Genomic DNA, 57,671 nt, shown 5'->3' with positions numbered 1-57,671 from the left:
GGCATCATGGCACGTATTGTGGAAGCGCTGACGGAGCAAGGGATACCCATCTTGCAATCAGCGGATTCCAACACGACAATTTGGGTGCTGGTCAGTGAAAAGTACATGGCCGGTGCACTGCAAGCGCTGCACACTAAATTTTCTTTACATGAATAGCAATCTTAAGTAGCCTTATAATTATGCAATTCGAAACACGAAACCAGATTACGAAGTCAAGCTTTGCGAAGCAAGGCAAACGAGTTCTGATGTTTTGCTTCGCAGACCTTTTTTTTCATATAAGAACGTATAAGTTTCACTTTATACTTAGCTTATATTTCATCGGCATGAAACGTGCTTATCCGTCGTAGCGAAGGAGACAGCCGATTCACCTTGGGAGGAATCATACATGGATTTCGGAAGAATAATTACTGCAATGGTTACCCCGTTCCATGCGGACGGATCGATTGACTGGGAAACAACAGGACGGTTAATGGACTACTTGATCGAAGATCAGCAGAGCGATAGCATCGTGGTTTCCGGGACAACCGGGGAATCCCCGACGCTTACCGATGATGAGAAGATCGCATTGTTTACTTTTGCTGTAGAGCACGCTCGCGGACGCTGCAAAATTATTGCAGGCTCCGGAAGCAATGAAACGGCTCATTCCATCCACTTGACTCAAGTGGCAGAGAAATGCGGAGTGGATGGGGCATTATTGGTTGTGCCTTATTACAACAAGCCGACGCAAGAAGGGATTTTCCAGCACTTCAAAGTTATCGCTGAAGGCACTAAACTGCCAATTATGGTCTATAACGTTCCTGGACGTACGATTGTCAGCATGTCTGCCGAGACTACGCTTCGTCTTGCTCAAATTCCGAATATCGTGGCGACTAAAGAATGTGCTTCCCTTGATCAAGTGACCTTGATCGCTTCGCAAGCACCTGCAGATTTCCGCGTTTACAGCGGAGATGACAGCAGTGCACTGCCTGCGGTTGCTGTAGGAGCACATGGTATTGTCAGTGTGGCCAGCCATATTATCGGCAAGCAGATTCGTGAAATCATCGAGTCTTATTTGAAGGGCGATGTTGCACAAGCTTACAAGGTGCATGCTGCTTCGCTGCCTATCTTCAGAGGGCTGTTTGATCTTCCGAACCCTGTGCTCGTGAAAGCGGCACTGAACCTGAAAGGTCTGCCTGTAGGCGGCGTTCGTTTGCCTCTGGTTGATGCGAACGAGTCAGAGCTGGCTGCGCTTCGCAGCATTTTGAACTAACACGTTATTCACTGCTCGTGGTCCTTATTTCCGCAGTCGCCACAAACCGGTGCGCTTGCATCGGTTTTTTGTTTGTACATAGAGAAGGTCATTCTTGACTGGACATTTTCTCCTTTACTTGTTTTTCGTATTTTCAATCATGTATAATGAATGCAAGTGACGGTGTGCGGCAAAATATTGAAAATGTGTAACGCCTAGGGTGGCGTTGAACAGCACTAGTTATTACTTGTATGAAGCAGCGTTCCTGCGGGAGGAACGTCCAGCCATACAATTTGGACAACTATTATATAAGTTCGATCAGATTAGCTTCGGTTTCTGTCGTTACGGCGGAGATGAGGTCTGGTTTGTTTCGTAAAACTATTAGGAGGTACGGATACACTTGTCTAAGAAAAACATCCAGGATAAGCTGCTTATTTTCGCACTTGGCGGCGTCGGTGAAATCGGGAAGAACATGTATGTCATTCAATATGGAAATGATATCGTAGTCGTAGATGCAGGTCTTAAATTCCCGGAAGAAGATATGCTCGGAATTGATATTGTCATCCCAGACATTACGTATTTAACGGAGAATCGCGATAAAGTAAGAGGGATTCTGATTACGCATGGTCATGAGGATCACATTGGCGGCTTGCCATATGTATTGAAACACTTGAATGTGCCGATTTACGGTACGAAATTAACACTTGGCTTGATCGAGGGCAAATTGAAGGAAGCGGGCTTGCTTGGCGAGACGAAACGCATCCTGATCAATGCGGATTCCGAAGTGCAATTGGGATCCATGAAAGCGTCCTTCTTCAGAACAAACCACAGTATTCCGGATTCCGTAGGCGTATGCTTAGATACTCCGGAAGGTACAGTCGTGCATACAGGCGACTTTAAGTTCGACCATACACCGGTAAACAATCAATACGCAGACTTGCAGCGTATGGCGGGAATCGGAGCGCGCGGCGTTCTGGCCTTGCTGTCGGATAGCACGAATGCCGAGCGTGCAGGCTTTACTCCTTCGGAGAGCATGATCGGTGTTGAGCTTGAAGATATTTTCCGTAAAGCTACGCAACGTGTCGTCGTTGCAACTTTTGCATCCAACGTTCACCGTATTCAACAAGTCGTGAATGCAGCAATCGCAACAAAACGCAAAATAGCCGTTGTTGGCCGCAGCATGGTCAACGTCGTGTCGGTCGCATCCGAACTGGGTTATTTGAACATTCCGGAAGGCACGATTATCGAGCCTGAAGAAATCAACAAAATGGCCGCTGACCGCGTTGCAGTCCTTTCGACAGGAAGCCAAGGCGAGCCGATGTCCGCTCTTACGCGCATGGCGCGTTCGACACATCGTAAGGTTGATATTATGCCTGGCGATACGGTTATTATTGCAGCAACTCCAATTCCGGGTAACGAGCGTTATGTTGGCCGTACGGTAGACGAGCTGTTCCGTCTCGGAGCTAATGTTATTTACGGACCGGGTTCTGTTTCCGGCGTTCACGTTTCCGGTCACGGCAGCCAAGAAGAATTGAAGCTGATGCTTAACCTCATCAGACCGAAATATTTCATTCCGATCCACGGTGAATACCGTATGCTTCGCCAGCACGCCTTGCTGGGTGAATCCGTAGGGATCGAGCGCGAGAATATCTTCGTAATCGACAATGGGGATACAGTTGAATTCACAGGCGGCGTTGCTCGTAAAGGCAGCAAAGTACCTGCAGGTAACGTCCTGATTGACGGACTTGGCGTAGGCGATGTAGGTAATATCGTACTTCGCGACCGTAAGCTTCTGTCCCAAGACGGCATTCTCGTAGTCGTAGTAACGCTAAGCAAGCAAGATGGTGCGATTTTGTCCGGTCCGGATATCATCTCCCGCGGTTTTGTTTACGTTCGCGAGTCCGAAGGTCTGCTTGAAGAAGCTAACCGTATCGTAACTTCAACGTTGCATAAGCTGATGAACGATAAAGTCAATGAGTGGGCATCGCTCAAAACGAATGTGAAAGATGCACTCGGACGTTTCTTGTATGAGCAAACGCGCCGTCGCCCAATGATTTTGCCAATCATCATGGAAGTATAGAATTGTCCCACCTATAGGTAACGGTCTCCGAAGAGCGTCATGCTCAATCTCGGAGGCCGTTTCTTTTTGCCGGGAATTGTATAATTCTACAGGCAGATTCCATACTATGCAGAGCCGACCATAGGCAGTTTAGGTGGAATGTTGAGGAGGACAAGGCATATGTTTGAGGATCAACTAGTTTTTAAATCGGAGCAACCGGAGCCGCCGCCGGCACCTGACCGTAAACCGAGCACAAATCCGATCGTGGAAACGATTCAGCAGTTGGGTCAAACGACGACGCCGCAAGCGGAGTCCAATATATTTTGCATGACGATTATCGGGCAGGTGGAGGGACATCTCGTATTGCCTCCGCAAAACAAGACAACGAAGTACGAGCACTTGATCCCTCAGCTAGTCGCCGCAGAGCAAAATGCTAAGATCGAAGGCATTATGATTGTGCTGAACACGGTCGGCGGGGATGTGGAGGCAGGGTTAGCTATTGCCGAAATGATTTCTTCGCTAACCAAGCCAACGGTAACTTTGGTACTCGGCGGCGGTCATTCGATCGGAGTGCCGATAGCGGTAGCCGGCAACAAATCGTTTATCGCGGAATCAGCGACGATGACCATACATCCGATTCGATTAAACGGACTCGTTATTGGGGTACCGCAAACCTTCGAATATTTGGACAAAATGCAAGAACGGGTCGTACGGTTCGTTACTTCCCATTCCAATATATCCGAAGCGAAATTCAAAGAATTGATGTTTAAAACAGGTGAGCTTACACGAGATATTGGGACGACCGTTATCGGTCCGGATGCGGTGAAGCATGGGTTGATCGATGCCGTAGGCGGCATTGGACAGGCGCTGCGTGATTTGAATTTACTGATTGATCAGCGTAAGCAAGCAACCGCTGCCGGGGCAGGAGGGTTAACGCAATGACGATCTATTCAACAATGCCGCTGGAGCTTGTTTATGACGGAATCAACCATCAGCCGGGGCCGTATGTGTCCATAAAGATCGGGGATGTACAGCTGCAAATCGAATCGGTTACGCCGGGCGTCGGACGTATCGTACGTTTGCTTGACGGTCCGTTAGATGCGTATTTGCGTCCGGAGCTTTACCCGGGAACGTTGATCGCTTTCGGGCATCCATCCTCGTAGAAAGCCCGCCCTTACTGGATAATAGTAGCACAACCTATGGTCTCCTATGGTATAATGGCTACCAGAGGTGACCATTTTGGCGAAGAAAAAGAAGAAGAGAAAGAGCTCAATTGGGACGAGCCTTAAATATGAAGTATATGGCATTTTACTCATAACCGTATCCGTAATAGCGTTGTCGGGTGAAGCAACGGTTGGCCGTTCCTTGTCCAAACTATTTGGTTTAATGCTGGGTAAGTTTTATTTTGTCCTTCCGCTAGTCGGCATCTATGTCGGTCTGATTGTCATGATGAAACGCGCCTGGCCAACAGGCTGGTCCACACGTAAGACGGGCTTCCTACTCGCCGTACTTGCATGCACCTTATGGAGCTCGGTAGCCGTAATGGATCTGAAAACAGAACCAACGGGCGGACTGACAGCTTCTTACATACTTTCTCAACTGGGAAGCGATATTCGCGGGACATTAATGACCTCAGCTCAGCAGGCTCAGGTGGATCGTGTCGTTCCTACCGTCAGCGGCGGTTATGCGGGAGCCATACAATATACGCTGCTCTATTGGCTGTTCGGTTATTTTGGCGCTAAGTTCATTATGATCGTTATGTTCGCGATCGCCATTATGCTCATGACCGGTAAATCCTATGTGGATTTACTGCGGGCTGGCCGTATAAGAGGCGGTCGGTTCTGGTCGCTGCTACGGATGAAGTTGTTCACGAAGAGACAATCGTTGGCATCGGCAGGTGCGAAAGCAGGGCCGGCTAAAGGCAATGTCGTGACCTTGGATGACCTGGATGACGATGATGACGAGAATTATGCACCCGTGCATAACCCGCGTGCGAAGAAGAGCAGATTTCCTATTTTCTCTTGGTTTAACGAAGTACCGAAGACTAATGAGGAAGCTCATGATTCCGAGTGGCAGATGGATGATGGACATAAGACGACGGATGCCAAAGGTCAAGCGGGACGGATGCCTTGGCAAGACAATGAGGATGAAGACGAGCTTGGCTGGCAGGCGAATGTGCTGGAGCAGATCGAAGAACGAACGGCGAAACCGAAACAAGAGCCGATTCCGGCTTGGGAGCTTCCTTACGATGATGAGAAGGATAACGCGGATGTGCTCACTGATTTCCGCCCGATTGATAATCCGGCTGAAGTACAGGAGGATGAAGCGGAGGCCGATGAGTTTGAGGAAGAGCTGCTGGTCGCAGCCATCCCGACAAGTCCTGCCATTATGCCGGATGATCCGGATTCGCCGGAAGGCACGCTCAGTGTCGTCAAGCGGCCAATGGAGAAACCCTATGTGCTGCCATCGATGGCACTCCTGCAGAAGCCGAGCGGACTTGGCAAGACCGGGGAAACAGCCGACTCCTTGGAGTCCAGACGCAAACTGGAAGCGACGCTTGAGAGCTTTGGCGTAAGAGCCAAGGTGCTTGATGTTGTTCGAGGTCCTGCCGTAACCCGGTATGAAGTACAGCCTGCCACAGGCGTTAAGGTTAGCCGTATTGTCGGTCTGACCGATGATATCGCGCTTGCGCTTGCAGCCAAAGATATTCGGATGGAAGCTCCGATCCCGGGTAAATCGGCGATCGGGATCGAGGTGCCGAACACAGAAGTGTCGGTTGTAACGATGCGCGAAGTTATGGAGACACCTTCGTTCTTAAATGCGAGCTCGAAGATGTCGATTGCTTTCGGTCGAGATATTTCCGGGCAGCCGATCGTTGGGAATCTGGCGAAGATGCCGCACTTGCTTGTAGCGGGTGCTACGGGCTCCGGTAAATCCGTCTGTATTAACGGGATTATTACAAGCATTCTGTATAAAGCGCGACCGGATGAAGTGAAGCTGCTTATGATCGATCCGAAGATGGTCGAGCTCAATATGTACAATGGGATTCCTCATTTGCTTGCACCGGTTGTTACCGATGCAAGACGTGCATCGTTAGCACTGAAGAAGATTGTTGTCGAAATGGAGAAACGCTATGAGATGTTCTCCAAGTCAGGCACGCGTAATATTGAAGGTTACAATACGCTCATGGCGGATAATCCGGCAGCGGTACTTCCTTATATCGTTGTTATCGTGGATGAGCTTGCAGATTTGATGATGGTTGCCGCTAACGATGTCGAGGATGCGATTTGTCGTCTGGCCCAGATGGCGCGCGCTTCGGGAATCCACCTTATCATTGCCACGCAGCGTCCGTCCGTTGACGTTATTACAGGTGTTATTAAGGCGAATATTCCTTCTCGAATTGCTTTCGGCGTTTCTTCGCAGGTCGACTCGCGTACCATTCTGGATATGGTAGGCGCGGAGAAATTACTCGGTCGGGGCGATATGCTATTCCTGCCTGTCGGCATGTCGAAGCCGATTCGGGTGCAAGGCGCATTCCTCTCCGACCATGAGGTCGAAGCTGTTGTTGCTTATGCTCGCGGTCAAGGCGAAGCCGAGTATAAAGAAGATTTGGTACCGGAGATTGATGATACCGTATCCGAGAATGAAGAGATACTGGACGAGCTTTATGATCAAGCTGTCCGTATCGTGCTGGAAGCGAAGCAGGCGTCGGTGTCCTTGCTTCAAAGACGGATGCGTATTGGCTACACACGTGCCGCAAGACTGATTGATCAGATGGAAGCGCGCAGCATCGTAGGACCTTACGAAGGCAGCAAACCACGTGAAGTGCTGCTCACGATGGATCAATATGAAGCAGGAAAGATTAGCTCTTAAGGCAAATTCATGCATAATCGTATCCTTGATTTCTCATACTAGGAATATGCTTCGCTTGCTTTGCGAATCCATTTGCAAGAGAAAGGCAGATTCTAAAGATGAGAAATCGTTTAATTACGGTGACCATCGTCATCGTCCTTCTGTTGTTCGGCGCCTTCACATTGAAGCATGCCTCGTTCGGTAAAACTACCGAAACGTTCAGCAGCGCTACACTCAAAGTCGGGTCTTCAGGAAAAGACGTCACAGAGCTGCAAGGCCGGTTGAAAGCACTTGGCTACTTCGACGGCAAAGTTGACGGAGTTTTCGGGGCCAACACGAAAAAAGCAGTCACATGGTTTCAATGGAAGTTCGGCCTCAAATCCGATGGGGTTGTCGGGGCGAAAACCAAATTGAAGCTGTGGGAAGCTACGAAGAATTGGAAACCGACCGCAGCAGATACGAACAGCGGCGGCGGCAGCGGCAGTGGATCGAGCGGTAATAACAACACATCGGGATCGGATGTAAACAAGTCCAATAACCTTGGCTTGTCTGCGAATGATCTCAAGCTGATGGCAAATGCAGTGTACGGTGAATCTCGCGGAGAGCCCTTTATCGGGCAGGTAGCAGTGGCAGCTGTTATATTGAATCGGGTGAAGTCGCCGAGCTTCCCCAATACGGTATCCGGTGTTATATTTCAGCCGGGTGCTTTCACCGCAGTGGCTGACGGACAAATTTGGCTGACACCCAATGAGAACGCGAAAAAAGCGGTACAGGATGCGATTAACGGCTTGGATCCTACCGGCGGATGTCTCTATTACTTTAATCCGGTGACTGCGACATCCAAATGGATATGGACGCGTCCGCAAGTGAAAACGATCGGAAAACATATTTTCTGCATGTAGTAATTTGAGGAGCAGCCTGCTGATCGACGCGGGTTGCTTCTTCCATTTCCGATCGGGTAGAATGGAATAGATCCTAGGAAATTGGAATAGATTGACTTTATAAACTTGAGCGGAAGGGGGTCGTGTTGCGTGAGCAACTCTCCATTTCAACGAGGACAGCTGAATCGAATTCGATTGCATGTTCTGCCCACACAGCGCTTCAAAACATTTTCCATTTCCTTGTACTGCGGTCTCCCATTGACGGAAGAGACCGTTACTCCCGTAGCGTTAATTCCATTTGTGCTGCGCCGGGGAACGGCTTCAACACCGGAGACGATTGAGTTCCGCGAACGTCTGGATGACTTGTATGGTGCAGGCTTCGGCTTTGACGTGTACAAACGAGGAGACGCACAAATCGTCCAGTTTAGAATGGACGTCATCAACGATCGGTTCGTTTCGTCCGAGCAACCGCTGCTTGGCGAATCTTTGAAACTGTTAGGCGAGGTACTAACCGAGCCGACATTAGAGAACGGGCATCTTCGCGCCAAATACGTAGAGGCTGAGAAAGAAACGCTGCGTAAGCGACTTGAGGCGATCATTAACGATAAAATTCGTTATGCAGCGGAGCGTTGCTTAGAGGTCATGTGCGAGGATGAGCCTTACAGGCTTCATCCGCTCGGCAAACTCGAAGACATAGCGAGTCTGACACCGGAGTCCGTAACGGCAGCTTATCGAAACTGGCTGTCCCATGCAGCCTTTGATTTGTATGTCGTCGGTGACACTTCGCTGGAAGAAGTGAAAGCGCTCGTAGCGGAGGCGTTCCATCATAATGAGGGAGCACCTGCCGATTATACACTGCCGGAGATTCGCAAGCCGATCAGTCAGGTTCAGACGGTTGTCGAACGAATGGACGTGAATCAAGGCAAGCTGAACCTCGGCCTCCGGATTAATACGGCTTATGGCGACGATGATTACCCGGCAGCACTGCTGTATAACGGTATTCTTGGCGGTTACCCGCATTCCAAGCTATTCCTGAACGTACGGGAGAAAGCCAGCTTGGCTTATTATGCTTCCTCGCGTTTAGACGGGCACAAAGGCATTTGCACCATTCAATCCGGTATTGAAATCGCCAATTACGACAAAGCAACTACGATCATTAAAGAACAGCTGGAGAGCATGCGAAGCGGCAGCTACAGTGACCTGGAGATGAATCAGACGAAAGCGATGATCGCCAATCATCTGCGGGAGCTGCAAGATTCCGCGAATGAAATGATCGGCTTTGATTTCAATGCGATTCTATCTAAGCGCGAGCGTTCAGCCGCGCAGCTGTTGGAGCAGGTTCAGGCCGTTACTGCCGAGCAAATCGCCGCCATCGCACACAAAACCGAGCTGGATACGATCTATTTCCTGCGCGACAGGAAGGAGGGCTAAGCCTATGGAAACGTTAGCTTACCCAGGCGTTCAAGAAACGCTGTACCGTGAAATTTTACCGAATGGGCTGGAAGTAGTAGTGCTGCCCAAAGAAGGATTCAGCAAAACCTACGCGACATTCTCCACCCGTTACGGATCGATTGATAATCGGTTTGCCGTAGGAGATCAAACACCGATTTCAGTGCCGGACGGCATCGCTCATTTCTTGGAGCATAAGATGTTTGAAGAGCCGACGGGAGATATTTTCGCTACATTTGCATCCCAAGGCGCATCGGCAAACGCGTATACCAGCTTCGATCGCACGGTTTACCTTTTCTCGGCGACGGAGCAAATCGAAGCGAATCTCGAAACTTTAATCGACTTTGTGCAAAATCCTTACTTCACCGACGAGAACGTCGAGAAGGAGAAAGGAATCATCGAGCAGGAAATCAATATGTATCGCGATAATGCGGACTGGCGTGTTTATTTTGGGCTGATCGATGCGCTGTATCACAACCACCCGATACATATCGACATTGCCGGTACGGTCGATTCTATCCGTCAGATTACCAAAGAAACGCTGTACAGCTGCTATGAAACCTTCTACCACCCGTCCAACATGTTCTTGTTTGTTGTAGGCGGCGTCCAAGCAGAGGCGGTTATGAAGCTGGTTCGCGAGAATCAGGCCCGAAAGACCTTTGAGCCGCAAGGCCCAATCTCGAGATTTTTCGATCCGGAGCCGGAAACGGTGAAGATCCCGCGCAAAACAGCAGCGTTGCCTGTTTCCATGCCGAAATGCATGATTGGCTTTAAAGAAAATCGCGGCGCTTTGAATCCGGAAGAGCTTCTTCGCACGGAGCTTGCAACTAAATTGATGCTTGATGCGTTGTTAGGTTCGAGTGCACCTATTTATCATGCTTTGTACGATGATAATCTCATCTCGGATTCCTTCGGGCATGAGTTCAACAGCAGCGAGGATTATGCTTTCTCTGTTGTAGGTGGCGAAACCCGCGATCCGGATGAACTCATTCGCCGGCTTCGCGCTGCTATCGATGAAGCCCAAACAACGGGCCTTAACGAGGAAACATTCGAGCGGACCAAACGCAAAAAAATCGGCGGTTATCTTCGTATGCTTAACTCCCCTGAAGCAATCGCCGGTGAATTCACACGCTATCGATTCCGTGGTGCAGATTTGTTTAAGATGCTGCCCGTCTATGAAAGCATTACGCTCGAAGAAGCAAATGAGCGACTGCGTAATCATTTTGACTGGAATCGAATGGCCGTATCCATCGTAGCAAAAGAAGCCAATTGAAAACATTAAAGGAAATGACGGTGCTCGTGACCGGGGGAAGCCGTGGGATCGGAGCGGCCATTGCGCGCCGCTTCGCCGCGGAGAACATGAACGTCGTCATTCATTATAATCAAGCTCATGAAGCCGCCAACGAGACGGCTCGCACATGCATGCGGCTGGGGGCAGCCAATGTGCTGACCGTTACTGCGGACATTCGCTCTAAGGAACAGCTGATTCGCATGCGCGAGAAGCTGGAGTCGCGCGGCATGATGCCGGATATCGTCGTAAACAATGCCGGCATTGCGCATTACAGCATGCTGGAAGATGTTTCGGAAGAAGCCTGGGACGAAGTCATGAATGTGAATTTAAAGGGTATGTTTCTCTGTACGCAGCTCTTTATGCCCGCGATGATTTCCCAGCGCTTCGGCCGCATTATTAATGTCTCGTCCATTTGGGGGATGTCAGGCGCCTCCTGCGAGGTGCTGTATTCAACCAGTAAAGGCGGCATGAATGCCTTCACCAAAGCATTAGCCAAAGAACTGGCGCCGTCAGGAGTTACCGTGAATGCGGTAGCGCCCGGTGCCGTCGATACCGTAATGCTGGACAACCTTAATGCAGAAGAAAAATCGGCCTTGGAATCCGAAATTCCCGTTGGACGTTTTGCTCAGCCTGAGGAGATTGCTTCGCTTGTTTATTTCTTGGCGCTGCCGGAATCCGCGTACATTACAGGCCAAATCATTAGTCCAAACGGCGGATGGCTGACTTGATGGGCAAATCCGAATAAGATCGACCCTTTGCGTGTACAATACGGTTGTTGCCGTATAACGGCTAACATGCGAAGGAGGAACAGAAACAATGTCAACTGTCCTTTCTAATTTCGAAACATGGAAGCATTTCTTGCACGATCGCGTGGATCAGGCCAAAGGAATGGGATTGAATGAAGACACCATCGCAAATCTTGCCTATGAGATCGGCTCCTTCCTTGGAGAAAAGGTCGATCCCAAAAATGAGCAGGAACGCGCAATTAAGGAACTTTGGGATGTCGGCGACGAGCAGGAACGAAAAACGATTGCTGGCCTAATGGTCAAGCTTGTACAAAGTTCGTAAACCTTCCACGAGAAAAGCCTCCCGAAACGGAGGCTTTTCTGTAATGTTTGCCGGAGGTTGCAGGATATTGACGAATATTGTAGAATAATCTTTTATCACACATGAATTATTATCTTATTACTACCTATTCCTCCACAAACACGAGGTGTCATAATGGAATTCAAACAATGGTACATGGAATACAGAATACATAAGAACCGTCCCGGCTTGCTCGGGGATATCGCTTCCTTGCTGGGTATGCTTGAAGTTAACATTCTTACGATTAATGGTGTAGAGAACCGCACCCGCGGTATGCTTCTGCAAACGAATGACGATGAGAAGATTGAAATTCTCGGACGTATGCTTCAGAAGGTCGATAACATTACAGTGCTTAAGCTGCGTGAACCAAAGCTCGTAGATATTTTGGCTGTTCGTCATGGCCGCTATATTGAACGAGATTCCGACGATCGCAAAACGTTCCGTTTCACGCGGGACGAGCTTGGTATGCTGGTTGATTTCCTTGGAGAAGTGTTTAAACGAGAAGGTAACCAGTTAATCGGACTGCGCGGCATGCCGCGCGTCGGTAAGACGGAATCTATCATCGCAGGCAGCGTTTGCTCCAATAAGCGCTGGACCTTCGTTTCTTCCACGCTGCTCAGACAAACGGTGCGCAGCCAGCTGTCGGAAGAAGAAATGACTCCGAATAACATTTTTATTATTGACGGGATTGTCAGCACAATTCGTTCGAATGAGAAGCACCATGCGCTCTTGCAAGAAATAATGGCAATGCCATCAACGAAAGTAATCGAGCATCCGGATATTTTCGTGAAGGAATCGGCGTATGAATATAGTGATTTTGATTATATTATCGAATTGCGCAATACACCCGACGAGGAAATTTCTTACGAATCGTTTACGATGGGCTTTAACGATTTTTGATGAAATGAGGAGGTGTGGTCATGTCGGATTTGGGTGCCTTGCTTCAGAAGGCAAGGGAACAGCGTAGGCTGTCCCTGGATGACATCCAGGAATTGACGAAAATTCGCAAACGCTATCTTGAAGCGATAGAGGAAGGCAATTATAGCGTGCTTCCCGGTTCATTCTATGTGCGTGCGTTTGTAAAGAACTATGCAGAAGCAGTGGGGCTTGATGCTGATGAAGTTCTTCGTTTGTACAATAAGGAAATCCCTTCGAACGTTCCGGAGCAAGTGGTGGAGCCGATCCAACGACCACGCCGCTCGCAAACGCAATCCAATGATCGATGGGGCAAATGGGGTTTTCGTACGCTGATGTGGTCGTTTCTGCTCCTCATTATCGTGCTGGTTTATATTTATGCAATTAAGCAGCCAAGCAAAGATAATGTGGATTCCGCAGATCAAACGAAGATGACGGATCAGACGAAAGCGCCGGAGAACAATCCTGACAAGGCTACGGTCAAAAATGGTGATAATGCTTCCACGAACGAATCTACCGGCGGCAAAGATGAAGTCCCGGTTACACCGCCTCCAACAGAGGAGCCGGTGGAGGAACCTGTTGTGCCAGCTACAACGCTGACGCTTGACCGTTCTTCCGGTTCGACGGATTATTACAAGGTTGCACCTGCGGGCGCGCACAAAATCGTGTTTAATGCGACTGGCCGTGCTTGGGTCGGGGTCAAAGAGAAGAACAAGAACGGGAAATATATTTTGCAGCATCAATTCAATAAATCCGGCGAAACCATTGAGCTTGATATCAACGGTCCCGCTTATATCAATGTCGGACGCGCGGATTTGGTTGAAGTGACTCTCGACGGCGTTGCGATGGAAGATGGAAATGCAGCAAATCCACATCGCATGCAGTTGGATATGGTTGAAGATGATGCAGCAGATGCAGCTAATAAGACGACTGAGTAACGCGCAGAGGCATTCATCCTGGGAATAGCCGGGAGGAATGCCTTTTCTTGCGCAGCAAGATGCGTTATAATACTTGACAATGAAAAAGCAAAGGAGCTGCACTGGAAGATGGCTGAGAATTCATTTGATATCGTATCGAAGGTCGATATGCAAGAGCTGAACAATGCAATTACACAAGCGGAGCGGGAGATTGAAACCCGTTTCGATTTCAAGAACAGCAAGAGCAGCATTGCGCTCGAGAAAGAAGATATCGTCGTTGTATCGGATGACGAGTATAAATTGAAGAGCGTCGTCGATATTTTGCAATCCAAAATGATCAAACGCGGCGTTCCCATCAAGAACATGGAATTCGGTAAACTGGAGCCGGCTTCGGCGGGTACGGTTAGACAGAAGATTAAGCTGAAGCAAGGCATCGAGCAGGATATTTCAAAAAAAATTAATATTCTGATTCGGGATTCCAAGCTGAAAGTGAAAAGCCAAATTCAAGGGGATTCCATTCGCGTAACGGGCAAGAGCCTTGATGATTTGCAAGCGGTCATGGCGATGCTGCGCGGCGCGGATCTTCAAATCGAACTGCAATTTACGAACTATCGTTAAGGGAATTAGGTACATAAGAAGAGTCCCGGTCCGCGGGCAAAGTCGCGGTGGCTGGGACTTTTTCGTATTTTGACACTGAATATGCCTTGTATTATACTTGTTAGGATAGCTTTACGGAGGGGTTTGGGGGATACAAAATGACAGAACGAGTGAAAGTCGTAACATTGGGCTGCGAGAAGAATTTGGTCGATTCGGAGATTATGTCCGGTCTAATCGATCAACGCGGCTACCAATTGGTGGATCAAGCAGATGATGCCACCGTTATTATCGTGAACACATGCGGATTTATTGATGCGGCTAAGGAAGAGTCCGTCAATACAATTCTGGACATGGCCGAATTCAAGCAAACGGGCCGTCTTAAGGCGCTTATCGTTTCCGGTTGTTTGACACAGCGTTATAAGAAGCAGTTGATGGAAGAAATGCCGGAGATCGACGGTATTGTCGGTACGGGTGATTTCCATCAGATTACGGATATTGTCGAAGAAGCGCTTCGCGGTAAACGTCCGGTTAAAGTGGGAAATCCGGTCTTTGACTACGATCAGAAGCTGCCGCGTCTGGTGACAACGCCGCGCTACACGGCTTATGTGAAAATCGCCGAAGGCTGCGACAACGCTTGTACATTCTGTTCAATTCCGATCATGCGCGGTAAGTTCCGCAGCCGCTCGATGGAGTCCATCGTGGCTGAAGTGGAGATGCTGGCTAAGCAAGGCGTCAAGGAAGTCAGCTTAATTGCACAGGATTCCACGAATTACGGTACGGATCTGTACGATAAGTTTATGCTTCCGGAGCTGCTGAATCGCGTAAGCGAAGTGGACGGCATTGCATGGGTGCGTCTGCATTATGCATACCCGGGCTTCTTCACGGACGAGCTGATCGAAACCATCGCTGCAAATCCGAAAGTATGCAACTATATTGATATGCCGCTCCAGCATAGCGAGGATTCCATTCTGAAGAGAATGCGCCGCCCTGGACGCCAAACGGATACGCGCGCTTTAGTGCAGCGGATTCGTGCCCGCATTCCGGATGTAGCGCTTCGGACTTCCATCATTGTTGGGTTCCCGGGCGAAACTAACGAGGATTTCGAAAGACTATGCGATTTCGTACGCGAGATGAAATTTGATCGTTTAGGTGTGTTCACGTACTCTGCGGAAGAGGATACACCGGCGGTTCGTTTGCCGGATGCGGTTCCTGACGATGTGAAAGAGTGGCGCTCCAATACACTTATGGAAATTCAGCGCGAAGTATCCAAAGAGCTCAGCGGCAAACATGTCGGCAAAGAGATCGACGTGCTGGTAGAACGCTATGACGGCCGCAGTGATGTATACGTTGGCCGCTCGGAATACGATGCACCTGAGATTGACGGTGAAGTGTTTATCTCGAAATGTAAGGCCGCAATCGGCGAAATTCAAAGGGTGCGTATTACGCACGCTTATGAGTTTGATATGTCCGGGGAGGGGCTCGCGTGAATTTAGCCAACCGCATTACGCTTGTCCGCATCTTTTTGGTGCCTATAATTATGGTGCTGCTGCTGATCAATGTTGATCTCAAGCCGCTCACCTATGATGATTTTTCCATTACTTGGAATCAAATTTTGGCCGCGCTGGTCTTTATCGTTGCAGCGAGCACAGATGGACTTGACGGCTATATTGCACGCAAGAACAAAATCGTCACTAATTTGGGCAAGCTGTTGGATCCGCTGGCAGACAAGCTGTTAGTTGCGGCGGTGCTTATTTCGCTTGTCGAAATGGCTAAGCTTGATGCTTGGATCGCGATCGTCATCATTAGTCGTGAGTTTGCAGTCACCGGCCTTCGCCAGATTGCACTGCTTGAAGGCTCTGTTCTGGCTGCCAGCACGTGGGGCAAATGGAAGACAGCCATTCAAATTACGATGATTATCGCGTTATTGCTTAACAATTTCCCGTTTGCGTTTCTGGATTTTCCATTCGACTTGATTTCTAGTTATGCAGCGGCACTCATCACGGTTTACTCCGGCATCGATTATTTTGTCAAAAATAAAAATCTCATTCCGGTAGCTTAAACCGGCTTCAAACATGCAGCATCACTCCTTCCGTTCGTCAGGAAGGGGTGATGCTTTGCTTTTCCTTAACCGTTTCTAATCCACCTTATACATAGATTGGAGCTGTTGTCATGCGCGCTGAAATTATTGCCGTAGGTACGGAATTGCTGCTGGGTCAGACTGTGAATACGAATGCTACTTATTTGTCTCAAGGGCTTGCGGAGCTGGGGGTCGATGTTTATTTTCAGACCGTCGTCGGTGATAATGCGGGACGGATTCGACTGGCGATCGAGCTTGCGCGCACAAGGGCCGATCTCATTCTCTTTACCGGCGGACTTGGGCCAACGATGGATGATCTGACTAAGGATGCGCTGGCGGACTATTTAAACCGTTCGATAGAAATCCATCAGCCGTCCATGGACAAAATAGAGGCTTTGTTCAGCTCGCGCGGCATTCATATGGTGGAGAGCAACCGCCGCCAGGCGCATCTGATTGAAGGCAGCGATCCACTGATGAATGATGCAGGCTTAGCCGTAGGCAATGCACTCACGGTGGACGGCACGAGCTATGTGCTGCTCCCGGGGCCGCCGCGCGAAATGAAACCGATGTTCGACGGGCCGGCTAAAGCGTGGATTAGATCTGTCATGGGCGAGGAACGCAAGCTTTTCTCGCGATTGCTCATGTTTGCCGGAATCGGTGAATCAAGCTTGGAGCAGGCCATTATTGATTTAATTGAGGGTCAATCCGATCCGTCGATTGCTCCATATGCCAAAGAAGGCGAAGTTGCTATTCGAATTTCGACGAAAGCATTGAACGAGCAGGAAGCCGAAACGCGCCTCAAAACGGCGGAGGATCAAATTCTTGCACGCGTTGGCACGCATCTGTACGCTCGTGAGGACATTCCGCTCGAGGAAGCTGTCATTAGGCAGCTGCGGGCTACCGGACGCTCGCTAGCCAGCGCAGAGAGTCTTACAGGCGGTTTGTTCGCGCAGCTCGTGACGCAGGTACCGGGAAGCAGCGGCGAGTTTGTCGGCGGCGTCGTGACGTACACCAATTTAATGAAACATAAATTGCTGAGCATCCCGATGTCCCAGCTCGAGGGGACCGATGCACCCGGCGCAATCAGCGAATCGACTGCGGCGCTCATGGCGGAGCGGGTGCGTGAGCTCGCAGGCAGCGATTTCGGCGTCTCGTTGACCGGCGTAGCCGGACCTGCCGAGTCCGAAGGGAAACCGGTCGGACTTGTGTTTTTCGGTCTTTCCGAGCGCGGGAAGCCGACGCAGGTGTTCACGGCGCATCTTAGCGGCAGCAGAGGCATTATTCGACTGCGTGCGGCGAAGTCGCTTCTGTATCGGCTGTGGCAGGCGCTCTAAACTAGAATAAAATGTTAAATTCAGCTTGTCAGACGATGGATTTTCGACTATAATCGACATTAGTTAGCGGAAGAACCGTGGCGAAGATTACTTTGCTGCGGTTCTTTTTTTGTTTCTCCATTTGGCCAAATGAGAAATAAGAATATATGTTCGCAAAAACTCTTGTCAAAGCGAACAAAACAAGTTATCATGAAAGTATAAATCATAAGGGATGTGGATTCGTTGGCAGATCGTAAAGCCGCATTAGAAATGGCATTGCGTCAAATAGAGAAGCAATTTGGTAAAGGCTCCATCATGAAGCTCGGTGAATCGACACATATGCAAGTTGAAACGGTATCCAGCGGTGCGCTTGCACTAGATATTGCACTTGGAATTGGCGGCTTCCCGCGCGGCCGGATTATTGAAGTATACGGACCGGAATCTTCCGGTAAAACAACAGTTGCGCTTCATGCGATCGCGGAAGTACAACGTGCAGGCGGACAAGCTGCATTTATCGATGCGGAGCATGCTCTTGATCCTTCGTATGCAAGCAAGCTTGGCGTTAACATTGATGAATTGCTTCTGTCCCAGCCGGATACGGGTGAACAAGGTCTAGAGATCGCGGAAGCGCTTGTTCGCAGCGGCGCGGTAGACATCGTCGTAGTTGACTCCGTTGCGGCACTCGTTCCGAAAGCGGAAATCGAAGGCGACATGGGAGATTCCCACGTTGGTTTGCAAGCGCGTTTGATGTCGCAAGCACTTCGTAAGCTTTCCGGTGCCATTAGCAAGTCGAAGACCATCACGATCTTTATTAACCAGCTTCGTGAGAAGGTCGGCGTTATGTTCGGTAACCCTGAGACAACGCCGGGCGGCCGCGCGCTGAAGTTCTACTCCACAATCCGTCTTGATGTTCGTCGTATCGAGTCCATAAAGCAAGGGAATGACGTTGTCGGTAACCGGACACGTATTAAGGTTGTTAAGAACAAAGTAGCTCCTCCTTTCAAACAAGCCGAAGTCGACATTATGTATGGCGAAGGCATCTCTAAAGAGGGGAGCATCGTGGATATCGGCGTCGAGCAGGATATCGTTCAGAAGAGCGGTGCTTGGTTCTCATATAACGGCGAGCGTCTTGGACAAGGCCGTGAGAATGCGAAGCAGTTCCTTAAAGATCATAAAGACATTGCGGCTGTGATCGAGAAGCAAATTCGTGACGCCAGCAACATGGCTGCAGCAGCTGCAGGCGCAGCGGCCTTCAGCGAGGACGAAGAGGACGAGGACGAATTGGATTTGGATTTGGAATAAACCGATTGAGATCGGTTACCCGGAGAAGCACCTGTACAGGTGCTTCTCTATTTATTAAGTAAGTGGTTCCACGTAGGGGAGGGACAGAGGTGCTAGTAATTACCGGCGTTGAACAGGACCGGAAGTCCAAGCAGCGCTACCATTTATTTGTCAATGATTCGCAAGAACCGTACACCAGCGTACATGAAGACCTACTCATTAAGTTTCGTCTGCTGAAGGGCAGAGAAATTCATGCGGATGAGCTGAAACAGATTGTTGAAGAGGACACCAAGCACAGGGCATACATTCTTTCTCTATCCTATTTAGGAGCAAGACAGCGGACAGAGAAGGAGATTTTGCGTTATTTGGCACGAAAGGAAATCGATCCCGAATCCGCGGAGAAAGCGATTGAGCGTCTGACGCAGGAAGGATTGGTAAACGATAAACAATATGCCAGCATGTATGCTTCCGAACGAATGCGGACGCAGATGAAGGGGCGCCGCTTATTGCAGCAGGAGCTTGTGCAGCGTGGAATCTCCAGAGATATGGCCAAGCAAGCCTCTCAGAAGCTGAATGAGCAATCGGAGACGGATATCGCCATTCGGGCCGCTCATAAGAAATGGCCTTATATTAAAGGGGAACCTCGCGAGAGAAAACAGAAATTAGCCGTGTTTCTACTTCGCCGCGGGTTTCCGATGAACGCGGTAAGAGAAGCGGTAAAGGCTGCCGTTCTTGGAATGGAAGATGATGAGGATGGGCATATGCTTGACAATTGATTTTCACAAAAGATAAAATAAGTTTGTATTCTTTATTCTAGAATCGATTTTCCTTCCAAAAATTGATTCGAAACGATTATTTTCGTCAAATTTAGTTATGTATGATCGGGTTAAAAACCGGCTAGAAAACCAAATAATGTCCCAAGCGTTTGCTTAGGTGAGCAACGAGGAGGTGAGAAAGATGCCAGCAGTGGTATGGATCCTGATCATTCTCGTTGTTGGTGCAATTTTCTTTGGTGTCGGTTATTTTATTCGCAAATCGATCGCCGAGGCCAAAATTTCAAGCGCCGAGCAGGCCGCTAGTCAAATTGTTGACAATGCGAAGAAAGAAGCCGAAGCGCAGAAGAAAGAAACGGTTCTCGAAGCGAAAGATGAAGTCCACAAGCTCCGTACCGAGGCTGAGAGAGATATTCGCGAACGTCGCAACGAGGTACAGCGTCTTGAAAGACGACTGATTCAGAAAGAAGAGTCGTTGGATAAAAAAATAGAAGCGCTGGAACGCAAAGAAGAACAAGTTGCCAACAAAGAGAAGCGGATCGAGGAAACACAGGAACAAATCGATACCCTTTACAAACAGCAGCTTCAAGAGCTTGAGCGGATTTCGAACTTAACAATGGAAGATGCGAAACAAATCATCTTGAACAACGTTGAGCAGGAAGTTCGTCATGAAACTGCACAAATGATTAAAGAAATCGAGCAGCAAGCGAAGGAAGAAGCAGATAAGAAAGCACGTGATATTATCTCGCTTGCCATTCAGCGCTGTGCAGCGGATCATGTGGCTGAAACTACGGTTTCCGTAGTTGCATTGCCAAATGAAGAAATGAAAGGCCGCATTATCGGACGTGAAGGCCGCAACATTCGCGCACTGGAAACGTTGACCGGTATCGATCTCATAATCGACGATACACCGGAAGCGGTCATCTTGTCTGGTTTCGATCCAATTCGTCGTGAGATTGCTCGTACATCACTCGAGAAGCTTGTAGCTGATGGTCGTATCCATCCTGCACGTATCGAGGAAATGGTAGAGAAGTCGCGCAAAGAAGTGGATGAACGTATCCGTGAATACGGAGAGCAGGCGACTTATGAAGTTGGCGTGCATGGCTTACATCCGGATCTCATTAAGATTTTAGGTCGACTCAAATATCGTACAAGCTATGGTCAAAACGTGCTCAAGCACTCCATGGAAGTTGCTTATTTGACTGGCTTAATGGCTGCAGAGCTGGGTGAAGACTTGACGCTAGCAAGACGTGCCGGATTGCTGCATGATATCGGCAAAGCGCTCGATCATGAAGTGGAAGGCTCACATGTCGAGATCGGCGTAGAGCTGGCGAAGAAATACAAAGAGCATCCTGTTGTCATCAACAGTATCGCGTCCCACCACGGCGATTGCGAAGCAACATCGGTTATCGCAATGCTCGTAGGCGCGGCAGATGCCTTGTCGGCAGCAAGACCTGGTGCACGCAGAGAAACTCTTGAGACGTACATCAAACGGCTGGAGAAGCTGGAAGGCATCTCGGAATCGTTCGACGGAGTTGAGAAATCTTACGCGATTCAAGCAGGCCGCGAGGTTCGCGTTATGGTTCAACCTGACAAAATCGACGATACGGAAGCATTCCGCCTAGCTCGCGATATTACGAAGAAAATCGAGAGTGAGCTCGATTATCCGGGGCATATTAAAGTAACGGTCATTCGTGAGACACGTGCTGTTGAATATGCGAAATAAGTAAATAGCAAGGTACCTAGAAAAGTGGCTGCTTGCAGCCACTTTTCTGGTCTTCACTAGAGAGGTTTTGGTGTCATGAACGTATTGTTTATTGGGGATATCGTCGGAAATGTGGGTCGTAACGCGGTTAAGAAGGTGCTGCCGGCACTGAAATCCAAATACAACCCGCACATTATTATTGCCAATGGCGAGAATGCGGCAGCAGGCAGAGGCATTACAGCAACGATTGTGAAAGAGCTGCTTGAAGCCGGTGTTCACGGCATTACGATGGGCAATCATACTTGGGATAACAAAGATATTTTCGAATGGATCGATGATCAGCCTCGCATGGTTCGTCCAGCCAACTTCGTGGAAGAGGCGCCCGGTCAAGGAGCAACGGTCATCAAGGCGAACGGCAAAGAACTGGCGATCATTAATCTGCAGGGAAGAACCTTCTTGCCGCCGATCGATTGCCCATTCCGCAAAGCGGATGAGCTGATCGAAGAGATGCAGCAGCAGACCAAAAACATCTTAGTCGATTTTCACGCGGAAGCGACTTCAGAGAAGATCGCGATGGGCTGGCACTTGGACGGCCGCGCATCCATCGTCGTTGGCACACATACCCATGTGCAGACGAATGATGATCGCATTCTCCCTGGAGGCACAGCCTATTTGACGGATGTAGGCATGGTTGGGCCCAGAGACGGCGTGCTGGGTATGGAACGGCATGCCGTGCTGCATAAGTTCTTGACGCAGCTGCCGACACGGTTTGTTGTGGATGAGGGAGATTGGCATCTCCATGCCATCGCGGTTGAGATTGATGAAGCAACCGGAGCTGCAACGAAAATACAGAAAATCCGATTAACCGAAACAGATTGGCTGCTCATGTAGCAGACAATCTGTTTTTTTTTATTTATTGTTCTATGAAAATTCTCATAATTCAGAATATATTGCAAAGTGAAAGCAGGAATTATTTCACCTCTCTCGAATATCTATCTAAATAGCAGTATTCATCCATCATTCCCGAGGAGGTTCTATCCATGGATGTCTTAAAAGTTTCAGCAAAGTCCAATCCAAATTCTGTTGCAGGAGCGCTGGCCGGCGTATTACGCGAACGCGGCGCAGCTGAATTACAAGCAATCGGGGCTGGTGCGTTGAATCAAGCGGTAAAGGCGGTGGCAATTGCAAGAGGATTTGTAGCGCCGAGCGGAGTAGATCTCATTTGCATCCCAGCATTCACAGACATCGTTATAGACGGCGAGGATCGTACAGCGATAAAACTAATCGTTGAGCCGAGATAGAATACGCCCACATAATTCCATCTGAACTCTTCGACCTGTTTACGCTGTAGGCAGGTTTTTTTGCGTGAAAAATAGGTGATACGGGAGGGTATGTCCATGCCGATAATAAGAAGTGTGGATTTTCATTGTGATGTGCTGTGGAAGCTCCTCGAAGATCAATCCTTATCGTTCGAGCAGGATTCCGCGAATAAGCTCGATGTCACATTGCCTCGCCTTAAACAGGCGGGCTCTCTTCTTCAGACCTTTGCCATTTATGTTCCCGAACGGATGGAGAAATCGATGACTCCAATTCTACATAGTATTGATTTGTTTCATCGTAAAGTGCTGTCTGCTCCTGAAATGACCTTCGTACGGACCTCAGCAGATGCTGCCGCGCTCATGAACAACAGCAATTCAATAGGAGCGATGTTATCGCTCGAAGGCGCAGACGGTCTGCACGGTGATCTGGCGATGCTGCGCATCCTCTACGAGCTCGGGGTGAGAGCTTTGGGGTTAACATGGAACTATGCGAACTGGGGCGCTGACGGGGCCATGGAGCCGCGTGGGGGCGGTCTGACAAAAAAAGGCCGAGCCCTAGTAAAAGAATGTGATAGATTGGGTATACTGATGGATGTGTCTCATTTGAGTGACAACGCATTTTGGGAAATGATTAAGGTCTCGACAAAGCCACTGATCGCATCACATTCAAATTGTCGGAGTCTGTGTGCGCATCCCCGCAATCTTGCGGACGATCAGCTTAAAACGCTCATTGAACGAGAAGGTATGATTGGGATTACTTTCGTGCCGCAATTTGTTGCGACTCATCATGCCGCGGCAATTGCTGACGTGCTGCGTCACATAGAGCGAATCTGCGAGCTTGGCGGAGAAGAGCAGCTCATGTTCGGATCGGATTTCGACGGGATTGAGTCACACGTACAAGAGTTGGCGCATCCCGGAGAGCTCTACAATTTACAGAATGCATTGCTTACGCGATATTCCGAAGAACGCGTGGATGCATTTTTAGCCGGAAATGCATTACGTTTTCTGGTAAAGCATCTTCCTAGCTGAACGATTAAGGGATTCCCATCTCGCTGTGATATGGGTATAATCGAAAAGAACTATGTGATGAAAACGCATTTACACCTTGCATTTTAGTACTTTGAGTCATAAAATTTATTTGACTGTTGAAAGAAATTTATTATTATTGTTAAAAGATGTCGAAAATATTGCAGGTTCATCAAAAGAGGAGATGGGCGTTTTGATTAGTCAATTGTCTTGGAAAATCGGGGGACAACAAGGGGAAGGCGTTGAAAGTACCGACCGTATTTTCTCGACAGCTCTTAACCGTCTTGGTTACTACTTGTATGGTTACCGTCACTTTTCTTCACGTATCAAAGGCGGTCATACCAACAATAAAATCAGAATCAGCACCAAACCGATGCTTGCCATTTCGGATGATTTGGACATTTTGGTTGCATTTGACCAAGAGAGTATCGACTTAAACGCACATGAATTGCGTGCAGGCGGCGTAGTCGTTGCCGACGCAAAGTTTAATCCAGTTCTGCCGGAAGGCATTAATGCACGTTTATTTGCAGTACCGATCACTTCGATTGCCGAAGATCTGGGTACTTCCCTAATGAAAAACATGGTGGCGTCCGGCGCGTCTTGGGCGCTTCTTGGTCTGCCAGTTGATGTATTTAATAAAGCAGTAGAAGAAGAGTTCGGCCGTAAAGGCGCGGCAATCGTGGAGAAGAATATCGAAGCGGTTAAACGCGGCTCTGACTATGTACTAGAACTGGCAGGCGGCCCGTTGGAAGAGTTCCAGCTAGAGCCGGCTGACGGCAAACAGAAGCTGTTCATGATCGGAAACGAAGCGATTGGCCTTGGCGCTGTTGCCGGCGGCTGCCGCTTGATGTCCGCCTATCCAATTACACCGGCTTCCGAGATTATGGAATACTTGATCAAGAAGCTTCCTAAGTTCGGAGGAACGGTCATTCAAACCGAAGATGAGATCGCGGCTGTAACGATGGCAATCGGAGCAAACTACGCCGGGGTTCGTACGATGACAGCTTCGGCCGGTCCCGGTCTGTCGCTTATGATGGAAGCGATCGGTCTTGCAGGGATGACGGAAACGCCTCTTGTAATCGTAGATACGCAGCGTGGAGGTCCTTCCACGGGCTTGCCTACAAAACAAGAACAATCCGACCTTAACGCAATGGTATACGGAACGCATGGTGAGATTCCGAAGATCGTAATCGCGCCGGCATCCCTTGAAGATTGCTTCTATGACACGATTGAATCGTTCAACCTGTCAGAGCAATACCAAGTACCGGTTATCCTGATGACTGACCTTCAGCTGTCGCTCGGTAAACAATCCTGCGAGCAGCTTGATCTCAATAAAATGCCGATTAACCGCGGTAAACTCGTTCGCGACTTGCCAGAACTTGAAACGAATGAGCTGTTCAAACGTTATGAACTAACGGAAGACGGCGTATCCCCGCGTGTTATTCCGGGCGACAAAGGCGGTTTGCACCATGTAACGGGCGTCGAGCATGACGAAACGGGACGTCCTTCGGAAAGTGCCATCAACCGTAAGAAGATGATGGATAAACGTCTTACGAAGCTTGACGGCATGTATATCCGTGACGCGGTTCGCGCAGATGCTCCTCACAAAGAAGCAGATCTGCTCATCATCGGCATGGGTTCGACCGGCGGTACGATCGACGAAGCTCGTCAACGTATGGAGAGCGACGGCCTGAAAACGAACCATATCACGATTCGTCAGATTCACCCGTTCCCTACGGATCTGGTGACGCCTTACCTGCAAAGCGCAGCGAAGGTTGTTGTGCTTGAGAACAATGCAACCGGCCAACTGGCTGATCAAGTGAAATTGCACGCAGGTTACGCGGACAAAATCAAGAGCGTTCTGAAATACGACGGTAATCCGTTCCTGCCTTCCGAAGTGCACAAAGCATGCAAGGAGTTGGTCTAAGAGATGGCTACATTTAAAGAGTTTCGTAATAATGTAAAACCGAACTGGTGCCCGGGCTGCGGAGATTTCTCCGTTCAAGCCGCGATTCAGCGGGCTGCCGCTAACGTTGGCCTAGAGCCTGAGGGTCTGGCTGTTATTTCCGGGATCGGTTGTTCCGGTCGTATCTCCGGTTATGTGAATGCGTATGGTCTTCACGGTATTCACGGCCGCGCATTGCCAATCGCGCAAGGCGTGAAGCTTGCGAACCGCGAGCTGACGGTTATCGCTTCCGGCGGTGACGGTGACGGCTTCGCAATTGGTATGGGCCATACGGTTCACGCCATTCGTCGTAACGTTGATCTTACTTATATCGTTATGGATAACCAAATCTACGGCTTGACGAAGGGGCAAACTTCTCCGCGCAGTGCGGAAGGCTTTAAGACCAAATCAACGCCTGAAGGTTCGATCGAGACAACGTTGTCGCCGCTTGAAATCGCAATGTCGGCCGGCGCTACGTTTATCGCGCAATCGTTCTCCAGCGATCTGAAGCAGCTGACTGCCTTGATCGAAGCAGGCCTGAACCACAAAGGCTTCTCGCTGATCAACGTATTCAGCCCTTGCGTAACGTTCAACAAAGTGAACACTTACGACTGGTTCAAAGAAAATATCGTAAACCTGGATCAATTCCCGGACTACGATCCGACAAACCGTATCGCGGCTATGAACAAAATCATGGAAACGAACGGCATGCTTACAGGTCTCATCTACCAAAACAAAGAGCGCAAATCATATGAGGATATGGTGAGCGGCTTCCAAACGGAAGGTCTGGCCAACCAAGACCTATCCTTGTCGCAGGAGCAATTCGATAAATTGGTAGCTGAATTTAAATAATCGCAAGCGTCAAGCCTATATAGAAGGCATACAGTTCATCCCTTGAGCTGTATGCCTTTCTTATCGACCTGACGCATTATAGAAAGGTGTTAATAAGCATATGAAAATGATGGTTCCCGTTGGCGTATCCGCCAGACATATTCATCTTACTCAGGAGCATGTAGAGGCACTATTCGGACAAGGTGCCGAACTGTCCGTCTTCAAACCGCTTTCTCAACCGGGACAATATGCAGCTAATGAAACGGTAGAGGTAGTCGGACCGAAGGGGAGCTTCGGCAAAGTTCGGATTCTGGGTCCCGTTCGCAAAGGGACGCAGCTTGAAGTTTCCCGTACGGATGCGTTCACGCTCGGGATTAATCCGCCTGTTCGCGAATCCGGTGACATTGCCGGTTCTGCAGGCATCACGATAAAAGGCCCCGCAGGCGAAGTTTCCATTGAAGAAGGCGTTATCATAGCAGCTCGTCATATTCACTTCCATACGAGTGATGCGGAGCGCTTCGGAATTGCGGACAAGCAGCGGTTGACAGTTCGTTTGCAAGGCGAGCGTGGCCTTGTGCTTGAGCACGTAATCGCTCGCGTATCGCCGGAGTTCGCGCTTGATATGCATATCGATACGGATGAAGCGAATGCTGCAGGTGCATCGACAGGCGATCAAGCCGAGATCATCGGTTAACCTTTTAATACCGCTAACCGGAAAGAGACATTCGCTCGCAAGAGTGAATTGTCTCTTTTTTGTTACATTTTGTTCGCTGCCGGGTTGAGCAAAGGTTCATTTTTCTTTATAATCGCCAGCGGGTTTGCTATAATATTGGAATGGACACGTATGGAGGAAGGGCGTGAAGGTTTGTGAGTAAGGAGACGCATGACGCGGCTGCGGGCCAAGCAAAGTCCGTGAACGGCGGCGAAAAGGACTTCTCCAAGTATTTTGACTTCACAGGTGCGAAAGTACTGAGGGAAGAAGACGGGAAAACAACCTACCGAATTAACGGTCGAGATATAACGGTGAACGCTGCGCCTAACTATAAGGACGAGAAGCGCAGAGGGAAGGAAGCCATTCAGGTTCATTATGAATCGGCAACGCCTCCTGAACTGCTGCAGCTCGGCAAAGGCAAGCTCTATCATATTACGACATACGGCTGTCCGTACATCCTTAGTGCATGAAAAATGCTTGCGTAATTATGATCGATCCCCTACCTTTAGAGTAGGGGATTTTTTGTTTGAGGGGGAACTACCATGGAATATTTCAGCAATGTCAAACGAAAAAAAGCTAAGTCTGGAAACGCTTCGAACCGTACTCCCAAAGCAGTTATTTATGTCCGTGTTTCTGACGTGAAGCAGGTAGACGGGGTGTCGCTCGATAACCAAGAGAAGGAGATTCGTTCCTTTCTTCAAAGCTGTACGGATGATAAGGGGAAGAACGTTTCGTATGAAGTGGTGCAGGTGTTTCGGGAAGAAGGAAAAAGCGGAAAGGATCAATATCGGGACCAGTTTCAAAAAATGATCGAATACGTCCGCGACCACCGCGATGAAATTGACGGCGTCTGTTTTTACGCGATCAGCCGTTTGGGGCGCAATGTGAGGATGGTTTTAGAAACAATCGATTATTTTAATAAGCTCGATATTGCTGTGCTTTCCAAATCAGATAATTTGAACTCCAAAACAGCAAACGGCAGGTTTACACTGACCATACTGTCGGCACTGGCGCAGTTGGAATCAGAGCAGATCGCTGAACGAGTCATGCCGAATATGAAATATTCCGTGGAAGAGCTGGGCAGGTGGCAGGGCGCTCGTTATGTGCCATACGGCTATGACCATGTGAAAGACCCAGGCGATCCCAAAGGCGTGCGGAAGCACCTTGTAGTTAATCTAGAAGAAGCTAAGCAGGTCAAACAGATCTTTGAATGGTTTTGTTACGGAATTGGCAACGATACAAACGTTGGGGAGTATCTCATCACCAAACATCTGAATAAAATCGGTTGGAAATATCGTAAAGGAAAAGAGTGGGAAAGCAGGCAGATCACAAGCATCTTTCAAAATGGGCATTTATATGCAGGATGGCTAGTATGGAATCGCCACGGCACCGAGAACAAAACCGTTGAGGCCATTGATGAACGCGGATTTGTAAAAGACGTGGAAGTTATGAATTACAAAAATGGTTTTCCAAAGCCCGTCAAAGTCAAATACCGCAAAGAAGAGCATGAAATTGTAAAAAGCAGGGGCATTCACGAGGCAATTATTACAGAAGCCCTTTGGCAGAAATGCCGCGAGCGGTTAATGGAGCGTTATCAGAAAAGCAAAGAGCAGCACCGAGACACCACAAGACAGGCAAAACATTTGTTTACGCATGTGCTTCGGTGTCCAGACTGCGGTGGATCTATGGGGGCTTCAAGATTAGGGGGAGTGGAATACTATAAGTGCCAAAAGTCAGCTCGGGGCGGCAATTGCAGAGCTAACCTGATTCAAGAAGAGTATCTCCGAGAAGATGTTCTCGATGTGGTTCTGTCCCATTTTGAATATTACACCTACAAGCGTTTTGATGAACTTGTGACGAAAGAATTAAACGCTGAACAATATCAAAACGAGGCAGAAGCAAAACTGTCTGATTTGGAAGTGCGATTAAAACGAGCAGACGAGCGCATTTCCGAGATTTGGGATGAATTTCAGTCAGATCGGCCAGATAAACTCATCAAAACGAGAGAACAGGCATCCACGCTGATTAGAAGGATCGATTCGGAACGTGATGATATCGAAAATGAGATGGAAACAATCCGAGCAGAATTGCATGAAAAGGTGCGAGATATCCACCAAGTGAATGAAGTGGTGGAAAAGCTAAACAAGTTTTCCGATCCGCGCGCGTACTTTGATTCTTTAACGCCAGAAGGTAGGCTCGGTTTTATCGACCGTTATATACACCGTATCGAATTCTCGAAAGAACACGGTAAGAAGGGCGCGCATGCATACAAGATAACAAAAATAGTGTTGGCGCCAATTTTTACTGACATCTTTAGAAGGTTTAGAAGAGAAGATGATCCGAGGAATCAATCGTTTAAACGAGCCGCTTATCACGCGAGAAAAGAGATCGGCGGCGCAGTTGATCCTGAACAGTCAAACCTCGGAAATATCATGAAGATATTTGATCAGCGCAACAGACTGCCAATTTATTACACGTTGAGCGACGGTAAGGAAAGACAGTTCACGGAAATAAAAGAAAGCAGGCTCCACTCATTTTATAACACGATTAATGACGAAGCTAAGCGTCAGCTGCGCCAATTTATTCGTTCTGACGAAAAGGTATTTAACATCGAGATAAACCCCTCCGAGTGAGGGGTTATAATTTGGTGACGCGCGTATTTTTGTATAAGTTCTCTACGCTTTTGTAATTGATGTTTACAGGCGTTAGCAGGGCGTGGATGGTAAGGGGAGTCCGTTTCAACAGAAAGTCATTAGCGAGCTCCTGAGAGGGCTTAAATTCGATTTGGGATGCGAACTTTAGTAGGCGCCGCATTCGTACCTTTCTTGCAGTTCCTTATTCTTGTGGATTCCGTTTTCGAGCTGCAAGTTGTCGTTCAGCACGGATATGAAACTGGAGCCGATATAGAGGATCATGCTTAACGTGTCGTCAAAGATGGAGTAAACGTCTGCGCAATAAAATTTCCTTCTAACCGCCGCCCTTTTTAAGGGTGGTTTCTGCATTCAGCGTTATTGATTATTACGACTTGCAAGTTACACATTCATATATTGCTTTGATTGACTTAGTTTTTCTTCGATATAAGGTGACGGCCCTGAAGCAGTGTAACTTTAAACTTCAAAGACACTCACGTAAAAGAGAAATAAGTACCTGGCCGTCTTTGGTTTCCAAACTAAAACGCATGTTTCATTTTGAATCCGACTGATGCGATCGTGGTAGTTTTCCAGCTGCTTAATCGTGTAGTCTGCCACAGTAATGTCTTTTGTGTAGTTGGTTTGTAAAATTATTTGGGAATACCGAACTAATATGACAAAAGGATTGATTTCCAAATGACGAATAACTTACCTATATCCTATATATTGAACTACGTTGCAAAACAGCTTGTCTACCACGCGATTTTGCGGGGTTTTGCAGAGGATTCTAATCCGCCTGTAAAATCCGCTATTTAGAAAGCTGGTTCCATGAGAGAATGGCTTATGAAATTCAGCGCATCAACGTTAGTGATCCTTCAGATCCTGTATATCGCAATGCAGTGCGCAACTGTTTGGAGATGGACAGTATCGTTTATGCTGGCCATTTGATTACGTTTTCGATTTATGAATACAACAAACGGAAGAGAGAAGACCAGGATTTCATTCGTGAGCAGAAAGGCTTACGTAGATCTTTTTGTAGTGTGAATTATGTCAATTAGATGTGGGAATGTTATCCGTATGCCCACCTCTTTCCTTAACACTAAGCGTACTGCGGTTACTACGCTCCACAAGCCTCCTTGCCAATTATCAGACTCAAAAATGGTGTCAGTGAAAGTGCTAATGGATGTGAGAATACTACATTTGGATACACTGGTATCAAACACTGTTAGGAACGTGATAGCAATTGAAATATAAAACAAAATTGAATAATGAAACTATCTTTATTCCATCCAGAATGTATCCTGTGGCGTTCAAAAGAAATTTCAAAGTATTTGATTCCAAGAGCGCAAAAGAAAGAATTGAGAATGAAGCATTGAAAAGTGAATTAGACAAATATCGATTCACATCTGGGAACTGTTACTATAACGCAAACACTGTTTGTTACATCGGCCGAGAGGTCGGCATTGATGTGGAATTTTGGGCAGGTTGGTTATGCATTGGTTATTATCCCGTTTACCACGCATGGAATGTATGGGATGACAATATAATCGTAGTTAGTTTTTCTTTCTATGAAAGCGCGCTTATTAGCCAAGCAAACGAGGAGAATGGCGGTAAAGCGCCTCGTGAATATATTGCTGCAAAATTGCTTGGCGCGGAAAAAACGTACCCAGTTACAACAACACATAGTGTTTTTGGCCAAATACCGACAGCTCAATCAGATAACAAAGTAATCAAATATGCCATGACACATTTAAAAGGAGTTAGCCTACGCTGGTTCGCCCGATAGCTTTGGGGATACGATGCTGCGCTTTATCGATTTGAAAATGAATTTTCCAAAACACCCTTCATTACACTTTAAGAAGACACCGTTACAAGAGATGATGGAAAAGGAACAATGATGCTTTGCATGAAATGAATCGGCGGTTTAGGAGAAGTGTATTTGCTGTCGCGGTCTCAGTTTTCCTTAGCTGCTAAGCCCAAGAGTCATGGGTTGAATACAGGGAGGAAAGTGTTGGAAATGACACCTATGATACGCGCGGGATAGTTAAGAAATATGGGAGCAGCCAGTGCATATGTTCAAGTAACTAGTTTATCATAATCGTCAATCGTTGCTGCGAATGGCGCTTGTTCCCTATAATTAAAACAAAAGACCTGCAATCAATGCAGGTCTTTTTGTTTGAAATGAAAGGATTGTTTCCACGTCCGAGCTGCATTATTTTCTTTAACGATCTTACTTTGGTCGGCCTCTGTTTCCCAATACAAAACGATCTCAATGTCATTTGCTTTAACGGAAACTGGCAAGTTTTTATGAAGTTTGTATTCTTCTCCGTTTGACCAAACACCTGTCATGGCCGAATGAGTGTCAAATAATTGTAATTGTGTTTGGGAATCTGGTTCATCTCTAAATACTTGAACCCTGACATTGTACGCTTTATCGCCATTGTTTTTAATGTTTAAGCTATACATGTTCGATACGTTGGGAATCGGCTTTGCGATGTTCGGCTCATCCAGAATTGGCTTTCCTAAAGACACTGACCAATGCTCTGATGTGGACGTTGGAATCGCGTAAGTACACTCCATTGCGGTGCCAAACAGGAATGTACAAAATATGAGTAATGAAATGGCTATTCTTCGATACATCGTGGACCTCCTTGTCTGGAAATGGTGAACCACGATATTTTTTCAAATAATTGAGTGGATTATTCAAATTAACAATCGGATCATTCGCACGTTATGAACAATAAATTCAAACATGGGGTTTGACGCGGTAAAACTAAGGCTAAGAGTGGTAAGCTAATAATGCAACTACTAAGTGATGAGGGTAGATAGAACACGGAAGGGACACACATTTGATGTGTGTCCCTTCGAATAATCAGGAACCAGATGGCCACCAAACATTGAACGCATGTGAGTTAATCAGCAGTTTCAATAAGCCACTTATTTTTTTCTTTTTTTAGAGCATACAACCATAGCCAGGATTTCTTATCTATTTCAACTTCAACATAAGCTGAGTAGTATTTCGTTTTACCATTTATGCCGCTGGACAGACTTTTCAACTTTATGCTTGTTATATTTGTATTTGAGAAGGATAAATCTTTGGACGCATTTCGCTTTAATTCAGTCAATAACTGTTTATAGCCCTCAACATTATTTTCATTAATGTATTGAATTGCAGAATTAATGACATGCACACATTCGAGTTCATCGTTCTGAAAAGCGGATTCATCAATGAATTGGGTCTTACCTGATGGGTTCGCGGAAACAGCTCCGCATATTAAGATTAAATTTGAAACTAGGAGCAATATAACAAACAAACTTAGTTTCTTGAACTTCAAGGCACTCACATCCTCAATAGTAATATTCACCAATATTATCCCATCAAAAGTAAAGCTGTATTCAATATTGGAAAATCTTGAATTACAAGTCAGCGTATTTCTATCCAATAAACCAACAAGAACCGCCCAGTACACTAGGCGGTTCTTGTTTTTAGAGGTGAATTGGTCAAAACGTTTGGTAACAACAACGTTCAATTCGATGCGCGGGTTCATGCTACTTATGTATACAAAGAACGTATGTTCGCATATAATGTTATTGAGGTGATTTCAGCGATGGTTACCACAAAAGAGGAGCTAAAACTAATACATGACAGCGTTCTGCTCCCATTAATGCTCGACATGATTGAAAAGAGCCGTCAAGAAATCGAGCAGAGTAAATATTCACTTAGAACATTATATGCCACGGCCCTTAATAAACTCAGGGAAATGCTGCTTACTGATATGAAAGAACATAGAAAGCAGCTCATGAAGGCTAATATTAAGTTGTGGAAGGTTGAGGTTGAAACGGGCAACATTAAATACAGGTTCAAAACCAGAGGTTTTGAAAGCGATTTTGAACTACATCGGAATATGGTTAAAAACGATCTCTCAGTAAAGTTTGGAGTGTATATAAGTAGAGTTAGCAAATCGTTAAGCGACATGGCACAAAAAAAACTGTGATGCAGCAGCACAATGAATACATTCTCATCTCATTTAATTACCATATATTCCCTCATTACTAATACGCAAATCATGATGATTTTGTTGCGCTAAACTGCCCGTTAGCTTAATGGATTTTGGCATTAACATGTATAGTTTATACGTGCGTAAATTCTTAAACAACAGTGGTTCAGTAAAAAGGAATTTTCCAAATCATACCGAACTTACAATATAAGGAGGCGATACTAATGACCACTGGAGCATTTACAAGATTGAAAGAATTGTCCTGGCAAGAAGCTAAGTTCATAGAATTTATTGAACGTTTTCATGAGCTTCAAACGATTACATACGCTTTTGAATTCAGAACCGTAGATGCAATTCATGTTTTCTTTCTCACTGAAAATTCTCTGGATGAGGTAACTTCTTACGAAGGGGAGCAGCTCTCGATTAGCTTAGATTCAATTTCATTCAAGGACATCAAAAAAATCAATCTAAAATTCGCTGATTTTAGGATTGACCCTGACGAAGAAGTGGAATTTATAAAGCTCCCTTTCGTAGCAACAATCTCGACCACATCAAGAGAATTCACATTTGACTTCTCTGATGAAAGGAATCGCTACAAACTTAAGGATGCAAGAGATCTGCTTTTCAAGCTTAAAACATTGATTTAACCACTCTCAGGAGTGGTTTTTTTATTTCCAAATACTTCACCCTGTAAGTGATGGTTCATTATTTTTGTTTCATTTATATACGCACCGTTTGAAATACTGGGTCCCATTCAATATATCCCCCTGTATTATCCTGCCCATTAGCGTAACGACCAGGGAGCTGTTTGCCAGCGGCAGCTACTCCCTGGTCGGTTGAACTATCATTCACCGTTAGCTTAATGATTATATAGCTAATGCTCAAGAATCACTAATGAATAAACAGCGGTACCACTTTCGCAACCCATCGGTCTTTGGTTTATTACTTTCCACCCATTCTCAAGCATTTTATTCAATTCATCGAGGTTGTTTTTCTTTTCGGACATGTAATAAACAATAATTTCCTGCTGCATTTTTCAAGTCACCTTTTCCTTATGATTTTTTTTAAAATAACATTTTTGTTGGCGCAACCTGTATTTTAGCCCATATATATCCATTTAGACGAAAGATCGGAGAAAAAAGTTACTCTTGAAAAAGCTCTTTCTTGAAACGCTATTCAATTTCAACAATTACCCCTTTCTACCTGAACTAGACTGCCCGCTAGCTTAATCAAAAACAAATTTAAACACATCCGAATTTTGAATGTTAACAGTCGAACTGTACTTTTTGAACGCTCGTATATACGTGCATTTGCTCAGCAGAAGTCCTATCTGCCTATCGGCTAAATCATGTTTTTGTTTCTCTTCAAAAGAGGTTACTACCACGGGTATGTGATATTATAAAGTTAATAAATGTATCCAAAAACACGCTAATGTTCCATGTCGCCGTGTTTACAGCGGTGGACATTGTAGCAGTATGTAACTGATTAGGGAGTGACTTATAGTGAACCAAGAGCTAGTACAAGTATTTATCAGTTACAGCTGGGATAGTCCTAATCATCAGCAGTGGGTGCTCAATCTCACCAATAGGCTAAGAAGCCAAGGTGGTGTGGACGCCAAAATGGATTTATTCATCACCCAAAGCGGTACAGTAAATCTGAATTCAATGATGGTCCAAAACATGATGAGAAACAGCTTCATTATCGTGGTGCTCACGGAGAACTATGCAGATCGTGCTGACAACAATAAAGGTGGAGTGGGTTTTGAAACGTTGCTTTCACTGTCGACTTTGCAGGATAACCCGAATAAACTGATCCTTTTGAACAGACACGGCGGTGATTTTAAAGCGGCTATTCCTTTCCATCTGAAAGGGTATTATATGATCGATTTTTCAGAAGATAGTAAGTTTGAGGAGTCGTTCACCGAATTACTTCATCGGATTTATGATGTGCCACTATATGAAATGGAGCCGATTGGTTCGCGTCCAACATTAACGTCAAGAAAATCAGGATTAAACATTTCCGAACAAAGTGTTGTAAAGGATACATTTTATGAAGAGATTGTACGGCCACATATCATAGAGTATTCTGACATCGACAAAATGCGTTTTATAGAGCAAAGTTACGCGGACATAAACCTTGAATTAACTCATCTTTTTAGCGACATAAAAAAGCACAAATCCAACTTCGAGTATGATTGTCAAAAAATCACTGAGAAAAAAATGGTCTTTGAGCTTTTCAAGGGTGGGAGATCAATGACCAACGTAAAAATATGGATAGGTAGCATGTTTGGTTCGTTGCCGCAGATTAATCTTGCTTTCGGTGCACGGGATTATGATAACGATAACTCCATGAATCAGAGTATTTCATGGACATTGACCGAAGAAAAGCAGCTCGCCTTAGAAATGACACTTAGTATTGGTGGAAATAGAGGTCCACACGATTCGCGCGGGATAGTCCAGGAGATATGGGAGCAACATTTGAAGTACCTGTTCACATGATTATTAGTTTGGAGCATAAGCGCATTCGTTGCTTTTATTAGCTTGATTACTCGCCATGGGGCTTTAAATCCAATTAAAGCGGTATCTAACGAGGGTAGGCGCGAGGCGAGGGTAGGCAAGTTGGGAAATATTCCGTAACAGGTTTCGATCGCTGTGAACCATAAAACGCAAACGAATCGTCTGTCGATTCGTTTGCGTTTTATTTTCTTAGTAAACGATATTTATTTTGGACTCTGTGTAACATGTTTGTATTCGATCAGTTCAATTTTTGGCTTTGATGAATAGTTTTTCACTTCTTTATTATGATAGAGGGAGTCATAAGTTAATGTGATTTGATCTAAATCCCACATTTGTTCGCCATCTTTGAATACCTTAATCATTATTTTCGCTTGAAATGTTAATTTATTGGGACTGACTAGGCGTTTAATGTCTAAAATATTGGGTTCAGCTCAATTAACTTGTGAATCATAATTGTCTAATACAAATTTGTTCAACTCTGGATATATGGTGTCTAAGAAAATATCCTCCGTTGTTGCATAAGTCGTTTTATAAACTATGCTTTAATTAGGTTCATCATAAACCGTAGAAACGGCCGCATAAGTGGTACTCCTTCCTACGATTCCGATAAGGATTGTGAAAGAAATGATCAAAGCTAAAGGTTTTCTTTTGATGCATAATCATAAAACCCCTCCGAAATTTAGTTTTTAGGTTATAATCCCTCTTAAATGGGATATTTATGTAAGTTATTTTCCCTTTACAGAATAGGACAATTTTTCGTCCTCATATCCTGTTAGTGGGGGTGATAAGCATGATCAAAATGGAAATCAATCTCATTGAGCTTAAGAAAATTCGTTCTGTGTACCTAAAGCAGGTCTCGGAAAAAGCAATTGAAACGCGTAAGCGAATTTTCAAAGCAAGTGAGAATCAAAACAGTGTTCTAACGGTTCAAAAAGATCCAATAGAAGACGTATATTGGCTAATTGATAATGACGAAGATTATTTGGCTTATTGCCGAATGAAGGGCAAGGAACTTGTATACTGTGTTATTACTCCCTTTACCAGCGAAACAAGTCAGAAAATTGATAAATTAAAAATGATGAATATGAGTCGCCAAACAAAATGGATTGATCGTTATCGGTTGATAAATGAGTTAAAAGAAGAAATGCCGTTGACGGAGATTGCGCAAAGATCTGGGGTTGTTCCGAGTGAATTAAACGAATATCAGTTTCATGCGGCAATACCTGATCCTTACATAAAAATTGCTGAAGAGAAAGATCGAAATCACACGATTTATAATAAAATTGCTAAATTACAATTAGGGGGAATTTTAAGTGAGCACTTATATAGACGAGCGACTCTTATAGGGAATGATGGTAATCGCTTAAAGCATAGTCACATTATGCAAATAACAAGAATGGTAAAAATGTTTGGTTTTGATTTTCTAAAAGAACAAGATCAAATCACTTTATTAGATTACACTTCATCCTACCAAACGATCTTGGATAAAGCCTGGCAGGATGCGATCGTTGACCGAATAAACAATAATAATTCATTTCAAAATGAGTTCTTTAATTACAAGTTCGTTAATATACAGAGGGGAAAGCGAAAGCGTGTCCTCAAAGAGGAAAAACACACATAATGAAGGCTAACAATATTGATGTAATTAAATGAAGCGAATCACATTGAAAAACAGAACTGTTTACCGCTGTTCTGTTTTTTATTGTTCAATGAAGGTGAGAGGATTTGATTTCAAAAGATCTAGTATTCGTTCACGTTGTTGTCAAAGAGATCAGGTGACGGTGGAAAAGACATTATTATGCGTAGAGACGATCAAATTCATCTAGTTGAGTGTAAGAGGTACAACAAAACCAAGGTTGGAAGACCATACAGAAATTTCATAGTGCAATTATTGAAATGGAAGCTAAAGACGGATATATTATTACAACTGGAGAGTTTACAAAACAAGCTTTAGAGTGTATAAAAAATAAACCCATATATCCTATTAATGGCATGCTGTTGCTTGAGATGATTGAACGATTTACAAATAATAATGAATCATTAACAATGATTTAGGTGAATCATGGTCATGTATGGTACCAACGGTAAGTGTATATATCTGAAACAACAATAAGGAGGCTGCTTATTAATAGGTAGCCTTCTTATTGTTGTAGATTAAATTCGATTATTATGGTAGAAAAACCGCGCATAATAAAGAGGACAAACATACTAATTTTTCCCTAATTGCTAGCATAATAAAAGTAATAAAGGGGGGGTGTTTGATGCCGACGTTTTTGATCTATCTAATAATTATTTGTAGTAGTTATTTCGGTATAAGAAATTTAAGCCCTTTTAGAATAATGCAACTAAATGAATTCGAAACGACATTGACTGCAATATATTCACAAATAATAAAAGGGGATAGCAATAGTATCATTTTAATTATTAGCACTGTGCTAATGCTGATCAGCGTTGCTCTTTCGATTTATCTATTACTGAATATACTTTCTGTTTTTCCAGGTGAAACGATAAATCAAGATATGGTACATATTGTACTTGGCGTATTATTACTTCTAAATATAGTTGCATGTATATATTATTTATTGTTTTTGTTTATTATCTTATTAGTAATAATTGCTGTAATTCTAGGTTTGATTTTTAATCAATCATCAAGAGCGATTGGAAGTGGTGGCGGAGGCCCAGTACGTGTTCGAAGCTATTACAATAGAAGAGGAAGGCACGTGCGTAGTTATACACGAAGGCGGCCAAGAAGATAGCTTTGTACTCACCGCAAATTATAACCAAGGCAAAGAACGATGGAACTTCTAATATCAAAGTAAAGCCGCCTTTTTGTAGGCGGCTTTTTATCTATGCGAGTCCAGTTAGCCAATGACGAAATGATAAGCGAGGCTTTCGAGGAGAACAAAAGCTTCATTTGTGACTGTTTTTCCTGCGACTTTTAATTTTAGCATAACAAAAGTAGTATACAGGAAATATGTTCCTATGCAATAATAAATTAACAGTCTGAACGCGTATTCATACTAGAAAAATGGAGGTGATGGAAATGAAGGTATCGGTTTCCGATGTTGCAGATTATCTCTTGCAAAAGAGTAATCGTAATTCAAACCGTTCCATCACTCATTTAAAGCTTCAGAAATTGGTTTATTACGTGCAAGCATGGCACACAGCAATCAAAGGTGAGCCATTATTCGCTGAAGAAATTGAAGCATGGGTGCATGGTCCAGTATGTCCTGAACTTTATGCAACGTATAAACAGCATGGTTTCAATGAGATTGATCCGCCGCAAACTATACAAAACAGTCTCTCGAAGTCACAAAAGGAACTAATTGACGAAGTGTGGCAAATGTACGGTGGATTTAGTGGTAGGACACTAGAGACTTTAACACATAAAGAAGATCCGTGGATTAATGCACGTGGGAGCATTTCAGAACATACACCATCAAATAGTACAATTTCTATTGATAGCATGGGGAAGTATTATAAGAAACTTCTTGAAGGCAATTAATATTGTCTTCTATTTTTTTTTCGAGGTGTTTATATGGATTGGATGAATGTCGCTGCAATAATACTCGGTGCATTGTTAGGTTTATTTTCAAACCAGATTTACAATACAATTGGAAATAAGCTCAAAAATGTAGCTGCTGTACTAGCAAAAGAATCGCCTTGGATAAAACAATTGTTACTACGGACGTTTCTTATTTTCGCTGGCGCCTTATATGTTTTTAGTTACTTCCTATCAATTATACTTCGAAAATTAACCCGCTCAATTAAAGGCGTTATTATTTCTTTTCTCATATTAATTTTTGTTTATTCTATGCTCTGGTACTTAGCAGGACTTAAGACTGACTCCAACCCAGGGATTATTGATTGGCTATATAGGATGGCAGGCTATACTTCACCAGATGATCATTTATCTTTAGGATTATTTAGCATGGGAACGACAGTGTTAACATTCCAATTAACAGCTACACTTACGCTTTTTTATTTTATATTCAGAGAACAACGGACAGCTTCAATTAGCAGTGTTCACGTAAACAGCAATTCAATAATTGTATTTATTGTAGTGGCAATAGTTACAATTTTCATGGGGACACATTTAAGCAGTATGATTGGGCGAGATGTTTCTGTAACTGAAGCATCGGGTATCAAAGTTTCATTGAGTTTTTCATCTCTACATGCAGGAAGGATTCTTGCATGGGGACTATTATTAGTCTGTGCTTTTATTTTAGGAATTAGAGCCGTGTTAAGATTGATTCAGAATTTGAAGATTAAAAAAATGCTTGATGACCTCATCCTATATATAAGCAAACAGCTTTCCATACTACGGTTTACTCCACTGCCTCAGCATCGGAAAAAAATCTACGCAAACCTGGTAACAAGTGTTGAAAGTCTTCAACAGCTGATGTCAATGGCAGTTGATAAAGGAATGGAAGAGTCTTATATATCTAACCGTAAAAAATGGGGTACTCTGCTGTCCAATTTGCTTTGTTCACCGCGGTTAAAAGACTTAGACAATACAGTAATTAGTGAATTTTTATTAAAACGTGACGGGAAAAAGTATGATGATTTGTTTCGGTTTATACTCAAGAGCCAAACTGCTATTATTATGGTTTTAATCAAGAACCATAAGATCGAAGAAGCGAACAACAGTGTGGATTTGTTCTTTGAACTCAAACCAAGTGAGAATGAACTTCACATAGGTTATTTTAATGCTCTGCAAGAACTTGCGTTACTGATGTACGCAAACGATGTTATTGGATTGGAGCCAATATTTAAAGGTCTGGAGTCGATAGCAATAGCAGATGAAGAGACCGTAAGAAATGGAATCTATATAATTTATAAAAGTCTTATAAATAAAGCGGTTGCTAAAAACGATGTCAAGATGCTTTCAAGTATTGTATATTCAATGACAAAAACACTTGACCAGACTGAGGAAGCGGAACTAAAACCTGATCCGTCATATAAATTCCTACAATTAAAAAGCAATATATCTCTAATTGAAGAAGACCTTGATACATACACATATTGCGTTATTTTCATTGTTCTTCAAGCAGCGTTAAAGAGTGTTGAATTGGCGCATTATTCCTGTACGGGTTTTTTGGTTAAATTTATTGTTACTGCATTCAAATGTCAGTATTTAAACGAAGCCTACTCTGTTTTCACTGAGAATGGCGGGGCCAACAATCCTTATTTAGGGCAAAGAGAGAACTTTTCAAAAATCAATGTTTCCTTTAATTTCAATGAGAAAACATTAGGGTACTGTCAAAAGAAATTAACAATTCTTCTTTATGGTCAGCAACAGTATGTTGTCGAGCGGAGAATAGATTTCGGAGAGGTGCCCAAAAGTTATCTTGACATTTGTCATTTGAATTGCAATTACATTGACTATTTATTCGACAAAATTGAAGCTTCAAAAAGCAAATATGGTCTTTTATTTCTTGAAGAGAAAAAACAGCATAAAGAAATTACTTATTTTGAGGAATTGAAAAATGAGATCAGATTACATATTGGAGTACAAGATGAATTAGAAATGGTAACATAAGGTGACTACTTTCTTGAGTTATCCAGTATCGATCATCGAGATGTGTAAAATGGAATACATCGACAAATGGTACTATGTGAACCAGAGGCTAGAGGCTACTGGTTCTTTTCTTTATCCAGACAAGAGCAATCGAGTGAAGTTGGGAAGTTTACAACCTGTAATGTCTTCTTTGAGATCAATATAATGTGTACGGCTGTTTTCTTCGCTAGTGGGAAATTTTCAAAGATAAAATGTTTCTGGGAAAGTAAATTATTCTCTGGGATGGAAGCAATACAAACTTTATTTTTTGTATTGCTTCCTTTTTCACCTGGTAAGACAAGCTTAATTTTTTGTAACTTATTCGAATTTGTATTCGAATATATAGGTGAATACCATGTGGAGGTGGTTAGTTGAATGGAGTCAGGTGTTGGTTATATTTTTTTGAATACGGATGGGAAAATAGATGTAGAACTAACCATTAGAAACATCTATGAGGAACACTATCAATCGGTATACGGTTTTTTAATTTGTTTCACAGGTAATAAAAGCGATGCTGAGGATTTAACACAAGAGGTGTTTATTCAGGTTATTAGATCTATTTCCTCGTTCAATCGGGCTTATCAATTGCGAACATGGATTTTTTCAATTGCTAAGCATGTAGCTATTGATCATTACAGACGAAAAAAGTTTTACTCCTTCTTCAGTGAGAACTTCATCATCAATATGGTTTCTAAATCTGGATTACCACAAGAAAGCCTAGAAAATAAAGAGACAAGAAAAGTTATTCAAGAATCACTGACAAAGTTGAAACCAAATTATCGAATTGTATTTATTCTGCGCGCTATGAATGAACTATCAATTAAAGAAACGGCTGCCATCTTAAATTGCACAGAGTCGAAGGTTAAAGTTGATTACCATCGTGCTCTTGGAATGCTGCAAAAAAAGCTATCAAAGACTCTGAAAGGGGAGTTGGATTTTTATGATATGGAAAGATGAAGAGTTCATCATAAACACTTTAAAGAATTCTCCAATTATGATTCCAAGTGTCGAATTTGTAAACCAAACAAGACAAGAATTACAACATAGAGCACAAATCCTAAGTAAGAAAGAGATTATGCTAACAAAATATTTACTAGGCTCGGGGGTAGTTGCCGCCCTAATGATTGTAGCCTGGCTAACCTTTTTATCGGGAAGCCATCAATTAAATACAGCAATTAATGCAGGAATCAATCTCATTACATCCAGACCTAGTATTACAGCAAATACAAACACTGAACCAGTTGTTTTTATATATCATACTCATAATCTTGAATCATTCAAACCTGATCTAGGGAGTTCCTTGACTGGAAAGACAGTTGAGTCGCGTGATATTAACATTACTTTAGTGGGGAAGCATCTCAGTGAAAAGTTAGAAGAGCTTGGGGTAAAGACGCTTGTGGATCAAACCGACTATACAATTAAGCCTAACTTTGACTTCAGTGGATCTTATCAATTATCAAGGAAAACAGTGTCTAGTGCTTTAAAAACAAATCCTTCACTTAAAATGGTGTTCGATGTCCATAGGGATTCATTAACTCGGGGAAAAACGACCACGCAAATAGATGATAAGGATTTAGCAACAATACATTTTGTAATAGCAAGTTCAAATGAAAACTATCAGGAGAATTTAAGACTGGCCCAAAAAATAAAAAAAGGAATTGAGAAATTATATCCAAGTCTTTCACCGCAGATTACTTTGAAAAAACCTGAAGGGGATACAGGACAGTCTTATAATCAAGATCTTTTTGATGATTCGCTTTTAATCGAGATTGGGGGAATAGAGAACAGCCTTCAAGAAGAATACCGAGCCGCAGATATATTAGCTCAAGCCATTTCGAATATAATTCATTAATCTTATCGTCTTTGTTCATGAAGCTGAACATAGCGTGAATTTTTTCTGGATAACGTCACCTATCAAATTTGGCAGAGTTGCGAGCAATTAGAGCAAACATTTTTGTGTTAGCGTGCAAATATAATTTAACTGGCCATGGGGCAGCTTGCGATCCGCAACTGCTCCATTTCGTTGCGCTAATGTACAATGAATTGGAAAAACGTGTTAGTCCTTGCTAAAAGTCTGAATGTGTTAAACAAAAGTGGAATATCTATTAATTCGGGAGAGGATCACTCAGATACCTTTACTCAACTAACTAGCAGTATAGTTCAAACACTTTGTTAATAAACATAGTATTACTATCCATTCTTAACTAGAATACTATATGGAGGTTGGTATCCATTAATAAAGTAAGAGTTGTTACTCTGTCTCTTATTGCGGCTGTAAGTATAGGTGGGATATGGATAGTGGGAACTAGTCATATAGTTCAAGCATCGGTTCAAAGCTTAAATAGTTCAATAGCAGGTAAGGAACCCCAGCCTGTCGAACCTGTTTTGAGAAGTGCCAGTGATAAAATGAGTCAGCTCCTTTCGACAAAAGGTAATATCGATAAAAAAATAAATTTAAATATCAAAGAAAAAATACTCTCTGAAAAACTTACATCCTGGAAAGAATATAATAACATTGAAGGTGAAAACGCAGCTAACCCTGAAGTCTCCGATGATCGAATGGTTTGGGTAATCTCGATCGATTGCCCCAATGGGGTGCAAACTAGAGGTGGATTCTTTAAAAATGCTGTTAAAACATATGTGATTGATGCGGAAACAGAAAAATTAATAGAAATGCATGTTAAAGGCGATCGAGTTAAAAACAAGTTTGTGAGACAAGTTAAAATAAAATAATAACTTTAGGTGGTAACTGAAAAGAATATACAATGGTGGTGATGAATATGTATCCACGTCCTAATGTATTAGGTATTGTCACTAGAAACAAAGAAATTCTTGTTGAAGAACAGTATGGAAAACATTCAATAGGAACAGGTCATTATTATAGACCAATAGGTGGAACGATTGAATTTGGGGAACATTCCAAAAAAACGCTCATTAGAGAATTCGATGAAGAATTAGGTATCCAAATTTCAATTATCCGCCATATAAAATGCATTGAAAACATTTTCACTATCGATGAGAGTATAGGTCACGAGATAACGCAAATATATCTTGTTGAGTTTGTTGAACCGAAACTATACGAGGTAGAAAAATTCAAGGTCGTTGAAGGTGGAATAATCACCTATGCAAAATGGATATCTATTAATGAGTTTGAAGAAGAACAACAAATTCTATATCCTAATGGATTAACGAAAATACTTAGAGAGATTTCTTAATAAATTGAACTAGCGAATATCAAGAATATAACTTGTCATGGGGCAGTTTGCGATTCGCAGCTGCTCCATTTTTATTGCGCTTATGGACAGTATGTTGGCAAAAGACTGTTATTCAATCCTGACAGACTGAATGTGTCAAACAATAGTGGAATATCTATTAAAAGGGGAGGGTTTTTATGGGGAAAGATCTGAATGAATTTACTCGGATTTCGATTTTTCGAATGTGCGAACACTATCTCCCGAAATTGAGGATAACATTGGATAATGTAGAAAATGAAGTTCTATGGAAACATGAAGTAGAGCATCTTAATTCAATTGGTGGCATTGTGTTGCATGTAGGACAGCATATTCAGAGACATATCGTAAAGTATTCGATTAATGGGAGCACTGACGGCGGAATAGAAAATTACTTTCCTGATGAAGCACAAACTTCAGCAGCGGAATTAATTCAAATTATCACGGAACGATTTAATTCTTGGAGAGAAGTGATGACTGACTATATTGAAGGAAATAAGGATCTGGAGAAACTTGATAGTTTGATGTATATCATTTGGTCGAACACACGGGATATCATCTTGGACAAATAGTCGATCGAGTTCAAAGATTAACAAATAGGAGGTTCCAGTTTGTCCAAAATGGACTTAATGAAGGAACATTAAAAGATATAGTTTATAAACAATAATGTTCAACTAACTGGATCATTGATCATATGGAGGGAATTACTGAATGGATATCAAAGTTTTATCCGAATGCGCCGAATTAATCCCCGCCATTGCATGTATTCAACAGATGGAAATGAGAATCCCACAAAATCGGAACTACCAACAAGCTGTTGCGAAATTTACTCAAAGAAGTTTGAATAATAATTGTTTGCCATTAGCATTAGTAGCCATAGAGGACTCTCTTCCAGTTGGAAGTGTTAGCTTAATTGAGAATGAGCTTTATTCACATTCCCATCTGTCTCCTTGGGTTGCTACTCTCTTTGTATCGTCTCATTATCGCGGTAAAGGTATAGGGTTACGATTAATGCAGGAGATCGAGTTAGTTGCTTCCAAAAGTCTGGGTTTCAAGAGACTGTTTCTTTATACTGATTCTGCTGCGGAATATTATCGTAAAATAAATTGGCAAGTTGTTGAAGTTGTTAAGCCTCAAGGAAGACCAGAATCTGTACTGATGTCTAAACAATTGATCTAGCGAAGACAAAAGTGCAGCGATCACCTATAACGATTCAAGGCAGTGATCATTTATGATCGCTGCCTAATTTAACTTACGGGCAGATGAACGAAATTGTATACCTGATACGCACTACCAAAAACATACGTACTGAGATTGAATTTAGTCATTGTAAAAAAATAGGAGATATATTAAACTGATACATAGATAACCGATGCATAGATGTTCAATGCATAGATACTCAACGAACGTAAAGGAGGAGGTCAGTATGAAAATCAATAAAGAACTGTTGAAGGGCAGCACTGTCATATTAATTATGAAGCTTTTGGATAACAAAGATATGTACGGATATGAAATGATAAAGAAAATTGAAGAACAGTCCGATGGTCTTTTTACGTTTAAGGAAGGTACACTATATCCCATTCTTCATACACTTGAGGTGGAAAGGCTAGTTGAAGCTTACTGGGGTGAGGAAGGCGGCCGAAAGCGTAAATATTATCGTTTAACGAAAGAAGGACAGAAAAATCTGATTGAGAAGGAAAGGGAATGGTCCTTATTCAGCATGACCGTTACTCGCATAATCGGGGAGGGACGCGCGTGATGAATGGAATCGAGCATAATTCAATTGTACGTCAATATCTTGATCGAATATGTAGTCAGATTAAAGTAAAGTCGATGCATGAAGAAATTAGGTTAGAGATTCTAAGTCATTTGGAGGATTTGGTCGCTGAGAAGGTCGAGTCGTACGGTAAGACTGAGGGAGAAGCAATTGGAGAGGCATTGAATCAAATGGGTGATCCAGATAGCGTTGGTAAACAACTAAACAACGCCCATAAACTAAAGATCGAATGGAGTGTACTAGCACTAGTAGTATGTATGCTCGTTATTGGACTAGTGACACTATATTCGCTAAAGTTTGCAATGGATGAGCATCTATTATTTGAACGCAAAATGATATTTGTAACATTGGGAATTGCATTAATGAGCAGTTTGTATTTCTTTGACTACCGCAGGCTGCTGCATTATTCCAGAATCGTTTACGTTATTACATTGTTACTAATGTTCGCAGCTCAATGGCATGGTCCCCAAATAAGCGGTGCAAAACAATGGATTGCAATAGGTTCTTTTGATTTCAATGTGTATGCAGTATCTCCTTATTTTCTTATCTTAGCAGCTGCTGGCATGCTGCAAACAGAGCAACCAAATCAATTTGAAAACTGGAAAGGTATAATTACACAATTTCTGAAGTCCGCTTTAGTCTATATGGTATTTCCCGCTTGCTTCTATATAACTGCTCCAGCATTTGCTTCTTTGATCATTTACTCTATAAGCCTTGGAATTCTTCTGCTTGTGAACAAAAAATGGAAGTTATTGCTGATTGGAGTAGGATTTATACCGTTATTCATTTTAACTCAGATGGTTCTTTACCCAAGATCATGGGAGTATAGTTGGGAAAGGTACACAGCTTTTATCCATCCAGACCTGATAAATGGGGGATACTACATAATTCGTTCAGTTGAAGCCATTCATACAGGGGGTATGTGGGGACAAGGTTTTGGTATTGAAACTCGCAGATTACCGTTAATATCAAGCGAACTCACGTTTTCGTATTTGGTATACAGTCTTGGATGGGTATTCGGTATTACCGTAGTAGTCCTTACTTTACTGTTTATAAGTAGAATCATTCGTATGGGTATGAATCTTCACGATGGTTATGCTAAAGGTTTAGTTGTAGGTCTGACGACGGTAATCGGTATCCAATTTGTATGGAACTTATTGATGTGTATCGGAATGCTTCCAATTCTCGGAGGTATGCAACTGCCGCTTCTTAATTGGAGTAAGAATACATTAATTGAGCTCGGCGCAGTGGGATTAATGCTGAGTATATATAGGCGAAAAGACTTGTTAGGGAGCTCTCATCAAGTTCAGACAAATAAGGTAGTATAAGCTTCTCATAGTTTATTACAAGGTCTATAAGTTAATGGAGCACAGATAAATATAACATTCAACAGGTTGCCACTAGAGTGGCAGCCTGTTGCGCTAATGGGTTTATGAAGGGGGATAAATAATAGGAGTGAGATAAAAGACCTTTTGGAGTTCAAATATATGGTAGTGTTTATTCAAATGAAAGTAATTTAGGGAATAACGAGTTTATTGAATTTATCGAGAGCAAGGGATGGTTGTTTGGAGGTGGGATTGTTCAAATAGATGAAAGCGGCGAAAGAACAAACGATATTCATTAAACTAACGGGCAAGAGTTAGTTCATAACATCGATTTTATATTTAAGGTAAAGGGCAGGATAGTTTTATGAAGGCAAGAATACTTCAAATATGAGAAATTTAATATATTGGAGGAATCAGAATGAATCGGATGCCATTTGAACGCCCAACCGAGCATTATGATGAGAGGGTATCCCATATTGATGAGCAAATCTGTGAATTGCTAAAACAACGCAATGAAATCTCGAATAATAATCCAGGTTATCCGCCATTTGAGTATATTACGAAATGGGCAATGTCTTTTGACTTTTATGAGGATTACTTAAAATGGGTGTTCAATGCTTTTCTAAGAGAAGAGCAATTTAAGCCGATTATTGTACCGACTGGATTCAGAAGGCACATACCTATTCTAAAATCCTTTGAAGAAGGGGGATATTTCTATTCGTTGACCTCTGTTCGGCAATATACCAATGCAAGTGTAATTACCTTTAATATTGATTGGGACATGTCAAACGAACATTCAATAAATTCGTATAAACCAAGTCATTTTGAGTTGTACTTAGGAGACAATTATGATAGCCGTATGGATAGAGGAGGAAGCTCAGGTGGGCATTCCTCTTTTAATTACGTTGTATCTCCAGCTTTACCTGATGACATTTCCTATATGAATTTCGTGTTCAGGGAGTTCGGTGGACCCCACGAGAATGAACCGAGAGGTGCTGAAATCACTATACGGATAGAATGATTCATTTAGTATTTATTACGATTTTTATAAAACTAACGGGACACGATAGCATAATTAAGAACAAGCGCTAAAGATTTTGCGCAAAGTCGGAGTCATGCATTTACTTGTGATTAATAACCCTAGAGGGGGATTCGATGCGTAAGTATGCATTAGTTGGATTTATTCTTTTCTCCATCCTGCTTGCCAGTTGCGGTTCGCGTGATGCGCGTGAAGAGGTGTTGGTTCATCCGAAGAACGAAGTCACAGTTACCCAAAGCGACTTCACTTACCGCCTAGTGACAGCGAAGCCCGAATACAGCAGCGGGGAATCAGTTCCGATCTACGCTGAGTTGACGTATAACGGAGATGAAGAGAGCATCACGATTAACCATTCCGCTTCGCCGTTTTATTTTCCGATTCAGGAGCTGACGACGGGCTACGACATCGAATACGCAATGAACGATGTCGGGGCCAGCACGGTGCTAATTAAAGGCAAACCGATGCGTGGCACGTTCAGCATCCGAGGCGGCGGATATAGTGAGAGCGACCCAAAGGCCTATAAGGATTTTATCGATAACTTCATCAAAAACGGGTATGCCAGAGGACATTATGCCGTGAATGGCTTTGCCGATTTTTCCTTGGCGGACCAGCGGATACGAATTGAAGCGCAGATAGATTTTCTCGTCGATTAGTTCATTTGATAGCGAACAAAATATAACAGGCCGCCGACGTAATTGGCAGACTGTTCAGCTAACGGGCAGTTTAGCGCAACAAAATCATCATGATTTGCGTATTATTTAATGAGGGAATATATGGTAATTAATGAGGTGAGAATGTATTGGAGGGCTTTATGCGCGGATTATGGAACAATGTAGCAGTTAGGAAGCATATCATTTTATTTATTATGGCAGTTGTAGTGATGAGTGGTCTAGTAACTAACGGTAAGAAAGTATCAGCATGCGATTTTGGCAGTAATATCATCGAGCCACATACGGATTCGAATGTGTTCGTCGGTAAAGCACTTGAGATTCGAGGAGATAAGAACGGAAAAGATGTTTTTTTTGAAGTTTACAAAGTCGAACAAGGTACCGTAAAAGCGCTAGCCAAAGTATGGACACCACCCGCTGGTTCTTCCTGTGGCGGTTTTGACTTTAAGGTTGGGGAAATGTATTACGTGATCACAATAGATACTCCAATATTCCCTTCAAAGAAAGTGGTCATGATTAATACAGTCAGACCATTACTGGCTGAGGAAAAAAGCGAAAAGGAACAGATTGAGGGGCAATCTCTCCTTGAAAATTTCCTAAAGCGAACAGATGTATCCGTCTCCATGAATGGTGAGGATTTGGTTATGAATAGACCTTATGATTACTTCTATTCTAATAAAGATAACAGAGTTATGGTCCCTTTGAACGAAGCATTTGTGAGTAGGTTTGGAATAGAGGTCACTCCAATAAATGAGGATGACGACAGCGTAACTTTGAATTATATGGGGAAAGCGTATACTTACCAGATTGGGCATAATACCGTGCGAATCGATGAGAATGATTTCAACATTATGGATACCGTTATTCAACGATTTGATGGAATTACATTTATTCCCGCTAGACAGGTTGCCGACATGATCGGTGCACAACTAACTTGGGACAACAAACTCAAAAAAATATGTTTTTCCTTTTGAAGAGGTCGTTAAACTAATGGGACACAATAGCTCAACAGAACACGCCAGCAGCTGGATAAGAAATCAGTTGCTGTTTTTTATTGAAGTAACGGGGCAGTTTAGCGCAACAAACGATTCCAATATTCGTTTATTACTTTAGTTGGGATAATTTGGGGGCGGTTGAAAATTAAGCGATTAATTTCTATGTTAATTGTATTGCAACTAATAACCACAGCTTGTGACTCGAAGACGAATTCAGCGTTAAATTCCAATATCAAACATAAGAATAATGATGTCGGTGTACAACAGAATAAAATGCCTAATGAAATGCCTGACGATTTCAATTTCTTAGTTCGTTTCGGTTTAGGTGAGTCTAGAAAAAACGAAATTAATACCTATAATAATACGGTTACAAAAGATTTGATAATTCATGGAACTGCAACTGCAAAAGTGGCTTTTACCATGGAAGAGAAGCGCAACATTTATGAGAAGATGAGAGAGATAAACATAATGGGAACGAAAGAACTAATACCGAGCTTACCAACCGACCAGAGTTGCGATAAGACACCATACAATGAAGATAGTTGGCAAATAAGTGTGAATGGAGAAACCAAAACTTTAGTCTGGTCAGATAAAAATTGTGAAGTTACAATTGATGCAAAACAGCTATTAGAACTGCGCACAATCATTCGAAAATTAGTTATTGTTAAAGAAGCTTATAAAGAATTACCCGAAGCAGAAGGTGGTTATGATTAAAGGATTAAAAGAAACAGCCATTGAGCTAACAGGCAGGATTGCGCAACTTATTGGGTAAGTTTCGCGTCTAATAATTGGTATTAATTGTAATTAAAGAAGGGGGGGCTGATGACTTTAATAAACATTTTAGTCATAAGTCTTATAACCGCAATTGTTTTATCATTGATGATTAATACCCTTTTGAAGCGAAGGTCGCTTAGTGAGGTACTGTTGTTATCTTTCTTATTTGTACTCACAGATGGATTTTTATTAATTGACCAGCACATCAACGACAATGATATCTTTTTGTCATTTAATTATGGACTTTTATTTACTGGCTTTATCACAGGAATACTTAGCTTTAAATTTAAAAAAGACTGATTCTAAAGAAAACAGATGGACATTAAGCTAACGGGTACGACAGTTCAACGGACCTTGGAGCAGTTCGCCGATGGCAACTGCTCTTTTTATTAAGCTAACGGGCAGCATATCTAATGGTATACACTGATGTAAGTAGAGTGGTTTTATCAACAAACTTCATATCAGCTTAATTTGAGGTGATGAAAGGTGGTGTACTGTTGGCTAAGTATGTTGGAGGCTGGATGGTCATTACGTCATGCTATTTTCTTACGCTGTTTACTTTTTCGAAGTTGTATCCAACCATCTTTCAGCAGCCCGTCAATTATAATTGGTATATATCTGGTATATTTCTTGGAACACCTTTAATAATCGTCCCATATCTAATTGCAGGTTTCTACGTAAAAAGGTTTTTTGTATATAAAACTTCAGGTGCAGTATTATTAAGTCAGATTCCAGTTATTAGTGAACGTTTATTGATATTCTTCATCGGGTATCTACTAGTGCTTGGTGGCGGTGACGGAACGCGGTCAAAAATGCGCTTGAAAACGTGGCGGGAGAACGGGACAAGCAGACCACCGATTTGCTGATCGAATTCCGAGAAGAAAAAGAAAGACGCATACAAGAGAAGGAAGAAGCACGGCGGAAAGAAGAAGATGCAGTAATACGGAAAGCGGAAGAGAAAGCACAGCAAATACTAGATAAAGTAAGCCAGCCTTTTTATAAGCGAATCTTTAAAAAATAGGCTTTGTTAAACTATGTTGTTGATTTTCTGATTAACCCAACGGGCAGGAAAGTTTTATTTAAATAGATTTCACCCTACCATTTTCCAACAACTTAAGGCACAATTAATTAGAATTATTTGTTATTAGAGGGGGATTATCAATGATTGAGTTGAGAAATGATGAATATTATATAGTACTTCCACTAATGAAAACTGTTCATTACAAGGCGGTATATGCTCATTCTGTAATTGAGAATATTCAGCCTGGAAAGATATTTGTTAACCGCAAAATAGAACCTACATGCTGTTTGATTGCTAACCGTGGTGGAAGGTATATTGTTGTTGGAGATACTAATGACAATATTTTTAACAGGGATATTACAATATTTTTAAGAGATAAAAATAACCATTCCATTTATTATGATCTATTTACCTCTTCTGATGAGTGGATTGAATTACTTGAGCATCTTTTAGCTGGTCAGACCGCTACTTTATCTCATTCTTCTTTTATATTTAATGAAACAAAGTTTAAGGGTTTTAATAGCCTTGCAGGTAATTTTCCAAAGGAGTTCATAGTTCAACCTTTGGGAAGCAGTTTAATTGAAAAATATCAAATTACAGTATCCAATTTTGGATCGATAGAGGAGTTCCTGTTGAATGGGTTTGGTTATTGTGTACTTGTAGACAATCAATTAGTTAGTTTGTGTATTTCTGGTTCTGTTGGAAATGGCAGAGCTGAGATTAGCATATTTACTAACGAAGGATATAGGAATATTGGATTAGCAAAATTAACGTGCAGCGCATTTATTAATCATTGCCTAGAACATAATTTAGTACCAAATTGGGGATGTGATACAGGTAATAAAGCTTCCATACAGTTAGCTACAAAACTTGGATTTGAGAAAATTAAGGAGAATAAAATGTTGTGGTGGCATGAAGATAAAAGTGTAGTTACCAATTATTTGAATAGCTTTGGTTATGAAAATCAGTAATTATGCTATCCAAGAGCTAATTGAACGTTTCAAAAAAAAAACGGAGTGAACATTTTAGGAGAGCGGATGACATGTAGACCCAATATAACGTTCGCTGATCCTGAAGGAAATATATGGGAAGTGCGGCAGCCGTAATTGTTTAACTAACGGGTACGATAGTTGAGAAAACCGCCCACGCAATAGGAGGTGGTTTTTCTTTTGCTCGGAAATAAACAATCAAGAATAACAGAGCCATTCCTTTAAGTGACGGGACCTTTAGTTTCGGTCAAGTTCCTGGCAACGAGCAGCTTCAGGGAACGGGCTACGGTGTGGCTGCATTGTATTAGTAAAAGTGCTCCAAGTGCTACAATCAAATAAACTATTGCGTGAGGGTAAAATGAACTATCCGAGGAATGGCTTACGAATAAGAACAGAATCAGGAGTGCATCCCGAAGTTAAAAGAGCCTGTCTCGAATTTGCCGAGTGGTCGTCTATTTAAAAAGGGATTATCAAATCAAAAACAAATACACAAAAGAGCTTGTATCTGCAACATTTTTTGCACCATATGACAAGTACGAAGAACCCTATATAAGAATTGCCACAGGAGATTATTTGGAATTGGTAGATGGCCGTGGGCAAGATAATGCCTTGGCTTCAATTTTGGGTTCAATTGCACATGAACTGGGTCATTATTATCAATGGCTGGACGATCAAGAGCTTGATGAGATAGGTGCAGATAAGTGTCGCGAAGGAATAATTGAGGAATATGAGTCTACACGAGAACATCCATAACAGTATTCGATTGAACTAACGGACACGATAGTTCAATCGAATTAACGAAGACAGCCGATAAATATGGCTGTTTTTTTATGGGGAAAGTAGCATATCCGCAGATATCTTCAGTAGTGAAGTCCGAATTGATAAAAATAGGATGATGGTAACTGGTCTAGTTATCCATATAGTGGTATTTTGGTCTTCTGAGCAACCGCCCAATATCAAGCTTTGAAATTGTTAAGGTAACAAGTGCTGATATCTTTATTAATAAGGAGTGTATTAGTGAAACTATATAAAATGATTATATATCGATTAGCTAAAAAGGATACACCTCTTGGAATAATCGAGCGAATCAGACTTGCATTCAATACTTCGGGTATCGACCACCATGAAATTAAATTCTTTATCAGTGATTCACAACATGGTGTTTCTGGCATCGATCGGCTGCTAAAAAAAAATCCTGATCTTGCCCAATTCCGATACACGGTCGGGACATCAACTGACTTTGAGCAAAGACTCTCCAATCTATCTGCCAGATGGGAAGGAGCAAATCCGAACTGTTTTACCAATCCGCTAGGAATGGGAGATGCTATTGAAATTGCTGGTGGAGTACCGCGACGATACTCTTTGAATAGACTGACGTTTATTTTCGATAACATTCCAATGCTTCGTCGAAATCCTACTGGTTCAAAGGAAGAACCAATTCCATTCATCTCAAAGGGGGATGGCTGTTATACAAGGCTGTTCTCGCCGAGTGTAACGGGTTGGAGCGATTTCCCTTCTCCGTGTATAAGGGTACAAAGTGATTGGTGGATTTCAGGAAGAAATAACTTCATAGATGCAATTGTCGAGCTTGGTGATCTCGCGGACGGTATACCGCAGTTGGAACTGAACGATGGGGAACGCAAATTTTTAAGCGCTATTGGTGAAATTTATCACGAGCGCGTATTTGCCGTTCCTTCAAATAAGGAAGAAGCAGCAGATGTTTACCAAAACATAATTGCAGGTGAGCTGATCGTGCAGTCATGCTATGATGACGGAAATCTGATCTGCGTTGACTTTCCGTATCAACTAAAGCCGCTTACGATAAGTGATGATGACCCAGGATTGCTTTCGGTCAAAAAGGAAATTACTACTCATTTTAAAAAGCGAGGCTTCAGCTACAATACCAAGTACAGCAATGGCGGGGTCTATACGATGACACGGATGACTAAGAATCACCATCTTGTTAAGTTAACCTTCATGCGCGGGAAGTTCGACGCAGACGTCTCGTGCATAGGAAGCATCGAAGGTCCGCTATGGAAACATGATTTCGATCTGCCAGCTGCTCACGCCAACATGAGACCGTACCAAATTTCAAGGCAAAGAGATGTCGACCATCAGATCGGTAACATTGCCGCAGCCTATGATGCCATTGAGAAGCGAATAATTGAAGCGATAGATGAACTGTACGGTCCAGAGCCGACATGGTTAACTTATTTATAATCAAGAAGAAGTGCAATTACTTAATTTCAGGGGTGAACGTGGATGACAAATGCAATCGATTTTGCCATATTAAAAATGATGCTGATTCAGCATGGCGAACAAACGATTAGAGACTTTGCTATAACGTCGCAAAATAAAGACGTATACGCCTTTGTGCTGGATGCACAAGCGACCTACGGCGTTGTGAACTTCAAGTGGAATACCTTAGAAGGGTTCGCGTATACACGCACGTTTAACCGTTATAAAGATTACCCCGATGATAGATTGTACGGCCACCGCGGACTTAAATATAGCATCGGTGATTTTCGCTTTGAAGACGCGCGCAATGAAAAACTCGAAAAATGGGGCATGAAGTACGAAGAGGCTTTAGAAGTATTGTGGGAGACGGAGGAGGAAGAGGCTGAACAAGCCCCTAACGGATTCATGGCTGTCTTAACCGAAGTAATAAAGGAGCTGACGCCTGCCTTTGGACAGCTTCACCTTACTGACGACTTTATAGCCTATGCTGTCGACCACGACGGGGATGATATGAAGTACCTCCCTGAAACCGTAGATCCTGCACAGCTGGACAAAGCGTTTCCCGAGTTAAAAGCGTATGAGGTATACAAAGCCAAACTTTGCACGCGGCTACCAGTTGAACAAGCAGAGTTTTGGTGCCAAACGTTTACCGATTTTGTCGAAGGCCACGAAAGCGAAGCGGTGGTAGAACTACGGCGGTATTCTCGATATTCTTTTGATGCAAAGGAAGAACTGGTGAAGTTGGGAGAGGTTTCAGTTCCAATCCTTGTCACCTTCCTGGAAAGGGCACTGAGACATCTCCCTGTATCGACAGACGGTGGTGATCCGAGGAAGGCATGGAATTACCAAAGTGTAATTCTAGAAATCGCTAAAGCGGGAGAAAGCGAGATAAACCGCCTACAAGCCATTTATGCGCGTCAAAAATCGGAGTATCCTGAGGAGCAGGATACCAAAAACACTTTGCGCGTGCTGCACGCAATTGATTCTAAACGCTTTCCCGAATGATTTTTTATGCGGAATTCGGTAAACTGATCGTTTTTATGCCACGAGTATTGCAACTACTGCAAACACATTTTTGTGTAGGAGAAATCTTTGAAGATTAATTTTATGTACTCCGAAAGAGAAATTATCTCCGCAATAAATCAAAATCTTAATTTAAAGGAACTAATTTTTAGTGTATTAATTGCTGCTGCACTTCTAGTTTATGGAATCTTTCAATTAATGTCAGGCTCTACTCGAATTTTTGATGTTTTTATACTCTTGATCTCTATTCTCTTCTTTTTTATTGTTTTTGTCAGAATTATTGTTGTTCCAAGAATCGTATTTAAAAGACAACCCAAGTTCAAAGAAGAGTATGTTCTATCGTTTAATGAAGAGAACATCATTTTCAATGCTGGAGACATTAACTCGACAATTTCTTGGGATTTCTATAAAGAGATAAAAGAGTCCAAAGAATTTATATTTCTAAAGTATGGTAAGGAGCTTCACACAATAATACCGAAAAGAGTATTTAGAAATAAAGAAGAGTTGAATGAATTCAAAACATTGATAAAGTCAAAAATAAATAAAAGAATTTGATTGTAGTTCAAGAGGGCAGTAGTAGCATATAAGACCATATTCACGCTTCGGGCCATACGGCCCTCGGTCCACTAGA

Annotated in this window: 57 protein-coding genes and 1 pseudogene (1 of these 58 cut by a window edge); 55 read left to right on the top strand and 3 right to left on the bottom strand. The window is 43.4% G+C overall.

Annotation, left to right across the window (positions count from 1 at the left end):
- The 29 genes from dapG to BM412_RS13210 all read left to right on the top strand — a co-directional run.
- Positions 1-156, top strand: the 3' end of a protein-coding gene (gene dapG, locus BM412_RS13355) for an aspartate kinase (RefSeq protein ID WP_091218620.1). The gene continues 1,062 nt to the left of window position 1, outside the view; 156 of the gene's 1,218 nt are visible here — the last part of the coding sequence; its start codon lies off the left edge, out of view; the stop codon is at positions 154-156.
- Between the two features lie 229 nt (positions 157-385).
- A complete protein-coding gene (dapA, locus tag BM412_RS13350; RefSeq protein WP_091218618.1) occupies positions 386-1,249 on the top strand; it encodes a 4-hydroxy-tetrahydrodipicolinate synthase in 864 nt (287 codons plus the stop codon).
- A gap of 379 nt (positions 1,250-1,628) precedes the next feature.
- A complete protein-coding gene (locus BM412_RS13345) occupies positions 1,629-3,308 on the top strand; it encodes a ribonuclease J (RefSeq protein WP_091218615.1) in 1,680 nt (559 codons plus the stop codon).
- Between the two features lie 159 nt (positions 3,309-3,467).
- A complete protein-coding gene (locus BM412_RS13340) occupies positions 3,468-4,229 on the top strand; it encodes a ClpP family protease (RefSeq protein ID WP_091218612.1) in 762 nt (253 codons plus the stop codon).
- The gene (locus tag BM412_RS13335) at positions 4,226-4,450 is read left to right on the top strand and encodes a YlzJ-like family protein (protein WP_091218610.1); all 225 of its coding nucleotides are present in this window, start codon (positions 4,226-4,228) and stop codon (positions 4,448-4,450) included. The genes BM412_RS13340 and BM412_RS13335 overlap by 4 nt, the downstream gene beginning before the upstream one ends.
- 76 nt (positions 4,451-4,526) lie before the next feature.
- Complete coding sequence (locus BM412_RS13330; RefSeq protein WP_091218607.1) at positions 4,527-7,160, top strand: FtsK/SpoIIIE family DNA translocase; 2,634 nt, start codon at positions 4,527-4,529, stop codon at positions 7,158-7,160.
- A 98-nt stretch (positions 7,161-7,258) separates the two neighbouring features.
- Positions 7,259-8,041, top strand: coding sequence for a spore cortex-lytic enzyme (sleB, locus tag BM412_RS13325; RefSeq protein ID WP_091218605.1), 783 nt, complete (start codon positions 7,259-7,261; stop codon positions 8,039-8,041).
- Between the two features lie 129 nt (positions 8,042-8,170).
- Positions 8,171-9,451, top strand: a complete 1,281-nt coding sequence (gene yfmF, locus BM412_RS13320) for an EF-P 5-aminopentanol modification-associated protein YfmF (protein ID WP_091218602.1) — start codon at positions 8,171-8,173, stop codon at positions 9,449-9,451.
- A gap of 4 nt (positions 9,452-9,455) precedes the next feature.
- A complete protein-coding gene (yfmH, locus tag BM412_RS13315) occupies positions 9,456-10,742 on the top strand; it encodes an EF-P 5-aminopentanol modification-associated protein YfmH (RefSeq protein WP_091218600.1) in 1,287 nt (428 codons plus the stop codon).
- Between the two features lie 14 nt (positions 10,743-10,756).
- The gene (ymfI, locus tag BM412_RS13310; RefSeq protein ID WP_091220405.1) at positions 10,757-11,488 is read left to right on the top strand and encodes an elongation factor P 5-aminopentanone reductase; all 732 of its coding nucleotides are present in this window, start codon (positions 10,757-10,759) and stop codon (positions 11,486-11,488) included.
- Between the two features lie 88 nt (positions 11,489-11,576).
- Entirely contained in the window at positions 11,577-11,828 is a 252-nt protein-coding gene (locus BM412_RS13305) for a DUF3243 domain-containing protein (protein WP_091218597.1), read from the top strand.
- Between the two features lie 153 nt (positions 11,829-11,981).
- A complete protein-coding gene (locus tag BM412_RS13300; protein WP_090976411.1) occupies positions 11,982-12,746 on the top strand; it encodes a DUF3388 domain-containing protein in 765 nt (254 codons plus the stop codon).
- Positions 12,747-12,766: 20 nt separating this feature from the next.
- Complete coding sequence (locus tag BM412_RS13295) at positions 12,767-13,699, top strand: helix-turn-helix domain-containing protein (RefSeq protein WP_091218594.1); 933 nt, start codon at positions 12,767-12,769, stop codon at positions 13,697-13,699.
- 108 nt (positions 13,700-13,807) lie between these two features.
- A complete protein-coding gene (locus BM412_RS13290; RefSeq protein ID WP_091218591.1) occupies positions 13,808-14,296 on the top strand; it encodes a YajQ family cyclic di-GMP-binding protein in 489 nt (162 codons plus the stop codon).
- A 137-nt stretch (positions 14,297-14,433) separates the two neighbouring features.
- A complete protein-coding gene (rimO, locus tag BM412_RS13285; protein ID WP_091218589.1) occupies positions 14,434-15,762 on the top strand; it encodes a 30S ribosomal protein S12 methylthiotransferase RimO in 1,329 nt (442 codons plus the stop codon).
- Positions 15,759-16,334, top strand: coding sequence for a CDP-diacylglycerol--glycerol-3-phosphate 3-phosphatidyltransferase (gene pgsA, locus BM412_RS13280; RefSeq protein WP_090976403.1), 576 nt, complete (start codon positions 15,759-15,761; stop codon positions 16,332-16,334). The genes rimO and pgsA overlap by 4 nt, the downstream gene beginning before the upstream one ends.
- A gap of 110 nt (positions 16,335-16,444) precedes the next feature.
- Entirely contained in the window at positions 16,445-17,686 is a 1,242-nt protein-coding gene (locus tag BM412_RS13275; protein WP_091218586.1) for a competence/damage-inducible protein A, read from the top strand.
- 222 nt (positions 17,687-17,908) lie between these two features.
- Complete coding sequence (gene recA / locus BM412_RS13270; protein ID WP_091218584.1) at positions 17,909-18,967, top strand: recombinase RecA; 1,059 nt, start codon at positions 17,909-17,911, stop codon at positions 18,965-18,967.
- Positions 18,968-19,056: 89 nt separating this feature from the next.
- Positions 19,057-19,722 (top strand): RecX family transcriptional regulator, encoded by a 666-nt coding sequence (locus tag BM412_RS13265; RefSeq protein ID WP_177245824.1) that lies wholly within the window; start codon positions 19,057-19,059, stop codon positions 19,720-19,722.
- Between the two features lie 181 nt (positions 19,723-19,903).
- Positions 19,904-21,445, top strand: a complete 1,542-nt coding sequence (gene rny / locus BM412_RS13260; protein WP_091218578.1) for a ribonuclease Y — start codon at positions 19,904-19,906, stop codon at positions 21,443-21,445.
- 75 nt (positions 21,446-21,520) lie between these two features.
- A complete protein-coding gene (locus tag BM412_RS13255; RefSeq protein ID WP_091218575.1) occupies positions 21,521-22,315 on the top strand; it encodes a TIGR00282 family metallophosphoesterase in 795 nt (264 codons plus the stop codon).
- A 149-nt stretch (positions 22,316-22,464) separates the two neighbouring features.
- Complete coding sequence (locus BM412_RS13250) at positions 22,465-22,725, top strand: stage V sporulation protein S (protein ID WP_028597363.1); 261 nt, start codon at positions 22,465-22,467, stop codon at positions 22,723-22,725.
- 96 nt (positions 22,726-22,821) lie between these two features.
- Positions 22,822-23,772, top strand: a complete 951-nt coding sequence (locus BM412_RS13245; protein WP_091218573.1) for a dipeptidase — start codon at positions 22,822-22,824, stop codon at positions 23,770-23,772.
- Positions 23,773-23,962: 190 nt separating this feature from the next.
- Positions 23,963-25,696, top strand: coding sequence for a 2-oxoacid:acceptor oxidoreductase subunit alpha (locus BM412_RS13240; protein WP_091218569.1), 1,734 nt, complete (start codon positions 23,963-23,965; stop codon positions 25,694-25,696).
- A gap of 3 nt (positions 25,697-25,699) precedes the next feature.
- Complete coding sequence (locus BM412_RS13235) at positions 25,700-26,566, top strand: 2-oxoacid:ferredoxin oxidoreductase subunit beta (RefSeq protein WP_091218567.1); 867 nt, start codon at positions 25,700-25,702, stop codon at positions 26,564-26,566.
- A 100-nt stretch (positions 26,567-26,666) separates the two neighbouring features.
- The gene (locus BM412_RS13230) at positions 26,667-27,239 is read left to right on the top strand and encodes a phosphate propanoyltransferase (protein WP_091218565.1); all 573 of its coding nucleotides are present in this window, start codon (positions 26,667-26,669) and stop codon (positions 27,237-27,239) included.
- Positions 27,240-27,412: 173 nt separating this feature from the next.
- Positions 27,413-27,727 (top strand): hypothetical protein, encoded by a 315-nt coding sequence (locus BM412_RS13225; protein ID WP_091218561.1) that lies wholly within the window; start codon positions 27,413-27,415, stop codon positions 27,725-27,727.
- A gap of 72 nt (positions 27,728-27,799) precedes the next feature.
- Positions 27,800-29,890, top strand: coding sequence for a recombinase family protein (locus BM412_RS13220; protein ID WP_091218560.1), 2,091 nt, complete (start codon positions 27,800-27,802; stop codon positions 29,888-29,890).
- Between the two features lie 1,240 nt (positions 29,891-31,130).
- Complete coding sequence (locus tag BM412_RS13210) at positions 31,131-31,673, top strand: hypothetical protein (RefSeq protein WP_091218555.1); 543 nt, start codon at positions 31,131-31,133, stop codon at positions 31,671-31,673.
- A 371-nt stretch (positions 31,674-32,044) separates the two neighbouring features.
- On the opposite strand, the gene BM412_RS13205 is transcribed toward BM412_RS13210, so the two are convergent.
- Both BM412_RS13205 and BM412_RS13200 read right to left on the bottom strand, forming a co-directional pair.
- A complete protein-coding gene (locus BM412_RS13205; protein WP_091218553.1) occupies positions 32,045-32,527 on the bottom strand; it encodes a hypothetical protein in 483 nt (160 codons plus the stop codon).
- Between the two features lie 272 nt (positions 32,528-32,799).
- Complete coding sequence (locus BM412_RS13200) at positions 32,800-33,435, bottom strand: hypothetical protein (protein WP_143111625.1); 636 nt, start codon at positions 33,433-33,435, stop codon at positions 32,800-32,802.
- 60 nt (positions 33,436-33,495) lie between these two features.
- Here BM412_RS13200 and BM412_RS13195 point away from each other — a divergent pair, with 60 nt between their 5' ends.
- Together BM412_RS13195 and BM412_RS13190 are read left to right on the top strand one after the other, a co-directional pair.
- Complete coding sequence (locus tag BM412_RS13195) at positions 33,496-33,882, top strand: YhjD family protein (protein WP_143111624.1); 387 nt, start codon at positions 33,496-33,498, stop codon at positions 33,880-33,882.
- Positions 33,883-34,109: 227 nt separating this feature from the next.
- A complete protein-coding gene (locus BM412_RS13190; protein WP_091218546.1) occupies positions 34,110-34,532 on the top strand; it encodes a hypothetical protein in 423 nt (140 codons plus the stop codon).
- 227 nt (positions 34,533-34,759) lie between these two features.
- Here BM412_RS13190 and BM412_RS32120 read toward each other — a convergent pair whose 3' ends face one another.
- Positions 34,760-34,918, bottom strand: coding sequence for a hypothetical protein (locus BM412_RS32120; protein WP_177245823.1), 159 nt, complete (start codon positions 34,916-34,918; stop codon positions 34,760-34,762).
- Between the two features lie 469 nt (positions 34,919-35,387).
- Here BM412_RS32120 and BM412_RS13185 point away from each other — a divergent pair, with 469 nt between their 5' ends.
- The 24 genes and pseudogenes from BM412_RS13185 to BM412_RS13060 all read left to right on the top strand — a co-directional run bounded on the left by BM412_RS13185 (position 35,388) and on the right by BM412_RS13060 (position 57,595).
- On the top strand, positions 35,388-36,383 hold the full coding sequence (locus BM412_RS13185) for a toll/interleukin-1 receptor domain-containing protein (protein ID WP_177245822.1): 996 nt from the start codon (positions 35,388-35,390) through the stop codon (positions 36,381-36,383).
- Between the two features lie 808 nt (positions 36,384-37,191).
- Positions 37,192-38,022 (top strand): hypothetical protein, encoded by an 831-nt coding sequence (locus tag BM412_RS13180; protein ID WP_091218541.1) that lies wholly within the window; start codon positions 37,192-37,194, stop codon positions 38,020-38,022.
- Positions 38,023-38,199: 177 nt separating this feature from the next.
- A pseudogene (locus BM412_RS13170) lies at positions 38,200-38,456 on the top strand (restriction endonuclease).
- Between the two features lie 206 nt (positions 38,457-38,662).
- The gene (locus BM412_RS31865; protein WP_143111623.1) at positions 38,663-39,157 is read left to right on the top strand and encodes a hypothetical protein; all 495 of its coding nucleotides are present in this window, start codon (positions 38,663-38,665) and stop codon (positions 39,155-39,157) included.
- Between the two features lie 287 nt (positions 39,158-39,444).
- The gene (locus BM412_RS13165) at positions 39,445-39,906 is read left to right on the top strand and encodes a Panacea domain-containing protein (RefSeq protein ID WP_091218534.1); all 462 of its coding nucleotides are present in this window, start codon (positions 39,445-39,447) and stop codon (positions 39,904-39,906) included.
- Between the two features lie 33 nt (positions 39,907-39,939).
- Positions 39,940-41,943 (top strand): hypothetical protein, encoded by a 2,004-nt coding sequence (locus BM412_RS13160; protein WP_091218532.1) that lies wholly within the window; start codon positions 39,940-39,942, stop codon positions 41,941-41,943.
- 393 nt (positions 41,944-42,336) lie between these two features.
- Positions 42,337-42,918, top strand: coding sequence for an RNA polymerase sigma factor (locus BM412_RS13150; protein ID WP_091218528.1), 582 nt, complete (start codon positions 42,337-42,339; stop codon positions 42,916-42,918).
- Positions 42,902-43,813, top strand: coding sequence for a stage II sporulation protein P (gene spoIIP / locus BM412_RS13145; RefSeq protein WP_091218525.1), 912 nt, complete (start codon positions 42,902-42,904; stop codon positions 43,811-43,813). The genes BM412_RS13150 and spoIIP overlap by 17 nt, the downstream gene beginning before the upstream one ends.
- 446 nt (positions 43,814-44,259) lie before the next feature.
- Entirely contained in the window at positions 44,260-44,694 is a 435-nt protein-coding gene (locus BM412_RS13140) for a hypothetical protein (RefSeq protein WP_091218523.1), read from the top strand.
- A gap of 32 nt (positions 44,695-44,726) precedes the next feature.
- Entirely contained in the window at positions 44,727-45,176 is a 450-nt protein-coding gene (locus BM412_RS13135) for an NUDIX hydrolase (protein ID WP_256256290.1), read from the top strand.
- A gap of 176 nt (positions 45,177-45,352) precedes the next feature.
- Complete coding sequence (locus BM412_RS13130; RefSeq protein WP_091218521.1) at positions 45,353-45,763, top strand: hypothetical protein; 411 nt, start codon at positions 45,353-45,355, stop codon at positions 45,761-45,763.
- Positions 45,764-45,902: 139 nt separating this feature from the next.
- Positions 45,903-46,370: a GNAT family N-acetyltransferase gene (locus tag BM412_RS13125; RefSeq protein ID WP_091218516.1), complete on the top strand. Its 468-nt coding sequence runs from the start codon at positions 45,903-45,905 to the stop codon at positions 46,368-46,370.
- 247 nt (positions 46,371-46,617) lie between these two features.
- Entirely contained in the window at positions 46,618-46,950 is a 333-nt protein-coding gene (locus tag BM412_RS13120; protein WP_091218514.1) for a PadR family transcriptional regulator, read from the top strand.
- Entirely contained in the window at positions 46,950-48,296 is a 1,347-nt protein-coding gene (locus BM412_RS13115) for an FtsW/RodA/SpoVE family cell cycle protein (protein WP_256256368.1), read from the top strand. The genes BM412_RS13120 and BM412_RS13115 overlap by 1 nt, the downstream gene beginning before the upstream one ends.
- A gap of 415 nt (positions 48,297-48,711) precedes the next feature.
- Positions 48,712-49,314: a hypothetical protein gene (locus BM412_RS13110; protein WP_091218509.1), complete on the top strand. Its 603-nt coding sequence runs from the start codon at positions 48,712-48,714 to the stop codon at positions 49,312-49,314.
- A 134-nt stretch (positions 49,315-49,448) separates the two neighbouring features.
- On the top strand, positions 49,449-49,985 hold the full coding sequence (locus tag BM412_RS13105) for a hypothetical protein (RefSeq protein WP_091218506.1): 537 nt from the start codon (positions 49,449-49,451) through the stop codon (positions 49,983-49,985).
- A gap of 158 nt (positions 49,986-50,143) precedes the next feature.
- On the top strand, positions 50,144-50,974 hold the full coding sequence (locus BM412_RS13100) for a copper amine oxidase N-terminal domain-containing protein (RefSeq protein ID WP_091218504.1): 831 nt from the start codon (positions 50,144-50,146) through the stop codon (positions 50,972-50,974).
- Between the two features lie 183 nt (positions 50,975-51,157).
- Positions 51,158-51,709: a hypothetical protein gene (locus tag BM412_RS13095; protein ID WP_091218501.1), complete on the top strand. Its 552-nt coding sequence runs from the start codon at positions 51,158-51,160 to the stop codon at positions 51,707-51,709.
- Between the two features lie 886 nt (positions 51,710-52,595).
- The gene (locus tag BM412_RS31860; RefSeq protein WP_143111622.1) at positions 52,596-52,790 is read left to right on the top strand and encodes a hypothetical protein; all 195 of its coding nucleotides are present in this window, start codon (positions 52,596-52,598) and stop codon (positions 52,788-52,790) included.
- Positions 52,791-52,930: 140 nt separating this feature from the next.
- The gene (locus BM412_RS13080) at positions 52,931-53,761 is read left to right on the top strand and encodes a GNAT family N-acetyltransferase (RefSeq protein WP_091218493.1); all 831 of its coding nucleotides are present in this window, start codon (positions 52,931-52,933) and stop codon (positions 53,759-53,761) included.
- Between the two features lie 462 nt (positions 53,762-54,223).
- Positions 54,224-54,532, top strand: a complete 309-nt coding sequence (locus BM412_RS13075; protein ID WP_218163157.1) for a hypothetical protein — start codon at positions 54,224-54,226, stop codon at positions 54,530-54,532.
- Positions 54,533-54,796: 264 nt separating this feature from the next.
- A complete protein-coding gene (locus BM412_RS13070) occupies positions 54,797-55,999 on the top strand; it encodes a hypothetical protein (RefSeq protein WP_091218491.1) in 1,203 nt (400 codons plus the stop codon).
- 42 nt (positions 56,000-56,041) lie between these two features.
- Complete coding sequence (locus BM412_RS13065) at positions 56,042-57,022, top strand: DUF4303 domain-containing protein (RefSeq protein ID WP_091218488.1); 981 nt, start codon at positions 56,042-56,044, stop codon at positions 57,020-57,022.
- Positions 57,023-57,109: 87 nt separating this feature from the next.
- Positions 57,110-57,595 carry a YcxB family protein gene (locus BM412_RS13060; RefSeq protein ID WP_091218486.1) on the top strand — a complete coding sequence of 162 codons (486 nt, stop codon included), beginning with the start codon at positions 57,110-57,112 and terminating at the stop codon, positions 57,593-57,595.
- Positions 57,596-57,671 lie beyond the last annotated feature (76 nt).

The sequence above is a fragment of the Paenibacillus sp. BC26 genome (assembly GCF_900116125.1).
Lineage (GTDB): Bacteria > Bacillota > Bacilli > Paenibacillales > Paenibacillaceae > Paenibacillus_Z > Paenibacillus_Z lignilyticus.
This window is presented reverse-complemented; position numbering and strand designations above follow the sequence as displayed.

What these genes read in the sequence shown, in the direction of transcription:
- dapA (WP_091218618.1), top strand. Translation starts at nt 386, where the DNA reads ATGGATTTCGGAAGAATAATTACTGCAATGGTTACCCCGTTCCATGCG.
- BM412_RS13340 (WP_091218612.1), top strand. Translation starts at nt 3,468, where the DNA reads ATGTTTGAGGATCAACTAGTTTTTAAATCGGAGCAACCGGAGCCGCCG.
- BM412_RS13335 (WP_091218610.1), top strand. Translation starts at nt 4,226, where the DNA reads ATGACGATCTATTCAACAATGCCGCTGGAGCTTGTTTATGACGGAATC.
- sleB (WP_091218605.1), top strand. Translation starts at nt 7,259, where the DNA reads ATGAGAAATCGTTTAATTACGGTGACCATCGTCATCGTCCTTCTGTTG.
- yfmH (WP_091218600.1), top strand. Translation starts at nt 9,456, where the DNA reads ATGGAAACGTTAGCTTACCCAGGCGTTCAAGAAACGCTGTACCGTGAA.
- ymfI (WP_091220405.1), top strand. Translation starts at nt 10,757, where the DNA reads ATGACGGTGCTCGTGACCGGGGGAAGCCGTGGGATCGGAGCGGCCATT.
- BM412_RS13305 (WP_091218597.1), top strand. Translation starts at nt 11,577, where the DNA reads ATGTCAACTGTCCTTTCTAATTTCGAAACATGGAAGCATTTCTTGCAC.
- BM412_RS13300 (WP_090976411.1), top strand. Translation starts at nt 11,982, where the DNA reads ATGGAATTCAAACAATGGTACATGGAATACAGAATACATAAGAACCGT.
- BM412_RS13295 (WP_091218594.1), top strand. Translation starts at nt 12,767, where the DNA reads ATGTCGGATTTGGGTGCCTTGCTTCAGAAGGCAAGGGAACAGCGTAGG.
- BM412_RS13290 (WP_091218591.1), top strand. Translation starts at nt 13,808, where the DNA reads ATGGCTGAGAATTCATTTGATATCGTATCGAAGGTCGATATGCAAGAG.
- rimO (WP_091218589.1), top strand. Translation starts at nt 14,434, where the DNA reads ATGACAGAACGAGTGAAAGTCGTAACATTGGGCTGCGAGAAGAATTTG.
- BM412_RS13275 (WP_091218586.1), top strand. Translation starts at nt 16,445, where the DNA reads ATGCGCGCTGAAATTATTGCCGTAGGTACGGAATTGCTGCTGGGTCAG.
- rny (WP_091218578.1), top strand. Translation starts at nt 19,904, where the DNA reads ATGCCAGCAGTGGTATGGATCCTGATCATTCTCGTTGTTGGTGCAATT.
- BM412_RS13255 (WP_091218575.1), top strand. Translation starts at nt 21,521, where the DNA reads ATGAACGTATTGTTTATTGGGGATATCGTCGGAAATGTGGGTCGTAAC.
- BM412_RS13250 (WP_028597363.1), top strand. Translation starts at nt 22,465, where the DNA reads ATGGATGTCTTAAAAGTTTCAGCAAAGTCCAATCCAAATTCTGTTGCA.
- BM412_RS13245 (WP_091218573.1), top strand. Translation starts at nt 22,822, where the DNA reads ATGCCGATAATAAGAAGTGTGGATTTTCATTGTGATGTGCTGTGGAAG.
- BM412_RS13235 (WP_091218567.1), top strand. Translation starts at nt 25,700, where the DNA reads ATGGCTACATTTAAAGAGTTTCGTAATAATGTAAAACCGAACTGGTGC.
- BM412_RS13230 (WP_091218565.1), top strand. Translation starts at nt 26,667, where the DNA reads ATGAAAATGATGGTTCCCGTTGGCGTATCCGCCAGACATATTCATCTT.
- BM412_RS13220 (WP_091218560.1), top strand. Translation starts at nt 27,800, where the DNA reads ATGGAATATTTCAGCAATGTCAAACGAAAAAAAGCTAAGTCTGGAAAC.
- BM412_RS13205 (WP_091218553.1), bottom strand. Translation starts at nt 32,527, where the DNA reads ATGTATCGAAGAATAGCCATTTCATTACTCATATTTTGTACATTCCTG.
- BM412_RS13200 (WP_143111625.1), bottom strand. Translation starts at nt 33,435, where the DNA reads ATGAACCCGCGCATCGAATTGAACGTTGTTGTTACCAAACGTTTTGAC.
- BM412_RS13195 (WP_143111624.1), top strand. Translation starts at nt 33,496, where the DNA reads ATGGTTACCACAAAAGAGGAGCTAAAACTAATACATGACAGCGTTCTG.
- BM412_RS13190 (WP_091218546.1), top strand. Translation starts at nt 34,110, where the DNA reads ATGACCACTGGAGCATTTACAAGATTGAAAGAATTGTCCTGGCAAGAA.
- BM412_RS32120 (WP_177245823.1), bottom strand. Translation starts at nt 34,918, where the DNA reads ATGCAGCAGGAAATTATTGTTTATTACATGTCCGAAAAGAAAAACAAC.
- BM412_RS13180 (WP_091218541.1), top strand. Translation starts at nt 37,192, where the DNA reads ATGATCAAAATGGAAATCAATCTCATTGAGCTTAAGAAAATTCGTTCT.
- BM412_RS31865 (WP_143111623.1), top strand. Translation starts at nt 38,663, where the DNA reads ATGCCGACGTTTTTGATCTATCTAATAATTATTTGTAGTAGTTATTTC.
- BM412_RS13165 (WP_091218534.1), top strand. Translation starts at nt 39,445, where the DNA reads ATGAAGGTATCGGTTTCCGATGTTGCAGATTATCTCTTGCAAAAGAGT.
- BM412_RS13160 (WP_091218532.1), top strand. Translation starts at nt 39,940, where the DNA reads ATGGATTGGATGAATGTCGCTGCAATAATACTCGGTGCATTGTTAGGT.
- BM412_RS13150 (WP_091218528.1), top strand. Translation starts at nt 42,337, where the DNA reads ATGGAGTCAGGTGTTGGTTATATTTTTTTGAATACGGATGGGAAAATA.
- spoIIP (WP_091218525.1), top strand. Translation starts at nt 42,902, where the DNA reads ATGATATGGAAAGATGAAGAGTTCATCATAAACACTTTAAAGAATTCT.
- BM412_RS13135 (WP_256256290.1), top strand. Translation starts at nt 44,727, where the DNA reads ATGGTGGTGATGAATATGTATCCACGTCCTAATGTATTAGGTATTGTC.
- BM412_RS13130 (WP_091218521.1), top strand. Translation starts at nt 45,353, where the DNA reads ATGGGGAAAGATCTGAATGAATTTACTCGGATTTCGATTTTTCGAATG.
- BM412_RS13125 (WP_091218516.1), top strand. Translation starts at nt 45,903, where the DNA reads ATGGATATCAAAGTTTTATCCGAATGCGCCGAATTAATCCCCGCCATT.
- BM412_RS13120 (WP_091218514.1), top strand. Translation starts at nt 46,618, where the DNA reads ATGAAAATCAATAAAGAACTGTTGAAGGGCAGCACTGTCATATTAATT.
- BM412_RS13115 (WP_256256368.1), top strand. Translation starts at nt 46,950, where the DNA reads ATGAATGGAATCGAGCATAATTCAATTGTACGTCAATATCTTGATCGA.
- BM412_RS13110 (WP_091218509.1), top strand. Translation starts at nt 48,712, where the DNA reads ATGAATCGGATGCCATTTGAACGCCCAACCGAGCATTATGATGAGAGG.
- BM412_RS13105 (WP_091218506.1), top strand. Translation starts at nt 49,449, where the DNA reads ATGCGTAAGTATGCATTAGTTGGATTTATTCTTTTCTCCATCCTGCTT.
- BM412_RS13100 (WP_091218504.1), top strand. Translation starts at nt 50,144, where the DNA reads ATGCGCGGATTATGGAACAATGTAGCAGTTAGGAAGCATATCATTTTA.
- BM412_RS13095 (WP_091218501.1), top strand. Translation starts at nt 51,158, where the DNA reads ATGTTAATTGTATTGCAACTAATAACCACAGCTTGTGACTCGAAGACG.
- BM412_RS13080 (WP_091218493.1), top strand. Translation starts at nt 52,931, where the DNA reads ATGATTGAGTTGAGAAATGATGAATATTATATAGTACTTCCACTAATG.
- BM412_RS13065 (WP_091218488.1), top strand. Translation starts at nt 56,042, where the DNA reads ATGACAAATGCAATCGATTTTGCCATATTAAAAATGATGCTGATTCAG.